The sequence below is a fragment of the Variovorax sp. EBFNA2 genome, assembly GCF_033802765.1.
GTDB lineage: Bacteria > Pseudomonadota > Gammaproteobacteria > Burkholderiales > Burkholderiaceae_C > Variovorax > Variovorax paradoxus_H.
Genome location: NZ_CP138496.1, coordinates 2,724,525 through 2,780,707, shown reverse-complemented (window position 1 = coordinate 2,780,707; position 56,183 = coordinate 2,724,525). Strand labels below are relative to the sequence as shown.

At 70.4% G+C, this 56,183-nt stretch carries 50 protein-coding genes (2 of these 50 cut by a window edge); 20 read left to right on the top strand and 30 right to left on the bottom strand.

The genetic code is table 11. The features are described from left to right. From RZE79_RS12940 to RZE79_RS12930, 3 genes are all read left to right on the top strand, one after another. Positions 1-709 carry the 3' portion of a ferritin-like domain-containing protein gene (locus RZE79_RS12940; protein ID WP_319360731.1) on the top strand. 116 nt of this gene lie to the left of the window's left edge, so the window shows 709 of its 825 coding nt (coding positions 117-825); its start codon lies beyond the left edge, outside the window; the stop codon is at positions 707-709. 713 nt (positions 710-1,422) lie between these two features. Continuing rightward, positions 1,423-1,866 (top strand): SRPBCC family protein, encoded by a 444-nt coding sequence (locus tag RZE79_RS12935; protein ID WP_319360730.1) that lies wholly within the window; start codon positions 1,423-1,425, stop codon positions 1,864-1,866. 111 nt (positions 1,867-1,977) lie between these two features. After that, complete coding sequence (locus tag RZE79_RS12930; RefSeq protein WP_319360729.1) at positions 1,978-2,784, top strand: transglutaminase family protein; 807 nt, start codon at positions 1,978-1,980, stop codon at positions 2,782-2,784. A 5-nt stretch (positions 2,785-2,789) separates the two neighbouring features. Here the strand turns inward: RZE79_RS12930 and RZE79_RS12925 are convergent, their stop codons facing one another. The 10 genes from RZE79_RS12925 to RZE79_RS12880 form a co-directional block, all read right to left on the bottom strand. After that, positions 2,790-2,966, bottom strand: a complete 177-nt coding sequence (locus RZE79_RS12925) for a hypothetical protein (protein ID WP_319360728.1) — start codon at positions 2,964-2,966, stop codon at positions 2,790-2,792. Then, positions 2,933-8,068, bottom strand: coding sequence for a malto-oligosyltrehalose synthase (locus RZE79_RS12920; protein WP_319360727.1), 5,136 nt, complete (start codon positions 8,066-8,068; stop codon positions 2,933-2,935). Before RZE79_RS12920 ends, RZE79_RS12925 begins: the two co-directional genes overlap by 34 nt. After that, positions 8,058-9,878 (bottom strand): malto-oligosyltrehalose trehalohydrolase, encoded by a 1,821-nt coding sequence (treZ, locus tag RZE79_RS12915; protein WP_319360726.1) that lies wholly within the window; start codon positions 9,876-9,878, stop codon positions 8,058-8,060. The genes RZE79_RS12920 and treZ overlap by 11 nt, the downstream gene beginning before the upstream one ends. After that, a complete protein-coding gene (glgX, locus tag RZE79_RS12910) occupies positions 9,875-12,037 on the bottom strand; it encodes a glycogen debranching protein GlgX (RefSeq protein WP_319360725.1) in 2,163 nt (720 codons plus the stop codon). The genes treZ and glgX overlap by 4 nt, the downstream gene beginning before the upstream one ends. Positions 12,038-12,062: 25 nt before the next feature. Beyond that, positions 12,063-12,812, bottom strand: a complete 750-nt coding sequence (locus tag RZE79_RS12905; RefSeq protein WP_319360724.1) for a hypothetical protein — start codon at positions 12,810-12,812, stop codon at positions 12,063-12,065. Between the two features lie 46 nt (positions 12,813-12,858). Then, entirely contained in the window at positions 12,859-16,179 is a 3,321-nt protein-coding gene (gene treS / locus RZE79_RS12900) for a maltose alpha-D-glucosyltransferase (RefSeq protein ID WP_319360723.1), read from the bottom strand. Positions 16,180-16,209: 30 nt separating this feature from the next. Then, positions 16,210-18,267 (bottom strand): alpha-1,4-glucan--maltose-1-phosphate maltosyltransferase, encoded by a 2,058-nt coding sequence (locus RZE79_RS12895; RefSeq protein ID WP_319360722.1) that lies wholly within the window; start codon positions 18,265-18,267, stop codon positions 16,210-16,212. Then, complete coding sequence (gene glgB / locus RZE79_RS12890) at positions 18,264-20,168, bottom strand: 1,4-alpha-glucan branching protein GlgB (RefSeq protein WP_319360721.1); 1,905 nt, start codon at positions 20,166-20,168, stop codon at positions 18,264-18,266. Before glgB ends, RZE79_RS12895 begins: the two co-directional genes overlap by 4 nt. Positions 20,169-20,330: 162 nt before the next feature. Beyond that, positions 20,331-20,651 (bottom strand): hypothetical protein, encoded by a 321-nt coding sequence (locus RZE79_RS12885; protein ID WP_319360720.1) that lies wholly within the window; start codon positions 20,649-20,651, stop codon positions 20,331-20,333. Positions 20,652-20,758: 107 nt separating this feature from the next. After that, positions 20,759-21,298: a PA2169 family four-helix-bundle protein gene (locus RZE79_RS12880; protein ID WP_319360719.1), complete on the bottom strand. Its 540-nt coding sequence runs from the start codon at positions 21,296-21,298 to the stop codon at positions 20,759-20,761. A 130-nt stretch (positions 21,299-21,428) separates the two neighbouring features. Between RZE79_RS12880 and RZE79_RS12875 the strand changes: the two genes are divergently transcribed. After that, positions 21,429-22,622 carry a glycoside hydrolase 100 family protein gene (locus tag RZE79_RS12875; protein ID WP_319360718.1) on the top strand — a complete coding sequence of 398 codons (1,194 nt, stop codon included), beginning with the start codon at positions 21,429-21,431 and terminating at the stop codon, positions 22,620-22,622. Between the two features lie 3 nt (positions 22,623-22,625). Here RZE79_RS12875 and RZE79_RS12870 read toward each other — a convergent pair whose 3' ends face one another. The 4 genes from RZE79_RS12870 to RZE79_RS12855 all read right to left on the bottom strand — a co-directional run bounded on the left by RZE79_RS12870 (position 22,626) and on the right by RZE79_RS12855 (position 26,951). Next, positions 22,626-22,844 (bottom strand): hypothetical protein, encoded by a 219-nt coding sequence (locus RZE79_RS12870; protein WP_153284656.1) that lies wholly within the window; start codon positions 22,842-22,844, stop codon positions 22,626-22,628. A 93-nt stretch (positions 22,845-22,937) separates the two neighbouring features. Further along, positions 22,938-25,358, bottom strand: a complete 2,421-nt coding sequence (locus RZE79_RS12865; protein WP_319360717.1) for a catalase — start codon at positions 25,356-25,358, stop codon at positions 22,938-22,940. 56 nt (positions 25,359-25,414) lie between these two features. After that, positions 25,415-26,401, bottom strand: a complete 987-nt coding sequence (locus RZE79_RS12860) for a DUF72 domain-containing protein (protein ID WP_319360716.1) — start codon at positions 26,399-26,401, stop codon at positions 25,415-25,417. After that, the gene (locus RZE79_RS12855) at positions 26,385-26,951 is read right to left on the bottom strand and encodes a hemerythrin domain-containing protein (RefSeq protein ID WP_319361166.1); all 567 of its coding nucleotides are present in this window, start codon (positions 26,949-26,951) and stop codon (positions 26,385-26,387) included. Before RZE79_RS12855 ends, RZE79_RS12860 begins: the two co-directional genes overlap by 17 nt. Positions 26,952-27,260: 309 nt before the next feature. Between RZE79_RS12855 and RZE79_RS12850 the strand changes: the two genes are divergently transcribed. Both RZE79_RS12850 and RZE79_RS12845 read left to right on the top strand, forming a co-directional pair. Next, the gene (locus RZE79_RS12850) at positions 27,261-28,688 is read left to right on the top strand and encodes a saccharopine dehydrogenase C-terminal domain-containing protein (RefSeq protein WP_319360715.1); all 1,428 of its coding nucleotides are present in this window, start codon (positions 27,261-27,263) and stop codon (positions 28,686-28,688) included. Between the two features lies 1 nt (position 28,689). Then, entirely contained in the window at positions 28,690-29,994 is a 1,305-nt protein-coding gene (locus RZE79_RS12845) for an FAD-binding oxidoreductase (RefSeq protein WP_319360714.1), read from the top strand. 6 nt (positions 29,995-30,000) lie between these two features. On the opposite strand, the gene RZE79_RS12840 is transcribed toward RZE79_RS12845, so the two are convergent. The 4 genes from RZE79_RS12840 to RZE79_RS12825 are packed head-to-tail and all read right to left on the bottom strand — an operon-like array spanning position 30,001 to position 31,155. Then, on the bottom strand, positions 30,001-30,342 hold the full coding sequence (locus tag RZE79_RS12840) for a hypothetical protein (RefSeq protein ID WP_319360713.1): 342 nt from the start codon (positions 30,340-30,342) through the stop codon (positions 30,001-30,003). A 37-nt stretch (positions 30,343-30,379) separates the two neighbouring features. After that, positions 30,380-30,664, bottom strand: coding sequence for a hypothetical protein (locus RZE79_RS12835; RefSeq protein WP_319360712.1), 285 nt, complete (start codon positions 30,662-30,664; stop codon positions 30,380-30,382). After that, positions 30,661-30,924: a hypothetical protein gene (locus tag RZE79_RS12830; protein WP_319360711.1), complete on the bottom strand. Its 264-nt coding sequence runs from the start codon at positions 30,922-30,924 to the stop codon at positions 30,661-30,663. Before RZE79_RS12830 ends, RZE79_RS12835 begins: the two co-directional genes overlap by 4 nt. A gap of 42 nt (positions 30,925-30,966) precedes the next feature. Then, positions 30,967-31,155, bottom strand: coding sequence for an aminoglycoside phosphotransferase (locus RZE79_RS12825; RefSeq protein WP_319360710.1), 189 nt, complete (start codon positions 31,153-31,155; stop codon positions 30,967-30,969). A gap of 290 nt (positions 31,156-31,445) precedes the next feature. On the opposite strand from RZE79_RS12825, the gene RZE79_RS12820 reads away from it, so the two are divergent. Further along, positions 31,446-31,862: a DUF6766 family protein gene (locus RZE79_RS12820; RefSeq protein ID WP_319360709.1), complete on the top strand. Its 417-nt coding sequence runs from the start codon at positions 31,446-31,448 to the stop codon at positions 31,860-31,862. A gap of 65 nt (positions 31,863-31,927) precedes the next feature. Here RZE79_RS12820 and RZE79_RS12815 read toward each other — a convergent pair whose 3' ends face one another. Then, entirely contained in the window at positions 31,928-32,458 is a 531-nt protein-coding gene (locus tag RZE79_RS12815; protein ID WP_319360708.1) for a DUF4142 domain-containing protein, read from the bottom strand. Between the two features lie 222 nt (positions 32,459-32,680). On the opposite strand from RZE79_RS12815, the gene RZE79_RS12810 reads away from it, so the two are divergent. Next, positions 32,681-32,965, top strand: a complete 285-nt coding sequence (locus tag RZE79_RS12810; protein ID WP_194273961.1) for a DUF2934 domain-containing protein — start codon at positions 32,681-32,683, stop codon at positions 32,963-32,965. Positions 32,966-32,983: 18 nt separating this feature from the next. On the opposite strand, the gene RZE79_RS12805 is transcribed toward RZE79_RS12810, so the two are convergent. After that, positions 32,984-33,367, bottom strand: coding sequence for a hypothetical protein (locus RZE79_RS12805; RefSeq protein ID WP_319360707.1), 384 nt, complete (start codon positions 33,365-33,367; stop codon positions 32,984-32,986). Here RZE79_RS12805 and RZE79_RS12800 point away from each other — a divergent pair. Both RZE79_RS12800 and RZE79_RS12795 read left to right on the top strand, forming a co-directional pair. Then, on the top strand, positions 33,366-33,671 hold the full coding sequence (locus tag RZE79_RS12800; protein WP_319360706.1) for a hypothetical protein: 306 nt from the start codon (positions 33,366-33,368) through the stop codon (positions 33,669-33,671). The two genes, RZE79_RS12805 and RZE79_RS12800, sit on opposite strands and share 2 nt — an antisense overlap. Further along, positions 33,668-33,943: a hypothetical protein gene (locus tag RZE79_RS12795; RefSeq protein WP_153284669.1), complete on the top strand. Its 276-nt coding sequence runs from the start codon at positions 33,668-33,670 to the stop codon at positions 33,941-33,943. Before RZE79_RS12800 ends, RZE79_RS12795 begins: the two co-directional genes overlap by 4 nt. Positions 33,944-33,986: 43 nt before the next feature. Here the strand turns inward: RZE79_RS12795 and RZE79_RS12790 are convergent, their stop codons facing one another. Then, positions 33,987-38,156, bottom strand: coding sequence for a CheR family methyltransferase (locus tag RZE79_RS12790; protein WP_319360705.1), 4,170 nt, complete (start codon positions 38,154-38,156; stop codon positions 33,987-33,989). Between the two features lie 241 nt (positions 38,157-38,397). On the opposite strand from RZE79_RS12790, the gene RZE79_RS12785 reads away from it, so the two are divergent. The 4 genes from RZE79_RS12785 to RZE79_RS12770 all read left to right on the top strand — a co-directional run bounded on the left by RZE79_RS12785 (position 38,398) and on the right by RZE79_RS12770 (position 41,419). Then, complete coding sequence (locus RZE79_RS12785) at positions 38,398-39,450, top strand: SDR family oxidoreductase (protein WP_319360704.1); 1,053 nt, start codon at positions 38,398-38,400, stop codon at positions 39,448-39,450. After that, positions 39,447-39,683, top strand: coding sequence for a hypothetical protein (locus RZE79_RS12780; RefSeq protein WP_319360703.1), 237 nt, complete (start codon positions 39,447-39,449; stop codon positions 39,681-39,683). The genes RZE79_RS12785 and RZE79_RS12780 overlap by 4 nt, the downstream gene beginning before the upstream one ends. A gap of 64 nt (positions 39,684-39,747) precedes the next feature. Next, positions 39,748-40,620: an SDR family oxidoreductase gene (locus tag RZE79_RS12775; RefSeq protein WP_319360702.1), complete on the top strand. Its 873-nt coding sequence runs from the start codon at positions 39,748-39,750 to the stop codon at positions 40,618-40,620. 10 nt (positions 40,621-40,630) lie between these two features. Further along, positions 40,631-41,419 (top strand): OBAP family protein, encoded by a 789-nt coding sequence (locus RZE79_RS12770; RefSeq protein ID WP_319360701.1) that lies wholly within the window; start codon positions 40,631-40,633, stop codon positions 41,417-41,419. Here the strand turns inward: RZE79_RS12770 and RZE79_RS12765 are convergent, their stop codons facing one another. Next, complete coding sequence (locus RZE79_RS12765; RefSeq protein ID WP_153284673.1) at positions 41,420-41,656, bottom strand: hypothetical protein; 237 nt, start codon at positions 41,654-41,656, stop codon at positions 41,420-41,422. A gap of 120 nt (positions 41,657-41,776) precedes the next feature. Here RZE79_RS12765 and RZE79_RS12760 point away from each other — a divergent pair, with 120 nt between their 5' ends. Then, positions 41,777-42,469: a hypothetical protein gene (locus tag RZE79_RS12760; protein ID WP_319360700.1), complete on the top strand. Its 693-nt coding sequence runs from the start codon at positions 41,777-41,779 to the stop codon at positions 42,467-42,469. 33 nt (positions 42,470-42,502) lie between these two features. Here the strand turns inward: RZE79_RS12760 and RZE79_RS12755 are convergent, their stop codons facing one another. From RZE79_RS12755 to RZE79_RS12735, 5 genes are all read right to left on the bottom strand, one after another. Next, a complete protein-coding gene (locus RZE79_RS12755; protein WP_319360699.1) occupies positions 42,503-42,922 on the bottom strand; it encodes a TraR/DksA family transcriptional regulator in 420 nt (139 codons plus the stop codon). Between the two features lie 57 nt (positions 42,923-42,979). Next, complete coding sequence (locus tag RZE79_RS12750; RefSeq protein WP_319360698.1) at positions 42,980-44,011, bottom strand: chemotaxis protein CheB; 1,032 nt, start codon at positions 44,009-44,011, stop codon at positions 42,980-42,982. Positions 44,012-44,080: 69 nt separating this feature from the next. Beyond that, positions 44,081-48,751 (bottom strand): CheR family methyltransferase, encoded by a 4,671-nt coding sequence (locus RZE79_RS12745; RefSeq protein WP_319360697.1) that lies wholly within the window; start codon positions 48,749-48,751, stop codon positions 44,081-44,083. A gap of 43 nt (positions 48,752-48,794) precedes the next feature. After that, positions 48,795-50,249 carry a sigma-54 dependent transcriptional regulator gene (locus RZE79_RS12740; RefSeq protein ID WP_319360696.1) on the bottom strand — a complete coding sequence of 485 codons (1,455 nt, stop codon included), beginning with the start codon at positions 50,247-50,249 and terminating at the stop codon, positions 48,795-48,797. A 92-nt stretch (positions 50,250-50,341) separates the two neighbouring features. After that, positions 50,342-50,728: a histidine kinase dimerization/phospho-acceptor domain-containing protein gene (locus tag RZE79_RS12735; protein ID WP_153284678.1), complete on the bottom strand. Its 387-nt coding sequence runs from the start codon at positions 50,726-50,728 to the stop codon at positions 50,342-50,344. Positions 50,729-50,913: 185 nt separating this feature from the next. Here RZE79_RS12735 and rpoN point away from each other — a divergent pair, with 185 nt between their 5' ends. The 3 genes from rpoN to RZE79_RS12720 all read left to right on the top strand — a co-directional run bounded on the left by rpoN (position 50,914) and on the right by RZE79_RS12720 (position 53,078). Then, complete coding sequence (gene rpoN, locus RZE79_RS12730) at positions 50,914-52,353, top strand: RNA polymerase factor sigma-54 (protein WP_319360695.1); 1,440 nt, start codon at positions 50,914-50,916, stop codon at positions 52,351-52,353. Positions 52,354-52,572: 219 nt separating this feature from the next. Beyond that, on the top strand, positions 52,573-52,839 hold the full coding sequence (locus RZE79_RS12725) for a hypothetical protein (RefSeq protein WP_319360694.1): 267 nt from the start codon (positions 52,573-52,575) through the stop codon (positions 52,837-52,839). Continuing rightward, a complete protein-coding gene (locus RZE79_RS12720; protein ID WP_319360693.1) occupies positions 52,836-53,078 on the top strand; it encodes a hypothetical protein in 243 nt (80 codons plus the stop codon). The genes RZE79_RS12725 and RZE79_RS12720 overlap by 4 nt, the downstream gene beginning before the upstream one ends. Before the next feature lie 43 nt (positions 53,079-53,121). Here the strand turns inward: RZE79_RS12720 and RZE79_RS12715 are convergent, their stop codons facing one another. Genes RZE79_RS12715 through RZE79_RS12705 form a run of 3 tightly spaced genes read right to left on the bottom strand, consistent with a single transcriptional unit; the run spans position 53,122 to position 54,362 of the window. Then, complete coding sequence (locus tag RZE79_RS12715) at positions 53,122-53,529, bottom strand: Hsp20/alpha crystallin family protein (RefSeq protein WP_319360692.1); 408 nt, start codon at positions 53,527-53,529, stop codon at positions 53,122-53,124. Between the two features lie 18 nt (positions 53,530-53,547). After that, on the bottom strand, positions 53,548-53,985 hold the full coding sequence (locus RZE79_RS12710; protein WP_153284683.1) for an Hsp20/alpha crystallin family protein: 438 nt from the start codon (positions 53,983-53,985) through the stop codon (positions 53,548-53,550). Between the two features lie 41 nt (positions 53,986-54,026). Beyond that, complete coding sequence (locus tag RZE79_RS12705) at positions 54,027-54,362, bottom strand: hypothetical protein (RefSeq protein WP_319360691.1); 336 nt, start codon at positions 54,360-54,362, stop codon at positions 54,027-54,029. A 284-nt stretch (positions 54,363-54,646) separates the two neighbouring features. Between RZE79_RS12705 and paoA the strand changes: the two genes are divergently transcribed. Together paoA and RZE79_RS12695 are read left to right on the top strand one after the other, a co-directional pair. Next, positions 54,647-55,291, top strand: coding sequence for an aldehyde dehydrogenase iron-sulfur subunit PaoA (gene paoA, locus RZE79_RS12700; protein ID WP_319360690.1), 645 nt, complete (start codon positions 54,647-54,649; stop codon positions 55,289-55,291). Continuing rightward, positions 55,288-56,183, top strand: partial view of a xanthine dehydrogenase family protein subunit M gene (locus RZE79_RS12695; RefSeq protein WP_319360689.1) — the 5' portion only. Its footprint extends 61 nt past the window's final position; 896 of the gene's 957 nt are visible here — the first part of the coding sequence; it begins with the start codon at positions 55,288-55,290; its stop codon lies beyond the right edge, outside the window. Before paoA ends, RZE79_RS12695 begins: the two co-directional genes overlap by 4 nt.

Below are 56,183 nucleotides of genomic sequence, written 5' to 3'. Positions count from 1 at the left end.
CTTCATCGAGAGCGGCTCCGACCTGTACACCCAGAACCTGGTCGATTTCTTTCGCGGCGACGACGAGGTGACCGAGTGGCTGTCGAACCACTGGGAGCAGGAAGAACTGCAGCACGGCCGGGCCCTGCGCGCCTATGTGCGGCACGTGTGGCCCGAATTCGACTGGGACACGGCCTACCGCGGCTTCCTGGCGGAGTACGCGACCTACTGCAAGGTCGAGCTGCTCGCTCCGACCCGCGCCCTTGAACTGACCGCCCGCTGCGTGGTCGAGACCGGCACCGCCACCTATTACCGGGCCATGGCCCGCAGCACCACCGAGCCGGTACTGCGCGACCTGGCCACGCGCATCGCGACCGACGAGGTCAACCACTACAAGCACTTCTACCGGTTCTTTCGCCGCTATCGGGCGCAAGAGCGGCTGAACCGCTTCCGCGTGATGGGCACCATCGGCCGGCGCACCCTGGAACTGAAAAGCGAGGACGCCGACTGCGCCATCCGCCACGCGGTGAAGGCCCGCGCGCCGCACCGGGCGGGCGACGTGGCCTATGTGCAGCAACTCAGCGCCCGCATGAACCGCACCATCCGCACCCACCTGAGCCCCGGCACCGCGCTCAAGATGCTGATGCGCCCGCTGGAGTTGCCGGCCCGCGTGCAGACGGTGATCCAGTACCCGATCCGGCAGTTCATGGAGCACGTTTTTCTGCGCTGAAGGGCAGAAAACAGGCAAAAAAAACCCAGCACGATGCTGGGCTGAATCTCTGGATTGCTGTCACGCACAGAGAACCCGCACTGGAAGCGAGTCCGCAAAATTTAGGGCCAGCGCTGCCGCCGGGTTGTCAGACAACACCGACAGTTCTGCACGATCGTGCCGGCCACCGGCATCCCCGCAAGTTCGAAAAACTGCCAAATTCTTCACACTTTTTAACTTGTCCTACGGTTACGACATTTTTCAGCTGACACGCCGGGCGCCCGTCCTCACCGAGGATGCACCTGCTGTCACGCAACAGGGCCGCAAAAGAAGAGCTCTCTGTTTGCCTTAGAGCGCGCCCCTTCGGGGGCCTCTCGAGATACCCGCTCCGGCGGGTATTTTTTTGCCTGCCGCAGGGCCGCCATCGCGCTACCACATCGAAGTGACGGGTTTTCCCAATCCGATGGGGACAATGTTGTGGAAAACCTTGTGTGCAGCGCTCAAGACCGTTGCCTGGCGGGGCCTGCAACACGGTGCCTGCGAAAGAGGCAGCGAAGGTAAAAAACCCGGAGAAATATTTTTCTCGGCGTTTTCACCACAGTTCCGGCGTCGGATCAGAACGCGCCGGGCACCGCGCCCAGCCCGGACATCCGGTGGTCGAGTCCATCTGAAGCGCGCGGCGTCGCAGCGCGCCGCGTGCGTTAGGCTTCGCGATCCATTCCACCCTTCATCCCATGCACATCGAAGAACGCGTCCACATCGCCGTCCCGCCCGGGGTCATCGACACCATCTGGAGCGAGGTCGACCGATGGCACCTGTGGGACCCGGACACCAAGCAAGCCCGGCTCGACGGGCCCTTTGCAGTGGGCACAAAAGGCCGGATCGTTCCCCAGAAAGGCATGGGCGTTCCGATGGTGGTCACCGAGCGCGCCGAGGGCCGGTCGTTCACCGCACAGGGCTACATCCCCCTGTTTCGCATGCACTTCAGGCACACGGTGTCTGCGGCAGATGGCGGCTCGGACGTGGTGCACCGCGTGTGGTTCACCGGCGCCCTTGCCTTCCTGTTCGGGCCCGGCGTTGCCAAGCAGGTTCGGGCGGGGCTTCCCCGGACCATGCAGTCGCTGAAAGCCTATGCCGAGCAACGCCACAACCCGTCGGTGCCCAGCGACGCCCCGTGAAACCCGCCGCGCGCTGGCGCCGTTGGCTGCCCACGGTCAGGGGCAAGAGGAGTTTGCGAAGCGCACTGCGAATCCCCCGCGCAAGTGCGAATCCGGGCGCATCATGGGCCGATGCACATCCACCTCGGCTTTGAGATCGCGTACCAGTTTCCCCGGCCGACGCCGATGATCCTGGCCCTCAGCATTCACTACTCGCGCGCCTCGGACCTCGTGCGCCCGGACCACCTGCTCACGCAGCCGGCCGTTCCCACCACCGCCTACCGCGACCTGTTCGGGAACTGGTGCACACGCCTGGTCGCGCCCGCCGGCCGCTTCGTGCTGAGCACCGACACCGTGGTCCGCGACAGCGGCGCAACCGACGTCGTCGTGCCCTCGGCGCCGCAGGTGCCGGTGGAGTCCCTGCCCGAATCCACCCTGCTCTATCTGCTGGGCAGCCGTTACTGCGAAACCGACCTGCTGTCCGATTTCGCCTGGCAGCGCTTCGGCAACGGCCCGACCGGCTGGGGCCGCGTCCAGGCGGTGTGCGACTTCGTGCACCAGCACATCGAGTTCGGCTACCAGCACGCCCGGCGCACCCGTTCGGCGTTCGAAGCCTTCAAGGAAGGGCAAGGCGTGTGCCGCGACTATGCGCACCTGGCCATCACGCTGTGCCGCTGCCTGAACATTCCGGCCCGCTATTGCAGCGGCTACCTCGGCGATGTCGGCACCCCGCCGCCGCACGGCACGATGGATTTCGCGGGCTGGTTCGAGGCCTTCCTGGGCGACCGCTGGTACACCTTCGATGCGCGCAACAACGTGCCCCGCATCGGCCGCGTGCTGATCGCGCAAGGGCGCGACGCCAGCGACGTTGCGTTGTCCAGCACCTTCGGGCCGAACGAGCTGGACGGGTTCAGGGTGTGGTGCGACGCGGTGCAGTGAGCTGATCAGTCCGCCGCGTCGAAGAACGACAGCCCCGGCAGCACCGCACCGGCTTCGACCTCGCCCATGATCCAGGTCGCCAGTCGCTCCTGCGCCTGCGCGGCCTCGACGACCATGTCGAGCCTTGCGATGAAGCGGGTGCGGCCGATCAGGACGACGTCCCCCCATGGAACGCCGCCCACGGCATCGAGCGCAATGCCTCGGCCAGCTCGATGCGCCCGTGTCCGATCGACAGCGACTCGCCCGTCAGCAGGTTCTCGAATACGCCGTCGCGGACGCCGTCGGGCAGGCGCAGCGTGGTGCCGTTCCAGGCCTGCGCCTCGGGCAGCGCCGGCAGCGCGTCGCCACCGTCCGGACTGCGGCGCGACAGTGTGGCGAACAGGCGCCCCGTGACGATCACGAGCATCTGCCCTTCATGCCGGCGCGCAAAGGCCACGACATGCCGTGCCAGCGGCCCATCGACCTGCAGCGGCTCGTAGCTGCCCTCGCGAAACAGCAGCGGCTGCGCGCGCCGCAACGACAGCAGGCGCCAGATGAACCACAGCTTGGCGCGGCCGTCGTGCGGTGACAGGGCCAACGCTCGCACCTGCGCCGCCAGGTCGCCCTCCTCCGCCATCGCCTGCAGCGCCGCCAACCGCTCCTGGCGCAACGCGTAGTCCACCGGCCGCCGGTTGTCCGGATCGACCAGGCTCAGTTCGATGAGTTCGCTGCCCTGGTAGAGGTCGGGCACGCCGGGCGAACCGTATTTCAGCAAGGTGAGCGTGAGCCCGTTCCAGGCGCCGAACCACGCCAGCGTGTCGGCCAGCCGCTGGATGTCGGCCAGGCAGCCGTTCGTGGCCGGCTCGGCCAGCAGCGCACGCACGAAACCTTCGAGGCCGGCCTCGTAGTCGGCATCGGGCTGCGACCAGCGCGTGCGCAGCTTGGCTTCGCGCGCGGCCTTCTGCATGTACTGCCAGATGCGGTCGCTGAAGCCCGGCGCGGTGCCGGCATCGAGGCCGCCCACCGGCAAGGTGCCCAGCAGCGTCTGGTAGAGCAGGTACTCGTCGGTGCGCGATGGCGCTTCGCCGCTGGCAAGCTTGCTTCGCGCACTGCGGCACAGGCCGTGCCAGCGCGCGAGCGCCTGCATCCATTCCTCGGGCATCTCGGACAGCACGTCGATGCGATGGCGCACCTCTTCCGAGCGCTTGTTGTCGTGCGTCGAGGTCGCGAGCATCGTGTGCGGCCAGCGCCGCGCGCGGTCGGCGCTCGCCGCATGGAAGGCTTCGACCTCGATGCCGAAGCGGTCGGGTTCACCGCCCACCTCGTTGAGCGCGCTGAGCGGAAAGTAGCGGTAGAACGCCGTGTCCTCCACGCCCTTGGCCGCCACCGGCGCGCTGAACTGCTGGAAGCGCACCGCGAAGCGCCGCACCTGTTCGCCCAGCGCGGCCGGGGCCGAGGCGACGGCCTCGCCGCGCAGCGCGCTGCGCACGAAGTCGAACACCGAGCGGTCGGCATCGCCGCTGTGCTGCATCGCCTGGTTCACGGCCTCGTTCACGGCCTCGTCGATGAAACGCGCGTCCTGTGCGGACGGCCCCTCGACGATGTAGGTCCGGTAGACCGGCATGCACGCGCCGACCTCGGCCAGCGCACGGCGCAGCGCATTGAGCGTGTAATCGCGCGTGCGGCGGTCGGCCCGCGCGATGCGCAACAGCTCGGTGGAAAGCACGTTGAGTTCCGACGAGAGCGCATTGCGCATCACCTCGCGCCGCCCCGCGCGGCACACTGCCGCGAAGTCGTCGGTCTCGCCGGTGAAGCGCTGCCAGGCGTGCACCACGGCGGCCTCGGCCGTGGTGTCGACGAGCACGCCGTTGGCCACGTTCGCGAAGCGGTAGCCGGTGGTGCCGTGCACGTGCCAGCTGTCGGGCACGTCTTCGTGCGCGCCGGCGATCTTCTCGGCCACCACGTACAGCGGGCGCGCCGGCCGGCCGTCGGGCTCGTGCGCCGGCAGCACCAGGCCGGCACGGCGCGCATAGCCTTCCTGCAGCTTGCGGAAGTAGGCCGCCGGGTCGTACAGGCCGTCGGGGTGGTCGATGCGCAGGCCGTCCACCACGCCGGCCGCCGCGAGGTCGAGCGCGAACGACTGCGTGGCCTCGAACACCTCGTCGCGCTCCATGCGCACGGCCGCCAGGTCGTTGATGTCGAAGAAGCGGCGGTAGTTGATTTCGTCCGCCGCCACGCGCCAGTGCGCGAGCCGGTAGGCCTGCGCCTCGATGAGCCGGTGCAGCGCATCGCGCGCCTCGGGCTGGGCCAGGTTAAGTTCGGCCACCGACGCCGCAAGCGCCTGCGCGACGGCCGGATGGCGCTGCGCCAGCCGCGCGAGCCGGGCCTTGAGCAGTTCCTTGTCGCGCACACGTTCGGCCTGGGCCTGGGGAGAATCCGTGTCGCGCGGCGGCAGGTGCCCGAACGCGGTCGACAGGCTCGCCAGGCGGGCGCACGCCGCCGCATCGCCCAGCCGTGCGAGCGCACGCTCGAGCACGAAGGGATAGCTCTCGGGCGCCAGCGGAAAGCGGTGCTCGTAATAGCGGACGGCCAGGCTGCCGGTGTCGGCCTCGAAACGCAGCACCAGTTCGCCGTTGTCCAGCGCCTCGCCGTAGTGCACGCCCAGCACGGGCAGCAGCACCTTGCCGGTCAGCTCGACGTTGAGCGGGTGCCAGTCGATGTCGAAGTACGGCGCGAACAATGAGGCCGGGCCGTTCTCCAGCACGTCCATCCACCACGCGTTGTCGGCGCCGAACACGCCCATGTGGTTGGGCACCATGTCCAGCAGCTGGCCGAGGCCGTGGGCCTTCAGCGCTTCGACGAAGCGCGCAAAGCCTTCCTCGCCGCCGAGCTCGGGGTTGACCTGCGCATGCGCGACCACGTCGTAGCCGTGCATGCTGCCCGCGCGGGCGCGCTGGATCGGCGAGCAGTACACATGGCTCACGCCGAGCTGCGCGAGGTACGGCAGCACGCGGATCGCGTCGTCGAAGCCGAAGCCCTTGTGGAACTGCAACCGGTAGGTGGCGCGCGGCACGCGGGTCTGCAGGCCGGGCGATTCGCCACCGGCTTCGGCCTTGCGCGGCCGCGCCGCCCGCAAGGCCTCGCCCAGTGCACGCATGCGCTCGCCGCCGACGAGGGCCGCGATTGGCTCGGGCAGCTTGCGCCGCCAGTTCGGGTGCGTGTCGACGGTGCCGGGCAGGTTGGCCTGCGCGATCACGCCGGCCACGTCCTCCAGCTGCACCATCATCAGCGCCGACGGCGTGGCCGCGAGAAAGGCGTGCGCCGCTTCCACGAGCCGCGCCGACGGCAGCGCGCCGCCCGCGGCCTGCGCCACCTCCTCGCGCGACAGCAGGCCCGCCTGCTGCAGGGCCTGCATCAGCGCGATGCGCTCCTGCGCGCGGTCCATGAGCTGCTGGTCGAACACCGCGGGGTCGGGAAACAGGTCGAGCGCGAGACGTTCGCGCAGGTCGGCGGCGGTCCACCAGCCGGCGAAGGTCGCGAGGTCGTGCGTGCCGATCGCGACCAGTGCGGCGGCCGGGTAGGCCTCGGGCGGCTTGAAGCGCCCGCCGCCCTGCTGCTTCTCGAAGTACAGCAGGCGGTACGAGAGCACGTCGGCCTGCGCGAGCGCTTCGCGCACCGCGTCCTCCACGGTGCCGAGGTCCTCGCCCACGACCATGCAGCGGTTGCGATGGCTTTCGATGGCCACGATGGCGAGCATCTCGTCGAGCGGATAGGACACGTACGCGCCCTCTCGCGCACTCGCGCCGCGCGGAATCCAGAACAGCCGCATCAGCCCCATCACGTGGTCGATGCGCAGCGCGCCCGCCCCGCGCATGCCGGCGCGCAGCGTCTCGATGAAGAAGCGATGGCCCTCGGCGCGCAGGCGGTCAGGGCGCAGCGGCGGCAGGCCCCAGCCTTGGCCGGCGGGGTTGAACTCGTCGGGCGGCGCGCCCACGCTGGCGCCGGGCGCGAACACCTGCTGTGCGCCCCAGGCATCGGAGCCGGCGCGTTCCACCGACACCGCGAGGTCCATGTACAGGCCGATGCCCATGCCGAGCGCATCGCAGCGCGCCGCCACGCGCGTCAGCTGCCGCGACGCCACCCACTGCAGGTACTGGTGGAACTGCACGCGCGGCGCATGCGCCACGGCAAACGCGGTCACTTCGGCGGAGTCGGGGTCGCGGTAGGCGGCGGGCCAGTCGTGCCAGTCCCATGCGCCGCCTTCCCGTGCGAGGAAATGGGCCTGCAGCGTCTCGAACAGCGCGTGCTGTCGCAGCGCTTCGCCGCGCTCCGCGACGAAGGCCAGGAACGCGCGGCCTGTCTCGCTGGGCGCGCCGTCCACCGGCAGGTGCCGCGCGCAGAAATGCGCGAAGAGCAGCGCGAGCACCTCGAACTTCGCCGCCGCCACGCCGGCGTGGTCGACCAACGGGCTCGCGCGCAACGCGGCGAGCCGCGCCTGGAAGTCGGGCGACTGCACGCGCTCGCGCGCTGCATCGCAGGCCTCGAAACCCTCGACCGCTTCCACGTCGATGCACAGCACATTGAGTTGCTGGCGCGACGACGGGCTGTACGGGCTCGTGTGCAGCGGCGTGCTCGCGAACAGCGCGTGCAGCGGGTTGAGGCCGATCACGTCGGCGCCCTGCGCCGCCATGCGCACCGCCAGCTCCTCCAGATCGCCGAAGTCGCCGATGCCCCAGTTGCGCGGCGAGCGCAGGCTGTACAGCTGCACGGCCGGGCCCCAGACGCGCCCGCCGTCGCGCACCGCAGGCGGCCGGTAGCAGCGGCCCGGCGAAGCCAGCACGCAGGTCTCGCCGCGCAGCCCTTCGATGCGCAGGCCGTGGTAGCCGGCTTCGAGCGCCATCGGGATCTGCAGCGTGCGCTGGCACCAGGCGACGCCGTCGATGTCGGTGCGGTCGGTCTCGGCGAACGCGTGGGCGTCGGCCTCGCCTTCCACCTCGCGGCCGTGCTCGTCCGCAAGCTGCCAGCGCAGCCGGTTCATCGATGCCGGCATGCGCAGCGGCACCGACCACGCCGCGCTTCCGGCCTGCACGACCTGCACCGGCGGCAGCGCCTGCGCCCAACGCGCGCGGTGGGCGGCGGCGAACGCGGGGCCTGCGTCGGCCGTGGTGTCGAGCCGCACGCCGAACTCGGCCAGCAGCGCGATCAGGCTGGCGGTGGAGGCTTCGCGCCGGACGCCGAAGGCGTCGAAGTAGCCGGTCGCGATGCCGAAATGCGCGCAGAGCTGGCGGAAGGCGTCATCCACCATGCAGCGCTTCCAGCGTCACGTGGACCGCGCCGCGCCCCAGGCTCAGCGTGCTGTCGCCGCGCGTCACGCCGTCGCTGTGGACCACCTCGCCGGGCAGCTCGGCGAGCAGCGCCACGGGCTGGGTTCCGAAGTGCGCCAGCATGTAAAGCCGTGCCGCACCCAGGTCCCATTGCACCTGCAGCGTGCCGTTCTCGCACCGCCAGGTGCCCGCGCCCGCCATGCCGCCGAGCCGGGGCACGATGAATCGATGGCGCAGCGCCAGCAGTTGCTGCACCTCGCACAGCCGCGCAAAGTGCGCGCGCGCGCCACGCTCGCGCCAGCGCAGCTTCGACGCTGCGAAGGTCGCCTCGGCATTCGGATCGGGAATGCGGGCGCGGGCGGCTTCGTCCGCGAAGGCGGCGAACCCGCCGAACTCCGCGCGCCGGCCTTCGGACACGGCACTTGCCAGGTCCGGCCCGAAATCGCAGAAGTACTGGAACGGCGTGGAGGCCGCGAACTCGTCGCCCATGAACAGCATCGGCACGTGCGGCGACAACAGCAGGCAGGCCATGGCCGCGCGCACCAGCACCGGGTCGCCCAGCGCGTGGATGCGCTCGCCGAAGGCGCGGTTGCCGACCTGGTCGTGCGTCTGCAGGAACGACACGAAGGCCGTCGACGGCAGCCGCGTGCTCGGCTCGCCGCGCGCCTCGCCGTGGCGGAAGGCGGACGGCTGCCCCTGGTAGATGAAGCCCTCGGCGAGCGCCTGCGCGAGCCGGCGCACCGGGTCGTCGGCATAGTCGGCGTAGTAGCCGTCGCCTTCGCCGGTGACCAGCACATGCACCGCGTGGTGCAGGTCGTCGTTCCACTGCGCCGTGCCGGCCACGGGCCGGCCGCGGCCGTCGCGCAGCAGCATCGAGGCCTGGTTGGCGTCGTTCTCCAGCACCAGGTGCACGTGGCGTTCGCGGGCCGGGCCGTTGTTCAGCGCCTCGCGGATCTCATGCACGATGTGCGGCCGCGTCTCGTCGTGGATGGCATGCACCGCGTCCATGCGCAGGCCGTCGAAGCGAAATTCTTCCACCCAGTAGAGCGCGTTGTGAATGAAGAAATCGCGCACCGTGCGCGAGCGCGGCCCGTCGAAGTTGATGGCCGCGCCCCAGGGCGTCTGCTTGCCGGCATTGAAGAACTCGGGACAGTACGCGTGCAGATAGTTGCCCTCGGGTCCGAAGTGGTTGTAGACCACGTCGAGCAGCACCATGAGGCCGAGCGAATGCGCCGTGTCGACCAGCGCCTTGAGGTCGTCGGGCGTACCGTACGAGGCATCGGGCGCGAACGGCAGCACGCCGTCGTAGCCCCAGTTGCGCTGCCCCGGAAAGTCGGCGAGCGGCATGAGCTCGACCGCGGTGATGCCCAGTTCGGCCAGCGCGCCGAGCCGCGCCGTCGCCGCCTGCAGCGTGCCTTCTTCGGAGAAGGTGCCGACATGCAGTTCGTAGACCACGGCCTCTTCCCACGGCCGGCCGCGCCAGGCGTCGTCGGTCCATCGGAAGCGGCGCGGGTCGATCACGGCGCTCGGGCCGTGCACGTCGTCGGGGTTGAAGCGCGAGGCCGGGTCGGGCACGCGCGTGCCGTCGGGCAGGCGGAAGCTGTAGCGGTCGCCGTGCGCGGCATCGAGCACCGTGAGGCGGTGCCAGCCCTTGGCGTCGCGCGTCATCGGCTGCGAGGCCAGGGGATGCTCGAGCACGATCGCTTCGGCCGATGGCGCCCACAGGGCGAACTCGACGCCCTTCTCCTGCACCGTGGCGCCGAAAGGCATGGCGTGGGAATGGCTGCTCATGGCCGCACATCCGGCCGGCTCATCACGACGAGTGAGCGGCATTGCAGCGGATAGGCGGGCTCGCTCCACGCGGGCGCGAGCGACGCGGCATCGTCGGTGGTCGGCGGCGGCGAATTGCTCGCGGTGTCCACGAGCAGCCGCCATGCGCCGTGCGGCATCGCCGGCAGCGTGAAGGCGATCTCGTCGTGGTGTGCGTTCATCAGCACCAGGAAGTCGTCGTCGTGCTGCGCCTCGCCGCGCGGCCCGCGGTCGGCGATGCCGCCGCCGGGGATGTACATCGCGATGCAGCGCGCGTTGGCGTCGTTCCAGTCTTCGGGGCGCATTTCTGCGCCGTCGGGCTTGAGCCAGTGCACGTCGGTGAGCGTCTCGCCTTCGGCGGGCTTGCCGGCAAAGAAGTTGCGGCGCCGGAACGACGGGTGCGCGCGGCGCAGCGCCACCATGCGCTCGACGAAGGTCGTGAGCGCCAGCCGTTCGGGCGTGGGCGCCCAGTCGATCCAGCCGAGTTCGTTGTCCTGGCAGTAGACGTTGTTGTTGCCCTGCTGCGTGTGGCCGCGCTCGTCGCCGGCCAGCAGCATCGGCACGCCCTGCGACAGCAACAGCGTGGCCAGCAGGTTGCGCTTCTGGCGCTCGCGCAGCGCCAGCACCTCGGGGTCGTCGGTCGGGCCTTCGACGCCGCAGTTCCACGACACGTTGTGGCTGTTGCCGTCGCGGTTGTCTTCGCCGTTGGCTTCGTTGTGCTTGTCGTTGTACGACACCAGGTCGTGCAGCGTGAAGCCGTCGTGCGCGGTGATGAAGTTGATGCTCGCGGTGGGCCGCTTGCCCGACCAGCCGTACAGGTCTTCCGAGCCGGTGACGCGCTTGGCCACCTCGCCGATGAGCCCGCCATCGCCTTTCCAGAAGCCGCGCAGGCCGTCGCGGTACTGGTCGTTCCACTCGGCCCAGCCGAGCGGAAAGTTGCCGACCTGGTAGCCGCCGTGGCCCAGGTCCCAGGGTTCGGCGATGAGCTTCACGCGATTGAGCGTCGGGTCTTGCCGGATCGCATCGAAGAAGCCGCCGAGGTTCTCGACCTTGCCCGACTCGCGCGCCAGCGCCGAGGCCAGGTCGAAGCGAAAGCCGTCGACGTGCATCTCTTCGGCCCAGTAGCGCAGCGAGTCCATCACCAACTGCAGCGCATGCGGATGCTCGAGGTTGACGGTGTTGCCGCAGCCGGTGAAGTCGTCGTAGTAGCGGCGGTTGTCGGCGTTGGCGATGTAGTAGCTGGCGTTGTCCACGCCGCGCATCGAGAGCGTGGGCCCGAGCTGGTTGCCCTCGCAGGTGTGGTTGTAGACCACGTCGAGGATCACCTCGATGCCCGCGGAGTGCAGCGACTTCACCATGGTCTTGAACTCCTTCACCTTGCCCGAGGCGCTGTAGCGCATCTCGGGGGCGAAGAAGGCCAGCGTGTTGTAGCCCCAGTAGTTCTGCAGGCCCTTCTCGGCCAGGTGCCGGTCGTTGAGGAAGCTGTGCACGGGCAGCAGCTCGACGGTGGTCACGCCCAGGCGCTTGAGGTAGTCGACCACCGGTGCGCAGCCGAGCGCGGCGTAGGTGCCGCGCAATGCGGGCGGCACGTCGGGGTGCGTCATGGTGAAGCCGCGCACGTGCATCTCGCAGATCACCATGTCCTGCCACGGCACCGAGGGGCGGCGGTCGTCGCCCCAGGTGAAGGCGGTTTCGAGCACGCGGCCCTTGGGCATGAGCGGTGCGCTGTCGCGGCGGTCGAAGGACAGGTCTTCGCGCTTGCTGCCGACCGTGTAGCCGTAGAGCGCATCGCCCCAGCGCAGCTCGCCCACCAGGTCTTTCGCGTACGGGTCGACGAGCAGCTTGTGCGGGTTGAAGCGATGGCCCTCTTCGGGTTTGTAGGGCCCGTGCACGCGGTAGCCGTAGGCCTGCCCGGGGCGCGCTTCGGGCAGGTAGCAGTGCCACACGCCGTCGGTGCGCTCGGGCAGGGGAATGCGTTGCAGCTCATGCCGGCCGCGCTCGTCGAACAGGCAGAGTTCGACCTTGTCGGAGTGCTGCGAAAAGAGGGCGAAGTTGACGCCCTCCCCGTCCCAGGTGGCGCCGCGCGGGTAAGGTCGGCCGGGCCAGACGGCCGTGATCGTCGGATGGGTCTTGGATGTCATTCAGGGGCCGATGGGCGTAGGAAAGTCAGCGGGGTGGACGGTCGGTGGTGTCGAAGCGCGGCGGCGTGCCCACGGGCGTGACGGCGGGCGGGGCCGTCTTGCTGCCGCTGACCTGCTTGGGCCACCAGCGTTCGATCTGCGCCTTCGCCCAGTCCTTGCCTGCCAGGCCGAAGGCCAGTGCCAATGCAAAAACCACGCCGGCCAAAATCACGAGGAAGCTCTCGCGCACGATGTCGCCGCCCACCTTCACCTGGTCGAGCGCGATGAGGATCACGAAGGCCATCACCGCGTACTGCGCCACCTTCCCGAAGAGCACGGCGTCCTGCATCTTCACGCTGCGGAAATAGCTGCCCACGGCCTCGCCCACGAAGCGCGCAAAGTAGGAGCCGAAGGCCAGCACCAGCAGCGCCACGAACACGTTGGGCACGAACCAGACGATGCGCCCCAGCAGGTCGGCGATGTAGCTCAGCCCCATGCCGTTGAAGGCGATGAGCAGCGAGGCCAGGATCACCAGCCAGTACATCAGCACGCCGAACAGGCTGCTGGTGTCGCCCTGGAACCCGCCTTGGCGCAGGAAGTTGTCCAGCCCCGCGCGCTCGGTGAGCACGTTGAAGTTGACGGCGCGCAGCGCCTTGGTCACGGCGAAGCGGGCCGCCTTGGCGACCAGCCAGCCGACGAGCACCACCAGCAGCCCGATCAGCAGGCGCGGAATGAAGGCGCCGACCTGGTAGAGGATGGCGCGCAGCGGCTCCAGGTGAATGCCGAAGTTTTCCATGGTGTGTCTTCCGTTGAGGTGGCTGGAGAGGGCTGCAGATGACGGGTCAGGCACGCGGCGCATTGATCAGCGCGAGCACGCCGTGCAGCGGCACCTGGGCCCAGTCGATGCGGTTGTCGAGCTCGTAGCGCAGCTCGTACAGGGCCTTGTCGAGTTCGAACAGCGCGAGCAGCTCGGCGTCGATCGGCGCGCCGTCGGCGCCGTAGCCGCCCAGGAAGGCTTCGCGCGTGGCGCGTTCCCAGGCGATGGCCGGCGCGGCCAGCCGCTGGGCTTCTTCGGGGCTTTGCGCCACGCGCCGCAGCGCCGACCAGCGCGCGTAGTTGAACGAGCGCAGCATGCCCGCCACGTCGCGCAGCGGCGAACTCTTGGTGCGGCGCTCCTCGAAGCTGCGCGCGGGCTCGCCTTCGAAGTCGATGATGACGAAGTCGTTGTCCTTCACCAGCACCTGGCCCAGGTGGAAGTCGCCGTGGTAGCGGCTCTTGATGCCGCCGCCTTCCGCCGGTTGCCGCGCCTCGATGCCGGCCTGCAGTGCGTCGGCCGCGTCCAGCAGGGTGCGTGCGTCGGCCTGCGCGGCGCCGGGCACGAGGTCGAGGCGTTCACGCAGCAGCGCAAGCGTGGCCGTGGCGTCGCTCGCGGCCAGCGCCTTGAAGCTGGCGAAGTCGGCCGCCGCGAGCGGCTCGGGGTCGAAGGCGGCCGCGCCGGTGCGCGTGGCAAGCGCCTGGTGCAACTCGGCGGTGCGCCGCCCCAGCGTGGCCATGAGCGCGAGAAAACCGCCGTGCACCGCGGCCACCTCGGCGCCGTCGGGCGTGTCGGCTTCGGTGGTGGCCACGTCGCGCAGGAAGCGCTCGAGGTAGCCGAGCGTGTAGTCCCAGCCGTCGCCCTGGTTGGCCACGTAGCTCTGCACCATCGCCAGCGTCATGGTGCGGCCGTCGGTCGTCAGGTATTCCAGCGCGCCGAGCACGGGCACGCAGTGCGGGTAGCGCGCATCTTCGGTCAGGAAGCGCCCCATCTCCAGCTCGGGGTTGATGCCTTCGCGCACCTGGCGGTAGCCCTTGAGGAACAGCGTCTCGTTCAGCGCGATGACGGTGTTGCTGCTCACGCCGCTCGGCCGTCCCACGGCCAGGGAGTCGATGTCGATCTGCAGGTGCGTGAAGGCCGCGGTCGGCCGGAACACCAGCATGCCGTTGGCGGTGGGCAGTTCGGCGCCGCTGGCGATGGTGCGCAGCAGCGCGCGGCAGAAGGCCTCGTCGTAGAAGGCGTCGCCCATGAGGCCGACCTGCGCCTGCTGGCGCACCTTGGCGAGCGCGGCCTGTGCCACGCCGGCCATGCGTTCTTCGTCGCGCTCTTCCCACGCCAATGCGAGCGGCATGAAGTAGGTCGCGCCGCCGGCCGGGCCTTCGAGGTCGAGCAGCGCCAGCATCCAGCTCAGGCCGTCCACGTCCCACACGGCGTGGTCGGCCACGCGTGCGCGGCGGATGGCTGTGCCCTTGGAGGCGTACCAGCGCTGGATCTCGATGTGGCGCGGCAGCGTCTCGGTTTCAAACTGGGCGCGCATGCGCTCCGACATGCCGATGCGCCACGGCATCACGCGCTCGCGGAAGAAGCTGGTCCAGCCGTCGAACAGGACGAGCGTGGGCCACTCCTGCAGCGCCACGCCTTCCTGGTGCCAGCTCGGCGCATCGGCCTCGGCCGTGAGCTTGAACCAGTAGAAGCCGTACGACGCCATCGTGAGCAGGTAAGGCAGCTCGCCGATGGGCGGGAACGGCGCGCGGCCCAGCATCTCGATGGGCACGAAACCCTTGAACTCCGACAGGTCGAGTTCCACCGGCTGCGCGGCGCGCGAGAGGTTGAACACGGTGAGGATCACGTCGCCGTCGTACTCGCTGAGGTACGCCAGGATCTTGCGGTTGCCCGGCTTGAGAAAGCGCCGCCGCCCGCGCCCGAAGGCGTAGCTGGTCTTGCGCACGGCGAGCATGCGCTTGGTCCAGTTGAGCAGCGAGCTGGCGTCGCGCGCCTGCGCCTCGACGTTGAGCGCCTCGTAGCCGAACATCGGGTCCATGATGGGCTGCAGGTACAGGCGCTGCGGGTCGGTGCGCGAGAAGCCGGCGTTGCGGTCGGGGCTCCACTGCATGGGCGTGCGCACGCCGTTGCGGTCGCCCACGAACACGTTGTCGCCCATGCCGATCTCGTCGCCGTAGTAGATGATGGGCGAGCCCGGCATCGACAGCAGCATGCCGTTCATGAGCTTCACGCGGTCGAGGTCGTTTTCCATCAGCGGCGCCAGGCGCCGGCGGATGCCCAGGTTGATGCGCGCGCGCATGTCGGCCGCGTACATGGTGTACATGTAGTCGCGCTCCTTGCTGGTCACCATCTCGAGCGTGAGCTCGTCGTGGTTGCGCAGGAAGATGGCCCACTGGCAGCCTTCGGGAATGTCGGGCGTCTGCGCCATGATTTCCACGATGGGGTGGCGGTCTTCCTGCGCGATGGCCATGTACATGCGCGGCATGAGCGGAAAGTGGTACGCCATGTGGCACTCGTCGCCATCGCCGAAATACTCGCGCACGTCCTCGGGCCACATGTTGGCCTCGGCCAGCAGGAAGCGGTTCTTGTACTGCGCGTCGATCGCGGCGCGCAGCTTCTTGATCACCGCATGCGTCTCGGGCAGGTTCTCGTTGCTGGTGCCGTCGCGCTCCACGAGGTAGGGAATGGCGTCGAGCCGGAAGCCGTCGACACCCATGTCGAGCCAGAAGCGCATGGTCTTGAAGATGGCCTCGAGCACCGCCGGGTTGTCGAAGTTCAGGTCGGGCTGGTGGCTGAAGAAGCGGTGCCAGAAGTACTGCTTGGCCACCGGGTCCCAGGTCCAGTTCGACGTTTCCGTGTCGGTGAAGATGATCCGCGTGCCCTGGTAGATCTGGTCGGTGTCGCTCCACACGTAGAAGTTGCGTTCGGGCGAACCGGGGGGCGCCAGGCGCGCGGCCTTGAACCACGGGTGCTCGTTCGAAGTGTGGTTGATGACCAGCTCGGTGATCACGCGCAGGCCGCGCTTGTGCGCTTCGGCCAGCATCTCGCGGAAGTCGTCGAGCGTGCCGTACTGCGGGTGCACGTCTTCGTATTCGGAGATGTCGTAGCCGTCGTCGCGCAAGGGCGACGGGTAGAACGGCATGAGCCAGATGGTGTTGACGCCCAGCTCCTTGACGTAGTCGAGCTTGGCGGTCACGCCCCGGAAGTCGCCCATGCCGTCGTTGTTGGAGTCGAAGAAGGCCTTGACGTTGAGCTGGTAGATCACCGCGTCGCGGTACCACAGCGGATCGTCGCTGGTGTCGATCTCGACGGTCTCGAGCGCGATATGGGAGACGGGTGCGTTCATGGGCGATTCGCCTTCCTGGTCTTGGAGAACTTAGAGAAAGTAGTCGAAGTCGCGCTCGTCGCCGTGGCGGCGACGCACCACGAAGATGTGCGCGGGCACGCTGCGGGGATCGAGTCGGATGTAGTGCCAGTCGCCCTGCCAGGTGAAGCGCTGGTTGCTCAGCAGGTCGTGCATCTGGAACGCCTGCCCGTCCTTCACGCCCACGCTCGCGGGCTCCAGCCCGACCCAGCCGGTCTGCACGTGGTGCGGGTCGAGGTTGACCACGGTGACGATCACGTTCTGGCCGTCCGGCGATTCCTTGGCATAGGCCAGCAGCTGGTCGTTGTCGATGTGCAGAAAGCGCAGCCCCCGGTCGCGCTGCAGCGCCGGGTTCTCGCGGCGGATGCGGTTCACCTGCGCAATGAAGGGTTCGAGGCTGTCCGGGTCGTCGTCGGCGCGGTGGCGCAGCTGGTACTTCTCGGAGTCGAGGTATTCCTCGCTGCCGGGGCTGCGCGGCAGGTGCTCGCGCCGTTCGTAGGCCGGGCCGTAGATGCCGTAGTTGGCTGCAAGCGTCGCGGCCAGCACGAGGCGCGACATGTACACGGCCGGCTCGCCGGTCTGCAGTTGCTCGTGCAGGATGTCGGGCGTGTTGGGCCACACGTTGGGGCGGAAGTAGTCGATGCCGGGTTCGGTCGAGAGCTCGGTGAAGTACGCCTGCAGCTCTTCTTTCGTGTTGCGCCAGGTGAAGTAGGTGTAGCTCTGCGAGAAGCCCAGCTTGGCGAGCCGGTGCATCACCTTCGGCCGCGTGAAGGCCTCGGCCAGGAAGATCACGTCGGGGTGCGCGCGCTTCACTTCGCCGATGACCCACTCCCAGAACGGGAAGGCCTTGGTGTGCGGGTTGTCGACGCGAAAGATGCGCACGCCCTCCCCGATCCAGTGGTCGATCACGCGCTTGAGCTCGGCCCACAGCCCGCGCCAGTCCTCGCACTCGAAGTTGAACGGGTAGATGTCCTGGTACTTCTTGGGCGGGTTCTCCGCGTACTGCACCGTGCCGTCGGGGCGCCAGCGGAACCAGCCGGGGTGCGCCTTCACATACGGGTGATCGGGTGCGCACTGGAAGGCGATGTCGAGCGCGATCTCCAGGCCGTGCTCGCCGGCGCGCGCCACCAGGTGGCGAAAGTCTTCCGCCGTGCCGAGCGCCGGCAGGATCGCCGTGTGCCCGCCTTCGGCCGCGCCGATGGCCCAGGGGCTGCCCACGTCGTCGGGGCCTGCCTGCAGCGCGTTGTTGGGCCCCTTGCGCTGCTCGCGGCCGATGGGGTGGATGGGCGGGAAATACAGCACGTCGAAGCCCATGGCGGCAATGGCCGGCAAGCGCGCTTCCACGTCCTTGAAGGTGCCGTGCACGCCCGGCGCGGGGCCCGTCGAGCGCGGAAAGAGTTCGTACCAGGTGCTGAAGCGCGCGCGCTCGCGGTCGGCGAACAGCGGCAGCTCGACCGAATGGCGCACCGCGTGTTGCCGGTCAGGATGGCGCCGCGCCAGTTCGGCGTATTCGTCGTCCAGCGCGAGCGCCTTCAACGACACCACGTCGGAGCCAGGGCTGGCCGCCACGGCATCGAGTTCGGTGGCCCAACGCTGCAAGGCGAGGCGGTCGGCGCCCTCGGCACGCGCCGCGGCGGCCGCGATTTCGAGCGCACCGACCTGCGCGGCAATGCGCACGTCGTCGGGGTCGACGCGCCGCGTCATCTCGCTGCGCCACGACTCGAAGGGGTCGACCCACGCGACGACGGTGTAGACGTAGCGACCCGGCGACGGCGGCGAGAACGCGGCCTCCCACACGTCGTTGCCCAGCGGCTTCATCGGCACTTCGCGGAAGTCCTTCTGCTCGTGCGCGCGCCAGCACAGCTGCACGCGCACCACGTCGTGGCCGTCGGTAAAACAATGCGCGCGCACTTGCACGCGCTCGCCGGCCACGCACTTCACGGCGAAGCGGCCGTGGTCCACGTTCGGCAGCACGGCATCGATGACGGCGCGAACCGCGCCGTCGGTCACGCCGATGTCGATTCCGTCGTTCGCTGCGGCGGCGGGCTTGGTCGAAAAGATGTTCTTCATCGGGCAACGTGCTCCAGGATCAGCGTGGACAAAGGCGGCAAGGTGAGGGACACCGATTGCCTGCGGCCGTGGGAGCGCACGGGCGCCGCGTCGACCCCTCCGAAATTGCCCCAGCCCGAGCCGCCGAATTCCGTGGCGTCGGTGTTGATCACCTCCTGCCAGTGGCCGCCGAGCGGCACGCCCAGCAGGTAGTTGGTGCGCGGCACCGGCGTCATGTTGCTCACGACGAGCAGCGGCGGGCTGCCGTCAGAGGCCTTGCGCAGGAACGCGAACACGCTGGTGTCGGCATCGTCGGCCGCCACCCATTCGAAGCCCGCCGAGGAGAAGTCGACCTGGTGCAGCGCGGGCGTGCCGCGGTACACGCGGTTGAGCTGCGCCACCAGGCGCTGCAGGCCGCCGTGCCCTTCCTGCTCGCAGACCCACCACTCGAGTTCGCCGTCGTGCGTCCATTCGCGGCGCTGGCCGAATTCGCCGCCCATGAAGAGCAGCTTCTTGCCAGGGTGCGCCCACATGAAGCCGTACAGCGCGCGCAGGTTGGCGAACTGCTGCCAGCTGTCGCCGGGCATCTTGTTGAGCAGCGAGCCCTTGCCGTGCACCACCTCGTCGTGCGACAGCGGCAGCACGAAGTTCTCGTGGAAGGCATACACCAGCGAGAAGGTCAGCTTGTGGTGGTGGTACTTGCGATGCACCGGTTCTTGCTTCATGTAGGCCAGCGCGTCGTGCATCCAGCCCATGTTCCATTTCTCGCCGAAGCCCAGGCCGTCCATGTCGGTAGGCCGCGACACGCGCGGCCACGCGGTCGACTCTTCGGCGATGGTGACGGTGTCGGGGTGCGCGCGGTACACGGCGCGGTTCAGCGTCTGCAGGAAGTCGATGGCCTCCAGGTTCTCTCGCCCGCCATGGCGGTTGGGCACCCAGCCGCCGTGGCTGCGCGCGTAGTCGAGGTAGAGCATCGACGCCACGGCGTCCACGCGCAGGCCGTCGAGGTGGTACCTGTCGAGCCAGAACAGCCCCGACGACACGAGGAAGCTGCGCACCTCGGGCCGGCCGTAATTGAAGATGCTGGAGTTCCACTCGGGGTGGAAGCCCTGGCGCGGATCGGCGTGCTCGTACAGGTGCGTGCCGTCGAAGAACGCCAGCCCGTGCTCGTCGGTCGGAAAGTGCGACGGCACCCAGTCGAGCAGCACGCCGATGCCCTGCTGGTGCAGGTGGTCGACGAGGTACATGAAGTCCTGCGGCGAACCGAAGCGCGACGTGGGCGCGAAGTAGCCGGTGGTCTGGTAGCCCCACGAGCCGTAGAACGGATGCTCGGTCACGGGCATGAGCTCCACGTGCGTGAAGCCCATCCTCTTCACATATGCGGCCAGCCGGTGCGCGACTTCGCGGTAGCCGAGAAACTGGCCGTCCTGGCGCTGCCACGATCCCAGGTGCACCTCGTAGATCGACTGGGGCGCGTCGAGCGCGTTGCGCTGGCCGCGCGTGGCCATCCATTCATCGTCGCCCCAGGCGTAGGCCAGGTCGCAGACGCGCGAGGCGGTGGCCGGCGGCACCTCGGCGCAGAACGCGACGGGGTCGGCCTTGTCGACGGTGTAGTTGCCGTGGTGGGAGCGGATGCGGTATTTGTAGGCTTGGCCGGCTGCGGCACCGGGCACGTGCCCGTGCCAGATGCCCGAGCCGTCAGGACTCGGCGCGAGCGGATCGGCATCGCCCGACCAGCCGTTCCAGTCGCCGACCACCGCAACCGACGCGGCATTGGGCGCCCACACCGCAAAGTCTGCGCCGCCGCCCTCTTCTTCATAGAGGTGGCAGCCGAGCAGGTCGTACAGCCGGGCGTGGGTTCCCTCCCGGAAAAGATAGACGTCCTGCTCGCCCTGGCGTGGTTGGTTCGTTGTCGTTGGCACCGGCGCTCCCGTTGAAGGCCGGTGGAACGGTTGTTCGAGGACCGACTACGCATCGCCTCCAGCCAGTCCCGGTTATGCAAGCCCCGCGCATGCCGCGGGTAAGGCCTGGGTCGCCTCGGCTTGTCGGAGAACAGCCCGCAGCCCGGGCCGGAATGCGCAGGCTCAGGCGCGCAACGCGCTGCCCTGTGCGGCCGCCCCGCCCTTGGGCAGCCGGAAAACGGGGGAGTGAACAAAGTCGTCGGACATCAGCGTGACCGGCTGCAGCGGCTGGGTCCGGTAGCGCGCGATGGCGGCGGCTGCGAGCGCATCGAAATGCGCCTTGCACGCGTCGATCATTTCATCGCCGATCTCACGCGCGCCGAACGCGTCGTGCAGCGTGTCTTCGGAAATCTGCGCGACGATGCGCTCGCCGTCCCGACCCTCGGGATACACCGCGAATCGCACGCAGGCGGTGTCGAAACAGTAAATGCCTTCGAAGTCCATGTCGCCTGTCTCCTGGTCCCGCTCCAAGGGCGGGTGCGCGCTGCATTCGGCGCGCACCCGGGCGCAGGCGGCACTGCGCTTTTTCCTGTCTCGATGTCGGACGGCGCCTACAGCTGCGACTGCAGGCGGGCGCGCAGCGTCTGGCGCAGGGTGCGCACCTGCTCGCGGCCGCGTTGCGCATCGTGCGCCTGCATCTGCAGGATCAGCCGCACGCCGACGGGCAACCGCAGCGCCAGCGCTTCGCGGTAGCGCGCCACGGCCGCATCGTCGGCGCGCGCGCAGGCGTCGAGCACCGACGACTCGCTGGCCGCCACACCCACCGCCGCCTTCACGTGTGCCCAGCCGCGGTGCACCGCGCCCAGCGCCGTGCCGCCTTCGGCCGGCTGGCCGCCGCAGGTGATGACGAGTTCCACCAGCTGGCTGGCCGCGGCCTGGCACTGCGCGGCGCGCGAGGCGAGCACGTCCTTGTGGCGCCGCGCTCTCGCCTCGTCCGTGCAGGCGCGAAAAGCCTGCGCGTCGTCGCGCGCGCCTTCGAGCAGGTGATTGAGGACGTGGACGACGCCGTCGGTGGACAGCGCATCGCCCGCCGGGGCGTCGCGCGCCGGATCGTCTGTGTCTGCATGAAACAGGTTCTGGTCCTTTGCCATGTCGGACTCCTTTTTTTCAAAGTTAAAGGGACTGGCTTCATCCTCGCGCGCAGCGCAGGCGCGGTCGTCGGGTCGGGGCCCGGCTGCATGTAGGTCTTGCCCGGCGCGGCGGATGATAAAAACAGGGCTCATGAAGGAACCCGATGCCCCGGCGCTCGCGCTGATCGACACCTGCGCGCACGCATCGCTCGCGCTGCTGGAACGCAACCTCACGCCGCACGGCATCCTGGCGGCCAGCCGCACCGAGGCCGCCGAGGCGCGGCGCTACACGCGCATCTTCGGACGCGACGCGGCCATCTGCGTGCTCGCGATGTGCGGCAGCGGTGTACCGGCACTGGAGCAAGGCGCGGTGGCCAGCCTCGACGCGCTCGCGGCCCACCAGGCGGCCAACGGCCAGATTCCCAAGTACGTCGACCCCGAGGGCCGCGATGCCGACTTCTGGTACCTGGGCTGCATCGACGCCACGCTGTGGTGGCTGATTGCGGTGGACCACGTGCGCCGCCACGGGCAGGTCGGCCCCTCGCATTGGGCTGGCGAGGTCGAACGCGCCATCGGCTGGCTGCTGGCGCAGGAGCACCAGCACTTCCGGTTGCTGCAGCAGAACGAGGCCAGCGACTGGGCCGACATCATGCCGCGCTCGGGCTACGTGCTGTACACCAACGCGCTCTGGTACGAGGTGAAGCGCCGCTTCGCACTGGACCATGCCGAGGCCACGAAGCACCACTTCAACCACCTGTTCAACCCGTTCCAGCGCGACCTGCCCGAGTACCACCGCGCGCGGCTGCTGCAGCACTACGCGCGCCGCGGCCGGCGCGACCCGGGGCTGTACCTGAGCTTCGTCAACCTGGCCGTGGTGGGCGACGAGGGCGACGTGTTCGGCAACGTGCTGGCCATCGAGAGCGGGCTGGCCGACGCGGAAATGGCGCAGCGCATCGTGCAGACCCTCACCGAGGCGCATGCCAGCGTGCCCTACCCCGTGCGCGTGGTGCTGCATCCGCTGTCGCGCCAGCACCCGCTGTGGCGGGCGTACATGGGGCGGCACCAGCAGAACATCGTGCACCAGTACCACAACGGCGGCCTGTGGCCTTTTGTCGGCGGCTTCTGGGTGACGGCGTTGGCCCGGCTCGGGGCGCACGACCTCGCGTGGTCGGAGCTGGCACGGCTGGCCCAGGTCAACGCGCTGGACGACTGGCGCTTCACCGAGTGGTTCCACGGCCGCACGCTGGCGCCGATGGGCATGGCCGGCCAGAGCTGGAATGCCGCGACCTTCCTGCTGGCGTTGCGCGCCTTGCGGCAGCCGCAGCCGGCGCCGCAGCCGCTATGAGCCTCAGGCCGGCTTGTCGCGCATCCGCTGGAGCGCGGCGCGGCCCACCGGCGTGATGCGCACGATGACGCCCGAGAGCTCGGGCCCGTCCGACTCGGTCGGGAGTTGGGCCTCGACAAGGCCGGCAGCCACAAGCACGGCCGCGTTTCGGATGTCCACAGGATCGGTCACCGTCAGCGGAAAAGACTGGTCTTCGATCCGCCTGAGGAAATCCATCGGCATTGGCTGCTCCTAGTTTTGAAGCAGAAAGTGTAGGCTGAACCGTCGTCCTCTGTCCCGGGGCAACCCCCCATACGCTGGGGGTTGGATTCGGCCTCACACGAGCGGCGGATCGCTCTCGCGCGCCGGATGGCGGTGCTGCCCCACGCTCGCGATGAAGTCGATGGCGGCGGCGTCCGCATGGGCCGCGTCCGCGAGGATCAGCCCCGGGTCGGGCGTGCCGTCGGGCAGCGCCAGCGGAATGCCCGCCTCGGTCAGCAGGGCCTGCGAGGCGCCGAGCGCGAGGATGGTCTTGCCGTGGCGGTACTGGTCCTTCACGAACTCCATCGTGTGGCCGTCGGCGATGAGCGCTTCCACCGCGGCCAGGCCGTCGGGCAGCACCAGCGCATCGAACAGGAAGCCCGGGCTGTTCTCCATGCTCGCATCGGCTTCCAGCGGGGGCGTGCCCGCCACGGCGCAGGTGCCCAGGCGCGAGGCGACCAGCCGCGGCACGGCCCCGGCCGCCACCAGCGCGCCGAGCAGCGTGCCCAGCGAGGCGCCGTCCGCGCCGTCGGCCACGAGCATCGCGATCTTGCGCGTGCGGATGCCGCCGTCGCCGGGGCGCGCCGTGAGCGACAGCGCGGGCGAGCGGTCGACCTCGGGCGTGGGCGGCGTTTCCATGGCGCGCGGCAGCGGCGCGGGCAGCGCCATGCCCAGGCCCTCGGCCACGCGTGCGGCGAGGTCGGGCGATGCGTTGTGCAGGCTGGCCACCACGCGCTCGCGCACGGCGGGCACCGTCACCTTCGACAGCTCGAAGCGGAAGGCGGCGGCGATGTGCGCCTGCTCCCACGGCGTCTGGCTCTCGAAGAACAGCCGCGCCTGCGCGTAGTGCTCGGCAAACTTCACGGGCTTGGCGCGCACCTTGTCGCTGCTCTCCTTCGCGTCGAGCCGCCGCGCGATGCTCTCGAAGCCCTGCCCCGCGCCGGCCTGGAACGGGCAACCGCCGCCGAGCGAGTTGGGCTCGTAGGCCGAGCGCCCCCGGTGGATGGCCTGGCGGTGCATGCCGTCGCGCTGGTTGTTGTGCACGGGCGCAATCGGCGAGTTGATCGGCAGCTCGTGGAAGTTGGGACCGCCCAGGCGCGAGATCTGCGTGTCGACGTACGAGTGGATGCGCCCGGCCAGCAGCGGGTCGTTGGTGAAGTCGATGCCGGGCACCACGTGCGCCGCGCAGAACGCGACCTGCTCGGTCTCGGCAAAGAAGTTGTCGGGGTTGCGGTTGAGCACCATGCGGCCCACGATCTGCACCGGCACGAGTTCCTCGGGCACGATCTTCGTCGCGTCGAGAACGTCGAAGCTGAACTGCTCGGCCTGCTCCTCCGTGAAGATCTGCAGGCCCAGTTCCCATTCGGGGTATTCGCCCGCGTCGATCGCCTCCCAGAGGTCGCGGCGGTGGTAGTCGGGGTCGGCGCCGGAGATCTTCACCGCCTCGTCCCACACCAGCGAATGCGTGCCGAGCTTGGGTTGCCAGTGGAACTTCACGAGCACCGATTCGCCCGCCTCGTTGACGAGCCGGAAGGTGTGCACGCCAAAGCCCTGCATCGTGCGGTAGCTGCGCGGAATGGCGCGGTCGCTCATCTGCCACATCAGCATGTGGGTGCTCTCGGGCATGAGCGACACGAAGTCCCAGTAGGTGTCGTGCGCCGAGGCCGCCTGCGGCATCGCGTGGTGCGGCTCGGGCTTCACGGCATGGACGAGGTCGGGAAACTTCATCGCATCCTGGATGAAGAACACCGGCATGTTGTTGCCCACGAGGTCCCAGTTGCCCTCGTCGGTGTAGAACTTGACGGCAAAGCCGCGCACATCGCGCGCCGTGTCCTTGGAACCGCGCTCGCCGGCCACGGTCGAGAAGCGCACGAACACGGGCGTCACCTTGCCGGCCGCCTGGAACGGCGCGGCGCGCGTGTACTGCGTGAGCGGCTCGTAGCACTCGAAGAAACCGTGCGCGCCCGAGCCGCGCGCATGCACGATGCGCTCGGGAATGCGCTCATGGTCGAAGTGCGTGATCTTCTCGCGCAGGATGAAGTCTTCGAGCAGCACCGGCCCGCGCGCGCCGGCCTTGAGCGAATTCTGGTTGTCGGCAATGCGCACGCCCTGGTTGGTCGTGAGCGTCTGCCCGCCCGAGTCGACGCGCACGCGGTCCAGCGTGTCGATGGTGGCGTTGGTGCCTGCCGGCGCCACCGTGCCGGTCTTGCCCGAAGCGTTCGACTCCGACGGCGTGCTGCCGGTGGGCAGGCGCGACGGCGGCTGCGTGTGCAGTCCCACCGGCGGCACCGTGCCGTGCTCGAGCGGCTTGTTGGTGTTGGCCGGCATCGACGCGGCCAGCATCTGCGTCTCGATCGCTTTCTGCGCGGGAATGTCGCCCTTGCCCGCGGCGGGCGGCGCGGCGTGTGCGGGGCCGCTGTCGGTGTTGCGGGCCGCGGCGCGGGCGGCATCGAGCGCGGCCGGGGCCGGCGCGCTGGCTTTGGGTGTCTTGGGCATGGTGGAAATTTCCGTGGGTGGGTTCGAGGAAAAAAAGCTCAACGTAGGGCGCGAAATCAGGCGGGCCTGTAGGACGCCGCAGGCAATTCGATGCCGTCCATTTCATCGATGCGGGCGAAGCGGTCGTCGTCGCCCAGGCCGGTGCGAAGGCCCAGGCGTTGGGCCAGGTGGGCGGCGTCGTAGGGCGCGTGCACCTTGATGTCGTTGTCGAAGTAGCAATACACGTCGCGCCGCCCGCGCCGTGCGGCGACCGAAGAGGCCAGCGCCGCATCGGCCACCTGGCGCCCGGCGCGCCAGGCCCGGATGCGCGCGGCCCAGCGGTCGAGCGCGGCATCGCCGTAGCCGCTGGCGTAGAGCTCCTTGTCGCCATGCAGGCGCAGGTAGACGAAGTCGGCCGTGAGGTCTTCGATGAGCGGCCACCGACCGGCCGTGTCGGCGACCACCAGCGCCACGCCATGGCGGCGCAGCAGCGCGATGAAGTCGGGGTCGACGAAGCTCGGGTGCCGCACCTCGACGGCGTGACGCATGCGCAGCCCGCGCGGCGCTTTCAGGACCGAGCGGCCGTTCACCCGCTCGTCGTGCGCGCGCGCCAGCGCCATCGCCGAACGCGCGTCGTGCGGCAGCAGCGACAAGAAGTCGTCCATGCGCTGCGCATCGAACCGCATGCGTGGCGGCAGCTGCCAGAGGATGGGGCCGAGCTTCTTTCCCAGCGCCAGCACGCCCGACGCCAAAAAGTTCGCGAGCGCCGTGCGCACGTCGTCCAGGTGCAGCATGTGCGTGATGTAGCGCGAGCCCTTGACCGCGAACACGAAGCCTTCAGGCGTCTCGTCGTGCCATGACCGGTAGGACGTGGGGCGCTGCAACGAATAGAACGAACCATTGAGCTCGATGCTCGGCAGCATGCGCGAGGCGTAAGCGAGTTCTTTCTTCTGCGCCAGCCCGCGCGGATAGAAGCGCCCGCGCCAGGGCGCGTAGCGCCAGCCGGAGATGCCGATGCGGACCTCGGCGCGCGGACGGGTGGCGCGTTCAGGCCGACTTGCCAACCTTGAACCTCGACAGGTCCAGATGCCCGCTGCGCCGCGCCACGAGCAGCCCCAACGCGGTCACGCCGACCATCGCCAGCGCCACGGTGTGGCCCGACACCGCGCGACCCATGTCGAGTGCGATCTCGCCGGTGCGCGGGCGCACCAGCTGCAGGCGCCGCTTCGTCATCTGCATGCCGAGCTCGCCCAGCTGGTCGGCCAGCAGGCGCTCGGCCTCCGGCAGCACCAGCGTTTCCTCATCGGCGACGTGGTGCATCACGTCGCGCATGAGGTCGGCCACGGTCTCGTCGTAGCCGGTGGTGTCGGGCTCCATCTGGCGCAGCTGCCCGATGAGCCGCCGCATCTCCTGATGCTCCTCCAGCGACTTGGCGATGACGTCGTTCTGCGTCACCGCGCGCATGGCGGGATAGAAGATTTCTTCCTCGAGCTGCGCATGGACCTCGAGCGCGGTGCACAGCGTGTTGGCCAGCCCCTTCTTCACGCGCGACGGCGAATCGGGCCGGTACTGGTGGAAGGTGGACATCACGTGCGTGTGGTCCAGCCGGATCATGTTCGTGGCGCTCGGGAACAGCGGGGACAAGAGTTTTTTCGTCACAGACAACCTCCTGGGTGGGGACAGGAAAGAAAAACAGAGGCCACCGTGAAACACCCCGCGCGCCGCGTGCGTAGGAAAGCGTCGTGTCCCGATGGCAGTGCCGGGGAACCGCTGCAACAAGTCGCGACACGCGGGAAGGCGCGGGAAGGCGCGGGAAGAAAAGCACTTTCCTGCAACCGTGCGCGGCGCCGTCCGACGGCGGCCCCGCACGGCGCGGGACGAACGTGGCAGCGTGTTCTGCAAGGAGCAAACCCGGAGTTCGCCATGGCCACAACCTCGAAAAAGAAAGCCCCGGCCCGCTTCAACGGCCGCATCCTCATGCTCGGTTTCGGCCTCATCGGCCAGGCCACCGCGCCGCTGCTGTTGAAGCACTTCGGCATTTCGCCCGATCGCCTGCGGGTCGTGACGCGCAGCGAAGACCGCTCGGGCGTCGCGGCCAAACTGGGCATCGGGTTCACGGTGGCGCCCCTCGACGAAGGCAACCACGAGGCGCTGCTTACACCGCTGCTCGCGCCGGGCGACTTCCTCTTGAACCTGTCGGTCAACGTGTCGAGCCTGGCGCTGATCCGCCTGTGCCGCACGCGCGGCGCCTTCTACCTGGACACCTGCAACGAACCCTGGCCCGGGCGCTACGACGACCCGTCGCTGCCGCTGTCGCGGCGCTCCAACTACAACCTGCGCGAAGAAGTGCTCGCGTACCGCCTCGACAAGCGCGACGGGCCCACGGCGGTGATCACCATGGGAGCCAACCCCGGCCTCGTGTCGGCGCTGGTCAAGCAGGCCCTGCTCGACATGGCGGCCGACCAGGCGCTGAAGGTTGAAATGCCCGGCAGCTACGAAGAGTGGGCCCGGCTCGCGCGGGAACTCGGCATCCGCGTGATCCACATCGCCGAGCGCGACACCCAGACCGCGCGCGAGCGCAAGGCGCCCGGCGAGTTCGTCAACACCTGGTCGGTCGACGGCTTCGTCGACGAGGGCCTGCAGCCCGCCGAACTGGGCTGGGGCACCCACGAGCGCCACTGGCCGGCCGACGCCGCGCGCCACGGTTTCGGCAGCGACGCGGCCATCTACCTGCGCCGCCCCGGCGTCGGCACGCGCGTGCGCAGCTGGACGCCGCTCGAAGGCCCCTACCACGGCTTCCTGGTGACGCATGCCGAATCGATCTCCATCGCCGACCACCTCACGCTGCGCGAGAACGGCGCCGTGGTGTACCGCCCGACCGTGCACTACGCCTACCACCCCTGCGACGACGCCGTGCTGTCGCTGCACGAAATGGCGGGCAAGAACTGGCAGCGCCAGCCGCGCCACCGCATCGTGCGCGAGGAGATCGTGCAGGGCATGGACGAACTGGGCGTGCTGCTCATGGGCAACGACAAGGGCGTGTACTGGTACGGCTCGCGCCTGACGATCGAACAGGCCCGCAAGCTCGCGCCCTACAACAGCGCCACCAGCCTGCAGGTGGTGGCCGGCATCCTCGGCGGCATGGCCTGGGCCTTGCAGAACCCCGACGCCGGCGTGGTCGAGCCCGACGACCTCGACCACCGCGTGGTGCTCGAAGCCGCCCTGCCCCTGCTCGGCGAGATGGCCGGCGTGTACGGCGCGTGGACGCCGCTGACCGACCGCAGCCCGCTGTTCGACGAGGCCACCGACCCGGACGACCCCTGGCAGTTCCTCAACTTCAGGGTGGGCTGAGATGCTGCTGCAGAAAGAACTCGGCGTCATCGAGAACTCGTACTACGAAGCCAGCGTGGCGCGGCCCGCCGTGAGCCCCGCGCTCGAAGGCCCGGTGCAGGCCGACGTGTGCGTGGTGGGCGGCGGCTACGCGGGGCTCTCGGCGGCGCTGGAGCTGGCGCTGCGCGGCCATGCCGTGGTGCTGCTCGAGGCGCAGCGCGTGGGCTGGGGCGCGTCGGGGCGCAACGGCGGCCAGGCGATCGTGGGCTTCGGCTCCGACGGCGAGCGCGCCATCGAGCGCCAGCTGCCGCGCGAAGACGCCCGCCGCGCCTTCGCCATCACCGAGGAAGGGCTCGACCTGCTGCGCGACCGCATCGCCACGCATGCCATCGCCTGCGAGTGGCAGCCCGGCTACCTGAGCCTGTCGGTCAAGCCCTCGCGCACCAAGGCGCTGCGCCACTGGATGGATCACGTGGAGGCGCTGTACGGCTATCCGCTCGAATGGATACCGCCGGCGGACATCGGGCAGTGGGTGGCCAGCGCGCGCTTTCATGCGGGCGTGTTCGACACCCGCTCGGGCCACCTGCATCCGCTGAAGTACTGCCTGGGTCTGGCGAACGCCGCGCGCGGGGCCGGCGTGCGCATGCACGAGAACTCGGTGGCCTACCTCATCGAGCGCGGCGACCGGCCGGTGGTGAAGACGGCCCAGGGCGAGGTGCATTGCAACTTCGTCGTGCTGGCCGGCAACGTGTACCTCGCGGAGTACGGCGACTCGCTCGCGCCGTCGATCTCCACCCGCATCATGCCGGTGGGTACCTACATGGTCGCGACCGAACCGCTGGGTGCGTCGCGTGCCGATGCGCTGCTGCGCCACCGCGCGGCCGCGTCCGACACCAACTTCGTGCTCGACTACTTTCGCGTGAGCGCCGATCACCGCCTGCTGTTCGGCGCGGGCGACAGCTACAGCGCGAGCACGCCGCGCCACCTCGTGCGCAAGATCCGCGCGAACCTGGTGAAGGTGTTTCCGCAGCTGTCGGACGTGGACATTCCCTTCGCCTGGGGCGGCTTCGCCGACATCACGATGAACCGCTCGCCGGACTTCGGCCGCATCGACGCCAACATCTACTACCTGCAGGGCTTCTCGGGCCACGGGCTGGTGACGAGCGGCATGGCCGGCAAGCTCGCGGCCGAAGCCATCGCGGGACAAGCCGAGCGCTTCGACCTGTTCGCGCGGCTCACGCACCGCGGCTTTCCCGGCGGTGCGCGGCTGCGCACGCCGGCCCTGGTGCTGGGCATGCTGTTCTTCCGGCTGCGCGACATGCTGTGACGCCGGCTATTTCTTGTGGGGACGCGAGTTCGAACTGCCGGGCGGCGGTGCCGGCGAGGGCCGCGTTTCCTCCGGGTTGCGGCGGGTCAGGCCGCCGGTGGAAGAGTCGCCGCCCGCGCGCTCCGTGCGGCGCACCTCCGGCGGGCCCTTGGTCTCGTCGATCGGGTCCGACGTTCTTCCTGTGTCGACGGTGCGCGCCGGATTGGCGGGCGTCTTGGCTGCATTGCCTTGCGTGCTCGGCGCCACGGTGCCCTTGGGGTTGCCCGTGGACGAACCCTGGGCATGGGCACCGCCCGCGGCGGCCAGGGCGACCAGCAGCGCGGCGAAAAGGGGCATCGTTCTGGGCATCGGTTCTCTCCTTGTGCGCAGGGAAGGCGTCGCGCGCTCAGGGCCGCGGCTTCGGTGGAGGCGGCGGCGTCTCCTCGTTGGTCTCGGTCTCCAGGTCCTCATGCAGGCCGAACGCATCCGAACCGTCGGCCTTCGTGGCCTCGACGTTCTTGCGCTTGCCGGCCATGCGTTCGGCGGGCGCGGGCTTCGACACCTCGCCCGACGTGTGCTTTCCCTTGTCCTTGGGCACGAAGGCTTCGCCGGCGCCGATGTTGTCGACCGTGCCGTCGGTCGTGGGGCGGCTGCCGTCGCCGCTGCCCAGTACGTGGTTGCCGCGTGTCATGACTGGCCCCTGCGCCGCGCGGGGTCGCTCGGCCCGTTGGTGTGCGACAGCTGCTCCGCCGGCGGGCCGAGCTTGCCGCTGTCGCCGCCCGCAGCCTGCGTGGTGCCGCCGTCGCGCACGCGGCTGCGGCCGGAAATGATTTCATCGTCGTCGAAGTTCAGCGGCGCCGTATCGGGCGTACCGCCGCTTTCGACGCGGGTGCGTGGCTGCGGCGGGGAACCCGTCGTGGGGGCGTCCTTCGGGGGTCGGTTTGGTGCCATGGTTCCGGTTCCTTCATCAACTCATTGAAATTGCTCGGCGCTTCAGGCGTTTCGGGGACCCGCGCCGCGCGCCATCTCGATGGCGCCTTCCGCGAAGGCGACCAGTTCGTCGGTGAGCGGTGCGCCGGGCGCCAGCACGCCGACGCGCTCGGCCAGCGCCTGCAGACGGGCGCGCAGCGACTCGGCCTGCCCGGAAGCAGGCACGGGAATGTCGGTGTCGAGATCAGCCATGGGTATCGTCTCCTTACTTCGATGCGGTGCTTCCTGCCGGTGTCGTGCAGGCCCGGTGTGGACCGCATTCAGGCCCATGGTCGAAAGCTGTGCAGCCGTTCACTGCGCGGCGAGACCGCGCCCCGGTGCGAGTGCAGTCCTACGGCCCAGGCTCGGGCGCGGTTGCGTAGGAATTGCCAGCCGCGCACGCACGGCGTTTTCCTTCCCGACAACCGCCGCGCCGGGGACCGAATTCATCGCCTGGTCACCGCAATCACCGCACCCACCACCGCACACGAGGGACTTCGCTCATGAAGCAATCGATCTGGAAACTCTATGGCTTCGCCTGGGTCACGGCAGGCTTCTTTCTCATCTCGCTCATCGGACACTGGGTGTTCGGCTGGTTCGCGTACGTGAACGAGCAGACGCAGTTCGGCCATCCGGTCGAGTTCAGTGGCTACATGGTCGAGATGCTGCGCGACACGCTGGAGAACTGGCAGTCGGAGTTCCTGCAGCTGCTGTGGCAGGTGGCGGGCCTGGCCTTCCTGCTGTACCTGGGTTCGCCGCAGTCGAAGGAAGGCGACGACCGGGTCGAAGCCAAGATCGATGCGATCCTGGCCGCGGTCGATCCGCAGAACGCCGACAAGCTCATCGACGAGATCGACCGGGAATACTGCGGCCGCCACACCGATCCGCGTTGGGCGGCCCTGCGCAAGACGGGCAAGTGAGCCGCTCCACGCACGGCGTGCGCCGCGCCGTGCGTGGGCGTGGTGCGTGGTGCGCCGCGCCGCCGTTACTTGCCGGCGGTGCGCGTGGCCAGCTCCCGCGCGTGCTTCAGGTGGCCCTGCACGATCGGCAGCATCTTGCCGGCGAGCGCCTTCAGGTCGGCATCCTTCGCCTCGGCCTGCGTCTTCTTCAGCAGCTTCTCGGTGGCCTCGTGGTCGCCCACGCCCGCCTGCTTCACGTAGCGGCTGTTGAACAGCTCGCCCGACAGCGCCTTGAACTCCAGCGCCACGGTCTTGTGCATCGGGCCCGGGCCGTCGGGCAGCTCGGTGCCCTTGGCCGACGCGAGCGTCTTCACGTCGGCCAGGCCCTTCGAGTGATCGTCGACCATCATCTGCGCGAACTTCCTGATCTCGGCGTTCGTGCTTTTCCCGAGCGCGAGCTTGCCGGTCTCGACCTCGGCCATGTTGGCCTGGGCGATGTCCTTGAGCATCGAGGCATCGGCGGCCGCGAGCCGGTCGGCAGCCCACGCGGACGAGACGGACAGCAAGGAAAAAGCGACAGCGGCGGCGGCCGTGAGGCGGCGAGGGAAACGGTTCATTTGCGTGCTCCTTGGCGTGGATGAAGCGCCGCAGGCTCGCACGCACGGCGACGCGCGCGTTGTAGGAAAAGGATCAAAACCGCGTGCCATCATTTCCGTCGCGCGACCCACCGGGTTTTTCGTTTTTACCGGTCGAAATCGGGCACTTGTCTGACGGCGGCGCCGTGCCGATGCCGTAGGTTGGCCCGCATGTCCAACGATGTCGAGCCCACGGAGGTGACCATGCCGACAACCAGCAAGCGCCAGCCACAGACCCCGCAGCCGGACACATCCGGCAGCAGCAGCAACACCCCCCGCAGCGATGCGCCCGAACAGGCCGTGCCGCCCGCCTCCGACGGCAGCGGCACGCAGCAGGCGATGCAGGGCGACGCGGCCGACCCGGCCTCGCGCGAAGAGCGCGTGCGCCAGGCGGCCTACGACGCCTGGCTGCGCCGCGGCGGCGAGCCGGGCGACGAGGTGCAGGACTGGCTCGACGCCGAAGCGAAGGTCGACCGCCAGAAGGGCTGAAGACCGCCGAACTGCGCGCTAATCCTTCGGCGTCAGCTGCCCCGCCGCGCCGCCGGCGGTCGAGTTGCCGGCCTTGCCGACCGACGCGCCTTCGCGCGTGGTCCGCGTCGGGGTCGGCCCTTCCTTCTTCGCGGGCGCAGGCTGCCGGGGCGCAACGGGCTTTGTCGTGCGGGATGGCGTGGTCATCGGGGTGTGCTCCTTCCCGCCATTGCGGCGGGTCGGCCCGAGGGTGAACGCGCACGGCGCGCCCGGTGTCGGACGCCGCCGGATCACGTCGGAAGTGGCCGCCCCGCGTGGCGCGCCGCCGACCGATGGTGCGCAGGCATGCCGATTGCCGGGGATTGCCGGGACAAGCGTGCTCTTTTCCTTTCCCTTGACCTTCATCACCCAGGCAGTCCGCATGAGAAAAAAGATCACAGCGCGAGACCTTCGCGCGGCCGAGTACTACCAGCTGCTCGAACGTCTGTCCCTCCGGCAATTGCCGGTGGTGTGCAGTGCGCCGGAAGACATCCACCGCATCCTGGCGCTGCGCAGCGCGTCGCTGCTGGAGGCGCTGACCGAGCCGCCGGAACTGCTGCGCACCGGCGAGCGGCGCATAGCACGCGCCGTGGTGACCGCCATCACCTCCGAAGGCCGCAACGCGCTCGCGCGCGGCAGCCGGCATGCGTCGTCCCCGCTGCGGGCGTCGTCGGTGCAGCGCGCATGACCCGCTACGGCGACGAGGCCGGTGCCGCGGCCGGTGAAGCGGACCGTCATGCACGCATCGAGCGGCTCACGCGCACGCTGGCGCACCAGTGCGCCGACGAGTCGGTGGCGCGCGAGCAGGTCGATGTGTGGCTGGACGCCGTGCGCCTGGCGCTGCGCGACGGCGGCGCGCTGCCGCCGCCCGGCGCGCGCACGCACTGGCGCTCGTGCGTGGACAAGCTCGACGCCGCGCTGATCGCGCTGGAGTCGCTCACGCGCCGGCGCGCCAACTGAAGAAGGAAGCAGCGGCGCGTTTCGCGCCCGCTGTTTCTCTTCTTCAGAGCCGCCCGATCGCCGCCTTCAGTTCGTCGATCGACGCGGGCTTGGGCAGGTGCGCATCGAAGCCGGCTTCGAGCGCGCGGCGTGCATCCACGCGGCGGCCGTAGCCCGTCATCGCGATGGACGGCAGGTCGCGCGTGGCCTCCTGGCGCCGCACTTCGGCGATCAGCGCGAAGCCGTCCATGCCCGGCATGCCGAGGTCGGACACCAGCAGGTCGTAGCGCGCCTTCTGCAGCAGCACCAGCGCCTCCTCGCCGCTGGCCGCCGTGTCGACGGTGGCCCCTTCCAGCCGCAGCACCTCGGCAAAGGGCGCCAGGGCGTCGGCGTAGTCGTCCACCGCGAGCACGCGCCAGCCGCGCAGGTCGACGCCGGTGGGCGCCGCCTCGGGCGCCGCCGGCACGTCGGTGCCGACCTGCGGCAGCCACACGCTGAACTGCGCGCCGCGGCCGGCGCCCTCGGAGTGCGCTTGCGCACGCCCGCCGTGCGCCACGGCCAGCTCGTAGACCAGCGCCAGGCCGATGCCCAGGCCGCCGTTGGGCGGCGCGGTGCCCTGCGTGGCGTCCTGCGCCGCCTGGTTGAACATGCCGAATACGTGCGGCAGGAAATCGGCCGCGATGCCGCAACCGGTGTCGGTGACGGTGAGCCGCGCAAAGCCGTCCTCGCCCGCGACGCGCACCGTGATGCGGCCGCCGTCAGGGGTGAACTTGGCGGCGTTGCTCAGCAGGTTCCATGCGATCTGCTCCACGCGCACGCGGTCGCCGTGGCAGACCACGCCGTCCTCGCACTGCACGTCGAGCACGAGGGTCTTGCCCGGCACGTTCGCCACGGCGGCGCTGGCCGCCGTGCGCACCAGGTCGCCGAAATCGACCGCCACGCGGTTCAGCCGCAGCTTGCCGGTGCGGATGCGCGAGAGGTCGAGCAGGTCGTTGATGATGCGCGACTGGCTGCTCACCGCACGCCGGATCGCATCGCCCAGGCGCTGCACCGACGGGTTCTCGGCGGTCAGCGGCAGGCGCATGAGCAGCTCGGCATTCATCTGGATCAGGTTGAGCGGCTGCTTCAGTTCGTGCGACATCACGGCCAGGAAGCGGTCCTTGAGCTCGTTGGCCATCTGCGCATTGAGGCTGGCCTTCTTCTCCTTGACGAGCCGGTGCTCCTGGGCCAGCTCCTGCTGCTTGGTGCCCGTCATGTCGCGCGCGATCTTGGCGAAGCCGCCGCCCGCGCTTTCCTCGAGCAGCGTCATCACGCCGCTGCAGTAGAAGCGGCTGCCGTCCTTGCGCAGGTGCCAGCGCTCGTCCTCCGCCCGGCCGGTTTCGGCGGCAAGGCGCATCTCCTGTTCGGGCACGCCGTGCGCCTGGTCTTCCGGCGTGAAGATGGTGGCGATGGGCTGCTGCAGCATCTCGTCCTCGGCGTAGCCGAAGATGCGCTGGGCGCCGCAGTTCCAGGTCGTGATGCGCCCGGCCGTGTCGGTGGTGACGATCGCGAAATCGCGCGTGGTCGCGGCCACCAGGCGCAGGCGCTCCTCGCCGGCGCGCACGCGTTCCTCGGCCGCGCGCAGGTCGGTGATGTCGAAGAAGTTGAGGATCGCGCCCTCGATCTTGTCGTCCGCCGTGCGGTACGGAAGGATGCGCGCAATGTAGTGCCGCCCGTCGGTGCTGGTCACCTGCCGCTCGATCGTGCGCAGGTCCTTGAAGGCCGAGGCCGTGTCGTCGGCCAGTTCGGCGTAGTCCAGGCGGCTCGTGATGTCGAACAGCGAACGGCCCAGGTCGGTCGGGATCAGGTTGAACAGCTTCGCGGCCTGCGGCGTGTAGCGCTTGACGTGCATGCCGCGGTTCACGAACACGGTGGCGATCTCGGACGACGAGATCAGGTTCTGCAGGTCGTCGTTGATGTGGCCGCGCTCCTCGACCTTCACCTTGAGCTCGTAGTTCACCGTCACGAGCTCTTCGTTCATCGACTGGAGTTCTTCCTTGCTGGTCTCCAGTTCCTCGGTGGCCGAGCGCAGCTCTTCGTTGATCGCCTGCAGCTCCTCGTTCGACGCCTTCAGCTCCTCGGTGGAAGTTTCGGAATGCTCGATGGTGTCCTGCAGGTGCATCTTGAGCTGGCGGATCTCGTCCTCGAGCTGGCCGATGAGCAGCGTGCGCGCCGAATCGTCCGACTCGCCGGTGCGCAGCGGCATGCTTTCTTCGACCTCGTCGAACACCACGAGGATGAGGCCGCTCTTGCCGTCCTTGCTGTCGGGGTGCGGCGGCAGCGGACGCACCGTGATGTTCAGGAACACCTGCTTGCCGTCTTCCTGGCGCTGCACGATGCGCGTCTCGACGCTGCGCGCGGACTGCGAGGCCTTGAACAACGCCGTGCGCAGCTCGATGCGGATGTCCGGGCGCACGTTGTTCAGCAGGTTGTTCGACGGCTCGCCGCTGGCGCGCTCGAGAAAGCGCCCGACCCCGTTCGACAGGTGCAGCACCTCGTGCTGGCTGTTGATCAGCACGCTCGGCGGCGAAAACTGCTCGATGGCGCGCTGGTGCATTTCGGCCGTGGCCGGCGCATCGCCCGTGCGCCGCAGCGCACCGCGCGGCGGCTCGGGCAGCACGCCGGGCGCGGACAGCACCGGCGACTCGCTGATCAGCGGCATGTGCCGCCCGTTCGGGAGCCCCGGATTCACGCGGAAGATCCGGTGCTTCTTGTCCACCGCCGTGAAGAGGCTGCCCACCGCATCCGTCGATTCGGAGGTGCCCATGAACAGGCAACCGCCCTCGCGCAAGGCGATGCGGAACATCTCGAGCACGTGCGCCTGCGCCGAGCGGTCCAGGTAGATCAGCAGGTTGCGGCAGCAGATCAGGTCCAGCCGCGAGAACGGCGGGTCGCGCAGCAGGTTGTGCAGCGCGAACAGCACCGGCTCGCGCACCGAGGCGGACACCCGGTACTGGCCCTGCTCGCCCACGAAGAACTGGCGCAGGCGCGCGGGCGTCATGTCCTGGGCGATGCCCTGCGCATAGATGCCCTTGCGCGCCACGGCGATGGCGCGCTCGTCGATGTCGGTGGCAAAGACCTGGATCTCCAGCGGCTTGGCCTGCTGGTCGGCCTGCTCGCGCAGCAGCATGCTCAGCGAATAGGCCTCCTCGCCGGTGGCGCAGCCGGCCACCCACACGCGCAGCTGTTCGCCGGGCTGCTTGGCCGCGACGATGCCCCGGATCGCCTCGCGCTCGAGCGCCTCGAAGGCCTCGGGATCGCGAAAGAAGTTGGTCACGCTGATCAGCATGTCCTGCAGCAGCAGCGGCGCCTCTTCGGCGTGCTCGCGCAGGAAGTCGCGGTACGACGGCAGGTCGGTCAGCCGGTTGACCTGCAGCCGGCGCTCGATGCGGCGCAGCACCGTCGCGCGCTTGTAGTGGCGGAAGTCGTGGCGCGTGTAGCCGCGCAGGTACGACATGATGTCCTGCAGGGCCTTTTCGGCATCTGCCGAGGCCATCGGCCCCGCCGCGTCGGACACGAGGCCGGCCGGCTCCTCGGCGTCGGGCATGCGGATGTGGCGCGCGGTGCGCCAGATGTCCACCAGCCGCTGCGGCATGTCGGCCGCGGCCAGCACGACATCGACCTGCCCGGTGGCGATGGCCGCGCGCGGCATGCCGTCGTGCGCCGCGTCTTCGGGCGCCTGGGCCATGGCGATGCCGCCGTGTTCCTTCACGCTCGTGAGCCCCACGGCGCCGTCGCTGCCGGTGCCGGACATCACGATGCAGACCGCGCGCTCGCGGTGCACCTCGGCCAGCGTGCGAAAGAACAGGTCGATGGCGATGGGGCGCCCGCCCGCCTGCCCGCTCGGCGCCACGCGCAGGTGGCCGTCGTTCATCAGCAGCGTGACGCCCGGCGGGATCACGTACACATGGTTGGCCTCGACCGGCATCGACTGGCTCACCGGCCGCACCGGCATGGCGGTGGCGCGCTGCAGGATCTCGGCCGCGCTGCTCTTGTGCGTGGGCGACAGGTGCAGGATGACCACGAAGGCCATGCCCGCGTCGGCCGGCATGCGTTCGAGGAACCGGATCACCGATTCCAGTCCGCCGGCCGAACCGCCGATGCCCACCACCGGGAACTTCAGGTGGCTGGGGACGAGGTTGGACGGCGCGGCAACGGCGGACGAAAGGGAAGCGGCGGGTCCTTGAGGGGGCATGAAGTCTCGCTGGCGGGGGAAAGCGATGTGTGCCGCTGGGCGGCCCGGAAGAGATGGATTTTGCCCGCTTCCACGCCCCCCGGGTGCCTCGCAGCCCCGCGCCGGCGCCCCGCGCACCGCCAGCGCGCGCCGTGGGTTTTGTCCGACGCCCGGACGCGCAAGCCACGCGCGCACGCGGCGCAGGAATCGCCCAAAGGTCGAAGGCCCCCGATCGACGATCGACCGCCCGCAGGAGCCGCCCGTGTCCCCCTTGTCCGCCGCCCATCCCACCCCGCCCACCTCACAGGCATCGCCATCGCCCGAGGGCCCCGCCGACGCCACGCCGCACCTGCTGCGCCAGGTGGTGGTGCTCACCGGTGCCTCCAGCGGCATCGGCCGCGCCACGGCCCTGGCCTTTGCCTCGCAGGGCGCCTCGCTCGTGCTGGCCGCGCGCAACCGCGAGGCGCTGCAGACGGTGGCCGCCGATTGCGAGCGGGCCGGCGCGCGCGTGCTCGTGGTGCCGACCGACGTGACCGATCCCGGGGCCGTGTCGGCGCTCGCGCAGGCGGCCATCACCCACTTCGGTCACGTGGACATGTGGATCAACAACGTGGGCGTCGGCGCCGTCGGCCGCTTCGAGGACACGCCGCTGGCCTCGCACCGCCGCGTGGTCGAAGCCAACCTGCTGGGCCACATGCACGGCGCGCACGCCGTCGTGCCGCACTTTCGCGCGCGCGGGCGCGGCACGCTGGTCCACATGATCTCGCTGGGCGGATGGGTGGGCACGCCCTACGCCACCGCCTACACGGCGAGCAAGTTCGGCATCCGCGGGTTCTCCGAATCGCTGCGCGCGGAGCTGGCGGACTGCCCCGGCATCCACCTCTGCGAGGTGTTCCCGACCTTCGTCGACTCGCCCGGCATGTCGCACGGCGCGAACTACAGCGGACACCGCGTGGGGCCGCCGCCGCCGGTGGTGGACCCGCGCCGCGTGGCCGCCGCGCTGGTCGGGCTGGCCACGCGGCCGCGCGCACGCACCTACATCGGCGCGCCGGCACGCCCCGGCATCCTGATGCACGCACTCGCGCCGAACCTGATGGCGCGCCTGCTCGGACGCGTGGGCAGCGCCGCCATGCGCCGCGCCCCGCCCGCCGAACGCAGCGACGGCAACCTGTTCGAGCCCTCGCGCGGCTGCGCCATCGACGGGGGTTTTCGCAAGAGGGCCGGGCCCGCGCGCGCGCTGTGGCTCGGCCTCGGCGCGCTCGGGGCCGTGGCGGCCACGGGCTACGTCCTCAGACACGCAAGGAGCACACGATGAAGCCAACCGACACCCCGCCCACCGACCCCGCCCGCGGCGGCCAGCGCGTGCAGCCGCCCGACGCGGTGAACGGCGAAGAACCCGCCGTCGCCCCCCGCGATGCGCAGGGCCTGCGCCGGGCGATGCGCGACGCCACCGGGCGCGATGCCCCGTCTCCCGAGGCCGACAGCCCCGACGCGCTGAAGCGGCGTGCCGCACGCGGCACCCCGCGCGAGAACGACGCCGGCGCCTGAGCGGGCGGCAGCGGCCGTTTCGCTCCGCCTTTTTTCTTTTCACCGATCGACCACAGGACCCGCCATGACAGACCCTCGCCAAGCCGGCGCGCAGCCGCCCTTTTCCACACCCGGCCAGCAGCCGCCGGGCCTCGAATCGAAGATGTCGCCGCCGCCCGATTTCGGCGAGCAGTCGTACGTGGGCAGCGGCAAGCTCCAGGGCAAGGCCGCGCTCATCACCGGCGGCGACAGCGGCATCGGCCGCGCGGTGGCGATCGCCTTTGCGCGCGAAGGCGCCGACGTGCTCATCTCCTACCTGCCCGAGGAAGAAGACGACGCGCGGGTCACGCGCGAATGGATCGAGCGCGCGGGCCGCCGCTGCGTGGCCGCGCCCGGCGACATCTGCGAGGAAGCGCATTGCCGCAAGCTCGTCGACCAGGCCTTCGATGCCTTCGGCCGGCTCGACGTGCTCGTCAACAACGCGGCCTTCCAGATGAGCCACAAGTCGCTCGACGAGATCTCGGCCGAGGAGCTCGACCGCACCTTCCGCACCAACGTGTATGCCAACTTTTTTCTCAGCAAGGCCGCCGCGGCCCGCATGAAACCGGGCGCATCGATCATCAGCACCGCCTCGGTCAACGCCGACAAGCCGAACGCCACGCTGGTGGCCTACGCCGCCACCAAGGGGGCGATCCAGAACCTCTCGGGCGGCATGGCGCAGCTGCTCGCCGAGAAGGGCATCCGCGTGAACTGCGTGGCCCCGGGGCCGTTCTGGACGCCGCTCATTCCCTCCACGCTGCCGCCCGAGAAGGTCAAGGAGTTCGGCAAGCAGACGCCGATGCAGCGCCCCGGCCAGCCGGCGGAACTGCAGGCGGTGTACGTGCTGCTGGCCAGCGACCAGGCCAGCTACATCTCGGGCGCGACCATCCCGGTGACGGGCGGCGTGCCCTTCCTCTGAGCGCGGCGACATGCACGCGCACCACCCCCTGGCGCGCGCCGCGTGGCTGGTGCTCGCGGCCGCGCTCGCGGCATGCGGGGAGCACCCGAGCCCCTCGAAGGTGCAGGCGCCGGGCGCCGACAAGCGCCCCGGCACCGCCGTGCTCGAAACCGGCGCCGCCATGCTGCAGGACAAGCCGCCCCTGGACGCACTCAATGCCTACCTCGACGGCTTTCATTTCTACAGCGGCCGCATCGACGCGCAGATGGAGGCGCATCACTATTGCGCCCTGCTCAACGACGAGGTGATCCAGTGCGTGATCTTCGACGGCAACCAGAAGTCGGCCAAGCTCATGGGCGTGGAGTACATCGTGAGCGAGCGCCTGTTCCGCACGCTGCCCGACGCCGAGAAGGCGCTGTGGCACAGCCACGTGCACGAGGTCAAGTCGGGCCAGCTCATCGCGCCGGGCATTCCCGATGCGGCCGAGCATGCGCTCATGAAGAAGCTGGTGGGTACCTACGGCAAGACCTTTCACACCTGGCACACCGACCAGCAGAAGGAACTGCCGCTGGGCACGCCGCAGCTCATGATGGGGTTCACGGCCGACGGCCAGGCGAACCCCGCCCTGGTGGACGCGCGCGACCGCCGCTTCGAGGTGCGCAGCGCCGACAAGCGCCGCGCGCGCGAGGACATCGCCGCGCCCGCGATCGTGCCCGGCGCCGACGCCTGGCAGCAGGGCAAGGCGCTGCAGCTCGCCGATCCGACGGCGGCGCCTCAGGCGCATGCACCGACACCGGCGCCCGCCTCGGCGCCGCGCTGATCACCCCTCGTCGTCCTGCGGACACGCGGCGTCGGCCATGTAGGCCTGCGCACGGTGGGTCAGGTGCTCGATGGCGTCGTCCGAGGCCTCGAGGTTCAGCGCCACCAGCACGCAGCGGCGCAGGCCGTTGCACGACACCTCCGCGCGCCCGTCGCAGGTGCCATTTGGTTTGAATTGCACTTCGATCTGGCAGGCCCATCCCTCGCCAAGATACACATGCACAGGCGCTTGATTCATGGGCAGGAAGCAGGGCAATCGGCGTGCCCGCGCGCCGCGTGTCGTCCGGGCTGCACGGCACCGGTCAACTTTGTCCGCGCCGGAAAAAATTGCAGCAAGACCGGTGCACGAGCGCCGAATATGCAGCGCAGGCCCCAGGGCCTGCAGAAGGCGCACGAGCGGCACACGAAGGGCGCACAGCAGGCACACCGCGTGCAGGTGCTTGGCGCCATGTCCGCCGATCCGCCTGCCATGAACCCGACCTCGTCCCTGCGCCTTCCCGCTCCCCGCCTCGACCGCTGCGTGCACGACGCGCGCAACGCCCTCGCCGCCATCTCCGCCGCCACCGAAGTGCTCGAACGCGCCGACTCGCCGGAGCCCGTGCTGCACAAGGCCGGCGTGGTGGTCGCGCGCCAGGCGCGCGAACTCGCCGAGCGGCTGGGCGAACTCACGACCCACGCGCTGCAGGGCACCGCGCAGAGCGAGCGCGCGCTCGTGGTCTCGGACGACATGCACCTGCTGGCGCGCCTCGCAGGCCTGCTGTCGCATGCCGGCTACCGCCTCGACCTGGCGGTGAGCACCATCGCCGGCTACGAAACGCTGCTGCGCGAGCAGCCGGACCTGGCGGTGATCGACCTGCGCACCTCGGCCGGCGAAGCGCGTTCGCTGGCCCGACTGGCGCGCGGCGCCGGTTTCGACGGGCGATTGATCGCCATCGAGGATTCGGCGGCTACGCGGGGCCTGCCGCCTACCAGCAACGCCGCGGGTTTCGACGCGGTGCTCGCGCGCTCCTTCGAGCTGACGCTGCTGCGCGCCGCGATCCCTTCCGACTGAGGTGCGGCGCGCTCGCCGCAGATCGGGCGTTCATCAGAGGTCGGGCGGCAGCCGCACCTGCGCCGGATGCGCCTGTTCGTGCCGTGCCTGGCACGCGATGCAGCGCGCGGCCGCGGGCTGCGCCTGCAGCCGCGCGTGCGGAATCTCCGCGCCGCATTCGATGCAGCGGCCGAACGCCCCGCTGTCCAGGCGCGCGCGGGCCGCCTCGATCTCGCGCAGCTCGGCCATGTCGCGCTCGGCCTCGGCATAGCGCAGGCCGTGGTGCAGCCGCTCCCCGGCGATGTCGACGCGGTCGCATGCGGGGGCGCGCGTCAGTTCGGTGGCGTCGCTGCGGCGCGCGTCCGGCAACTCGGCAGCCACGGTGCGCAACTGCGACGCGAGCGCCGCCTCGCGCGCGTCGAGCGCGTCACGCCAGTGCTGGCGTTCGGCGTCGGTGGTCGGGGGCAGGGTCATGGTCGCTTCCTCGGGCCTTGTCTTGAACTGGACGTCGGGCGTGACGGCGCGGACTCCTCACGCCTCGAAGCTCGCCGGGCTCGGCGCCTTCATCGTCAGGCTGCGCATGGCCAGGCCCACCGCGGCAAGCTCGTCGGCCTCGCGGTCGCAGCCGGCGGCCGCCTCGGGCTCGCTCGCACGCTGCGTCTCGGCCAGGCGCCGCAGGATGGCTTCCTTTTCCTGCAGCGCGCGCAGGCCGGTCCACAGCGCGGCGTCGGTCACCTGCTCCTGCGTCGCGGCCAGGCTGCGCAGGCTGAAGGCATGGCCGGTGTGGCAGCGGTAGCGCACCGGCCGCTGGTCGTCCAGCTCGAACAGCACGCCGCCGCAGTCGGGGCAGCTGAAGGCCGAGGGCGTCGCGATCTCTTTCAGGCTTTCCATGGCGTTCCCCTCACGGCCCGCGGCGTGCTCGCGGCGCAGCGCGGGCGACGGGGCGTGGCCGTGCCGATGGCCGCTCGCGCCGGCTTCCGCACGGGCGGCCGCCAGCAGAACGCCCGCCATCTCCGACAGCGGCACCACGTGGTCGGCCCGCACCACCGACAGCGCGGCGCGCGGCATGCCGGGCTCGAAGGCATCGGCCGGGTCCTGCACCACGGCCGTGCCGCCGCAGTCCTTGATGGCGCGCAGGCCGGCGCTGCCGTCGTCGAGCAGGCCCGTGAGCACCACGCCGATGGCACGCGCGCCCATCTCGAGCGCGGCGGAACGGAACAGGGGGTCGATGGCGGGGCGTGCATGGTGTTCCTTCGGTCCGCGGATCACGCGGATCACGCCGCCTTCGAGCAGCATGTGGTGATCGGGCGGCGCCACGTGGAGGGTGCCGGCGGCCGGCAGATCGCCGTCGCGCGCCTGCACGGCGGGGTTCGGACCCCGGGCGCTGAGCAGCTGCGCGAGCTGGCTGCGGTGCGCGCCGATGTGCTGCACCAGAAAGATCGGCACCGGAAAATTCGCCGGCAGCGCCGCGGCGAGTTCGAGCATGGCGTACACGCCGCCCGAGGACGCGCCGATGAAGACGGCGCGGCCGGGCGGGTGAAGGGGATGGGCAGATGAGGTCATGGCCGGACGCAAAGTCGGTAGGGGTTGTGGGGCAAGCCGCATGCCTGCGCGCAGGGGCGGTCCGGTCGTTCAGCCGCTCGGTGGCGCGCGCCGCGCGGCTTCGCGCTCGTGCAGCAGCCGCTGCAGGTCGGATGCCGTGACGGGCTTGGCCACATGCGCGTCGAAGCCCGCCGCGAGCGCCGCCGCCCGGTCGGCCGCCTGGCCCCAGCCGGTGGCCGCGATGAGCACCATGTCGCGGCCCCAGGGTTCGGCGCGGATGCGGCGCGCCACCTCGTGGCCGTCCAGTCCGGGCATGCCGATGTCGAGCACCGCCGCATCGGGGTGCAGCGCCTGCGCCGCGCGCAGCGCATCGATGCCGTTGTGCACGGTCTCCACGCTGAAGCCCGCCTTCGACAGCATCTGTCCCATGCCCCAGAGCGCGTCGACGTTGTCGTCGGCCAGCAGCAGCCGCCGCACCCGCCCGGGCGCCGCGCCATCGCCGGCGGGTGCGTGCGGCGCCGCGTCCGCCGTCGCCCGGGCCGCGGGGATGCGCACCGTGAAGCGGCTGCCCCGGCCGAGGCCCTCGCTCTCGCCCGTGACCGTGCCGCCGTGCAGTTCGACGAGGTTGCGCACCAGCGCCAGCCCCACGCCCAGGCCGCCCGCGGCGCGCTCGTGCGCGCGCTCGCTCTGCACGAACATCTCGAACATGGTCTGGATGGTGTCGGGGTCCATGCCGATGCCGTCGTCGGCCACCTCGAACACCGCGTTGCGCGCGTCGGCGTACACCGCGAGCCGGATGCGCCCGCCCGTGGGCGTGTACTTGGCGGCGTTCGACAGCAGGTTCGACAGCACCTGGGTGAGCCGCGTCGGGTCGGCGTCGAGCACGATCTCTTCCTCGGCGATGTGCAGCTCGAGCACGTGGCGGCCCTGTTCGATGAGCGGCCTGGCCGTCTCCAGCGCCGCATCCGCGATGGCCTGCGCCGTGATGCGCTCGGGCTTCAGCGCGAGCCGTCCCTGGCGCAGGCTGGCCACGTCGAGCAGTTCGCCGAGCATGACCTTCATGACCGCGGCCTGCCGGCGGATCACGCGCGCGGCGCGCACCTGGTCCTGCGTGGGCAGCAGCTCGGGCGCCAGCAGCTCGGCCGCGCCGCTGATGGAGGCCAGCGGGTTGCGCAGTTCGTGCGAGAGCACGGCCAGGAAGCGGTCCTTGGCGGCGTCGGCCGTTTCCAGCGCGCGGCGCGCGGCCTCGTTGGCGCGCAGCGCCGAGAGCAGTTCGGCGCGGCCCTCTTCCAGCTCCTGCTGCGCGGCGCGCTGCTCGCTCTGGTCGCGCAGCACCTTCACGAGCCCGATCACCGCGCCGTCGCCGCCGTGCATGCGCATGAGCGCGCCGCTGGCCCAGAAGCGCGAGCCGTCCTTGCGCTGGTGCAGCCGGTCGTCGGCCGCGCGGCCCTCGGCCAGCGCGATGCGCGCCTCCTCGGCGGGCGCCTGGGCGGCGCGGTCTTCCTCGGTGAAGATCACATCGGCCGGGCGGCCGAGGATCTCCTGCTCGCTGTAGCCCAGCAGGCGCTCGGCGCCGGCGTTCCAGCTGGTCACGCGGCGCGCCAGGTCGACCGAGAAGATCGCGTAGTCGACCGCGTTCTCCAGCATCAGGCGCATGCGCTCCTGGCTCTCGCGCAGCGCCGCTTCGGCCGCCTTGCGTTCGCTCACGTCGGTGCACACGATGAGCGCCGAGTCGGGCCGCCCGCCGCCGTCGGTGAGCACCGTCACGCTGGTGTGCAGCCAGATGACCGCGCCGTCCTTGCGCACGACCCGGTTCTCGGCCTGGAACGGCCGGCCGCGCGTGGCCAGCTGGCCGAACAGCTGCTGCGCGTCCGCCAGGTCGGCCGGGTGCACGAACTCGAGCACATGCCGGCCGACGAGTTCGTCGCCCTCGCCCCCCTCGCCGCCCACGAGCGCGCCGTAGCAGCTGTTGGCGAACGTGATCTCGCCGTCCAGCCGCAGCTGCGCCACGCCCACCGAGGCCTGGTTGACGATGGCGCTGAAGCGCGCCTGCGACTGGCGCAGCGACTCCTGCGCGGCCTTGCGCTCGGTGATGTCGACCAGCGTCAGCACCACGCCCGCGATCGCGTCCTCGACGGTGCGATAGGGCCGTGCGCGCGCCAGGTACCAGCGGCCCTGCGCATCGCCCACCTCGCGCTCGGACGGCTGCAGCGTGCGCAGCACGCCGCGCGCATCGTCCGTGAGTTCGGGGTAGTCCAGCCCGGTGACGAGGTCCGACAGCGGACGCCCCATGTCGCCCGCGATCAGCTTGAAAATTGCTGCCGCGCTCGGCGGGAAGCGCATCACGCGCAGCTCGCGGTCCAGGAACACGGTGGCGATCGCGGTCGCATCCATCAGGTTCAGGATGTCGCTGTTGGCATGGCCCAGGTCGTCGACCTTGTTCTTCAGCTCCTGGTTGACGGTGACCAGCTCCTCGTTGATCGACTGCAATTCTTCGCGGCTGGTGTCGAGCTCTTCGGCGGCCGCATGCAGTTCCTCGTTCATGGCGTGCAGCTCTTCGTTGCTCGCCTTGAGTTCCTCGGTCGAGACCTCGTACTGCTCCACCGTCTGGTCCAGGCGCGCCTTCAGGCGCTCGACCTCGCGCTCCAGGTGCCGCGCGACCGGCTCGGGCTGCAGGCGCGGCAGCACGGTGAAGGCGTCGCCGCTCGCGGGGCCCTGCGCCTGGCCGGGGGCGCGGGCGCCCTCCTCGCGGCGCAACAGCACCAGGAAGCAGCCGCCGAACGCCTCCACCGGCCGCGCGCCGATCGCCACCGAGCGCTCGCCGCCGGCCACGCGCACGCGCACCGGCGCGATCTCCACCGGCTCGCCCCGCGCCTGGGCATGGTGCAGCGCCGTCTGCAGTTCGGCCTTCAGCGCGGGCACGATGGCGCGCAGCACGTTGCGCGAGGGTTCGCCGCCGCCGAAGTACAGGTACGGGGTGGCGGCGGGAGAGATGTGCAGCATCCCGTGGTCGGCGTCCACCAGGATCGACGGCGGCGCCAGCAGGTCGATGAGCTGCAGGTGCATTTCGGCCCAGGTCATGGTCCGCCCGCCGCGCGGCGCGGGCAGCGACGTGGCCGGCGGCACCGGCGCCGCGATCGCCACGCGCGGGATCACGGTCGGCGCGCGCTGCCCCCCGGGCGTACGGGGGCCCGCCGGCGCGCCCGGGGGCCGGGGCGCGGCGGGCTCGCCCGTGCGCGCCTGGCGCCGCACGTAGAGGCGGTGCGCCTTGTCGACCAGCGCGAACAGGCCGCCGCGCCCGTCCGCCGCTTCGGAGGCGCCCAGGAACAGCGGCGCGCCCGGCTGCATCGCGAAGTGCAGCGTCTGGAGCACGCGCGCCTGCGCGTCGCGGTTCAGGTAGATGAGCAGGTTGCGGCAGGTCGCCAGGTCGATGCGCGAGAACGGCGCGTCGCGCAGCACGTCGTGCACGGCGAACAGCACCCGCTCGCGCAGTTCGCGGCGCACGCGCAGGCCGCGCGGCTCGCGCACGAAGAACCGCCGCATGCGCTCTTCGCCCAGGTCGGCCTCGGCCGCCAGCGGGTAGATGCCGTCGCGCGCGGTGCGCACGGCGTCCTCGTCCAGGTCGGTCGCGAAGACCTGGAAGGCCGGCGGGTGCTCCAGCGTGCGCGCATGCTCGCTGAGCAGCATGGCGACCGAGTAGGCCTCTTCGCCGGTGGCGCAGGCCACGACCCACACGCGCAGCGTGTCGTTCGGGCCCTTGTGGCGAAAGAGCTCGGGCACCCGCGCGGCCAGCGCGTCGAAGCTGTCGGCGTCGCGGAAGAAGTTGGTCACGCTGACCAGCATGTCGTGCAGCAGCGCACCGGCCTCGCCCGGCCGGGTGCGCAGGCAATCGAGATAGGCCGGCAGGTCGCCCACGCCGTTCACCTGCATGCGCCGGCCGATGCGCCGCAGCACGGTGGCGCGCTTGTAGTCGCCGAAGTCGCGGCCCGTGCGGTTGCGCACGAAGGCCAGCACCTCGCCAAAGGCGGCCTCGCCGGCGTCGGGCGGCGCGGGCAGCTGCTCGGGTGGCAGGCGCAGCTGGCGCTCGATGCGGTGGTAGGCGCCGATGCGCGCGCCCATCTCGCGCACCGGCAGCACCCAGTCGACCATGCCGGTCGCGACGGCCGCGTTCGCCATGCCGGCCTCGGCCGACTCGCGCGGGTCCTGCGCGATGGTCAGCCCGCCGCGCTCCTTCATGCGCTTGATGCCCAGCGCCCCGTCGCCGTCCGCGCCGGACAGCACCACCGCCGTCGCATGCGGGCCGTGCGAATCGGCCAGCGTGCGAAAGAACAGGTCGACCGGCAGGTGCCGCGCGCGGGCCGGCGGTGCGGGCGCCGGCTCGATCAGGTTGCCGCGCATGTGGGGCGACCTGCCGGGCGGCAGCAGGTGCACGGTGTCGGGCGCCAGGCGCAGCGGCGCATCGACCGGCACCACCGGCAGCGGCGACGACGCGCGCAGCCGCTGCAGGAGCCCGGCGAGCGCATCCCCGCCGGCCTCGCCGATCTCGCCGGTGTTGCCCGTTTCGGGCAGGTTCAGCACGGCGACGAAGGCCAGGCCCGCGTCCGGCGCCACGCCCTCGAGGAACGCGCACAGCGCCTCGACGCTGCCCGCCGCGCCGCCCAGCCCGACCACGGGCAGCAGGCCGTAGCCGAACGACGGCACCGCGTCGTCGAGCTGGCCGGCCGTTTCTTCTTCGGCCCTGTCGGGCGTGGAATCGTTCAATGCCATCCCTTGTGTGAGGCCCGCAGGCGCAACGCCGCGACGGCTACTGCTGGTATTCCTTGAGCCGGTTGTAGAGGGTCTTCATGCTGATGCCCAGCAGCGCGGCGGTGCGTTCCCTGTGGCCGCCGCAGCGCGCGTAGGTGGCCAGGATGAGCTGGCGCTCCACGTCGGCCAGCGGCGACCCGATCTCGACCACGAGCTGGCCGCTCCCCGGCCCGGACGGCGACAGCGGGCGGTCGAGTCCGAGGGACGTCAGGGCCGTGGAAACCACGGCGGCCACCGGGTTGCCGCCGCCCGCCGGCGCGGCGGCCGCGCGCACCGCAGGTTCATGCGCGGGCGCGTGCAGGGGCAGCCATTCCTCGTCGATCCCGGCGCCGCTGGCCATCACCCAGGCGCGCTGCAGCACGTTGCGCAGTTCGCGCACGTTGCCTGGCCAGTGCCACGCCGCGAGCCGCGCCAGCGCGCCGGCGCTGAGGTGCTTGGCGCCCCCGCCTTCCTGGCGCGCCATCTCCTGCAGGACATGGTGCGTGATGAGCGCCACGTCGTCGCCGCGCTCGCGCAGCGGCGGCAGGCCGATCGGGAACACGTTGAGGCGGTAGAGCAGGTCTTCGCGCATGCGGCCATCGGCCACCGCGGCGGCGGCGTCGCGGTTGGTGGCCGCGATCACGCGCACGTCGGTCTGCTGCACCTGCGCGGAGCCCACGCGCATGAAGGTGCCGGTTTCGAGCACGCGCAGCAGTTTCACCTGCAGCTGCGGCGGCATCTCGGTCACCTCGTCCAGGAACAGCGTGCCGCCGTGCGCGCGCTCGAAGAAGCCCTGGTGCTGGCGCTCGGCGCCGGTGAAGCTGCCGCGCTCGTGGCCGAAGATCTCGCTTTCGATCAGGTGCGGCGACAGCGCGCCGCAGTTCACGGCCAGAAACGGCTGGTCGCGCCGGCGGCTCATGTCGTGCACCGCGCGCGCCACCAGTTCCTTGCCCGTGCCGCTCTCGCCGTGGATGAACACGGTGACGGCGGTGCGCGCCACGCGCGAGATCTGCCGGTACACGCGCTGCATTTCCTGCGAACGCCCGATGAGCGGACCGAAGCGGCCGGTCTCGCGCCACTGCTCCTCGACCTCGTCGAACTCGGCGCGCAGCTGCGACGGCGCGATGAGGCGCGACAGCAGGCCCTTCAGGTGCTGCGGGTTGATGGGCTTGACCAGGTAGTCGGCCGCGCCCAGCCGCATGCCGCGGATCGAGGTCTCCAGGCTGGCCTGGCCGGTCATGAGCACCAGCACGGTGTCGTTGAGCGCTTCGTTGCGCTCGTCGAGCAGCGCCAGGCCGTCGCCGTCAGGCAGGTGCAGGTCGAGCAGCAGCAGGTCGGGCCGCTGCATCGCCATGAGGCGCCGGGCCGCGGCCATCGAATGCCCGCACATCACCGAATGGCCCTCGCGCGCGACAAGGGCGGCCATCATGCGGGCGGAATCTTCGTCGTCTTCGACGATCAATGCATGCGCCAAAACGGCTCCCGAACGGGGGCGCGTGGACCCGCGCCTTTGAGGCTCCCTGGTGTTTCGTATGGTTGCGTTTGCGGGTGACGGCGGCCGACGGTTCAGCCGTTGAACTCGCGTGAGAATTCATGCACTTGCTGTGTCAGCGTATTCATACGCGCGATCTGGCGGCCCAGCACCTGCATCGCCTCCTGCCGCAGGGCCGGGTCGTCGGTGGTGCGCATGAGGTCCAGTGCCACGGCCATCGCGCCGACCGGCGCGCGCAGGTCGTGGTCGAGCTGGCGTGCCGCCTGCGCCTGGCGGGCCGCCCGCGCGCGCAGTTCGGCCAGCTGCTGCTCGGCCCGCGGTGCACGCGCCGCCCCGCCCTGGCGCCGCAGCCCGGCGCCCAGCGCCACGCCGACGATGCCCGCGAAGGCGCCTGCGAGCACGCCCGCCGTCCACGGCCTGGCGGCGGCACGGTGCCGGCGGGTTCGAGGAATGTTCTCCATGCCGCCGAGTGTCTGCCAATGCGGCCGCGTTGTCTGCCCCCGGGGCGCTGGCAAGGGGTCGGCAAGTTTTACCGCAAGCCGTTCCGGTACCGGCGGCGCGGGTCGCCGCGGCGCGAACTTTCAGCCTCCTGGCGACCGGTTTTCGGGCTTTTCGGGCTGGCACGACCATTGCGCGGGAGCCGCGCATGAACCCGTCCATCGCCCTGCAGGCGCGCCAGGCGCAAACCCTCATCTTCTCGCCGCGGCTGCAGCAGGCCGTGCGGCTGCTGCAGCTCTCGTCGCAGGACTACGCGCAGGCGCTGCGCGAGGCGGCCGAGCTGAACCCCTTCCTCGAGGTCGACGAACCCGCCGGGGCCGTGGCGCCGGACGGCACGGCGCAGCCGTCCACCGCGCGCGTGGACGCCGATGTGGAACCCGCCGAAGCCGGCGGCGCGTTCGAGCGCATCACCGCCGCGCCGCCGACCGGCACGCGGCACCTGTCGCACGACGAAAGCGCCGATCTGATGCAGCGCGTGGCGCTGCCGGCGTCGCTCTCGGCGCACCTGCGCGCGCAGGTCGGCGTGCTGCGGCTCACCGAGCGCGAGGCGGCGCTGGCGCAGGCGGTGGTCGAGGCGCTGGACGACGACGGCTACCTGCGGATTTCGCTCGACGACATTGCGCTCGCACTGGGCGAAGACCTTGACGACATGCGGGACGAACTGCGCACCGCGCTGCGCCGCGTGCAGGCGCTCGACCCCGCCGGGGTGGGTGCGCGCAGCGTGTCCGAGTGCCTGTGCCTGCAGCTCGACGCGATCACGCCGGTGTCGGTGCGCGCGCTGGCGCAGCGCATCCTCGAAACCCACATCGAGCTGCTCGCCGCACAGGACCTGCGCGCCATCGCCCACGCGCTCGGCACGCCGCTCGCCGCGGTGCAGTGCGCGGCCTACGCCATCCGGCGGCTGAACCCGCGCCCGGGTTGGTGCCATGGCGAGACCGGCGCGCGCATCGTGGTCGCCGACGTCATGGTGAAGAAGGTGCGCGGCAGCTGGCGCACGTCGCTCAATGCCCATGCGCTGCCGCGCGTGCGGCTGAACACCGCCTGCGCGAACCTGCTCGACACGCGCCGCAACGCCTGCGTGGGTCCGCTGAAGGCCTACCTGGAACAGGCGCGCTGGATGGTGGAGACGGTGGCGCAGCGCACCAGCACCATCCTCGAGGTGGCGCGCGCCATCGTCGCGCGCCAGCAGATGTTCCTGGAGCACGGCCCGCTGGCCATGAAGCCGCTGGGGCTGAAGGAAATCGCCGATGCGGTGGGCGTGCATGCCTCGACCGTCTCGCGCACGGTGCACAACAAGTACATCGCCACGCCCGCGGGCGTGTTCGAGCTGCAGTATTTCTTCTCGCGCGGCCTGCAGCACTCGGCCGGCGGCGCGAGCGCGCCGGTGGCGGTGCAGCAGCTGATCCGCGAGCTGATCGCGGTGGAGCCACCCGGCGCACCGCTGAGCGACGCCGCGCTGGCGCGGCAACTGGCGCAGCAGGGCTTTCGCATCGCGCGGCGCACCATCACCAAGTACCGCCAGACGCTGGACATCGACCCGGTGGAGCGCCGCCGCGCGCGCAGTGCCAGGCTCGCGGCCGCGGCCTGAGTTCACTGCTGCCTCAGGGCGCGTCGGTGCCGGGCTCCTCGATGCGGTCGAGCACGCGCCCGGGCGAGACGTTGCGGGCGCAGCTCGCCGAGTTGAAGGTCGTCGGTGGCCAGCGTCCCTCCCGCGCGACACGCGCGCACCGAAGGCGTTCCCTCCTACACAGGGCGTGCGCCAGGCTGGCTACCTTGGCCAAGGCCATCGCATCTCGCAGGAGCATCCATGAACAAGCGCACCACCGACGGCGCCGCGGCGACGGGCTCGCCGCCGTCACAGGACACCACCACCGACACCACCACCGCCCCCACCACGCAGCCATCGACCCGAAGCAACGAGCCCGTGGGCCCGAACGACGGTCCCGCGCTCACCCAGCGCGTCGCGTCCGACGCCTCGCGGGTGCGCGAAGCGGCCACCGGCCCGGCGCGCCGCGCCGCAAACCCGCCCTCCGGCGAACACGGCGGCAAGGAAGCGCCGCCCCGCAAGCCATGAGCGGGGCTTCGCATGGCCTGCGGGCGCCCATGAGCGAGCGCAGCGACAGCGCCTTCCTGGCGTGGAAAGAAGCGCACTGCAGGGCATCGGAGGCCGACTTCCGCATGGGCCTGCACCAGCACCTCGCGCGCACCGCCGCGCAGCGCGAAGCGGAGGCGCAGGAAGTGCAGCGCCTGAAGCGGCTCGCCTCTGAAAAACTACAGCGCTTCCTGGAAGAGAGCCGCGCGGCCTGCGGCTAGGACGCCGGGTGCGCGAGGGCGCCCCGCGGCGCCCTCGCCCCGCTCAGCCGACCTCGACGTTGATGCGTCGCGGCTTGGCGTGCTCGGCCTTCGGAATGCGCAGCTTCAACACGCCCTGTGCCAGTTCGGCGGACACCTTTTCGGTGTCCAGTTCCTTGCTGAGCGTGAAGACACGGCGAAAGCGGCCGAGGCCCACTTCGGTGTGGCTGGTCTTCAGGTCGTCCGGCACGCTCAGGCCCGACTCCGCGTCGATGGTCAGGGTCTCGGCCTCGACATGCAGGTTGAGCTTGTCGCGCGACACGCCCGGCAGGTCGGCGTAGAGCGTGATGCCCCCGGCGTCTTCCACCACGTCGACGGGCGGCGTGAGGGCCGCGCCCTGGTAACGCGGCGGCTGGCGGGAGTCCGTGTGCGTTGGCGCACCCGGCGATGCGGTCTGTACGTCATTGCGCATGATGTTCGTCTCCTTGGTTCACTGGACGGCAATACGGCGCGGCTGCGCCGAGGCCCGGCGGCGCACCGTGATGCGCAGCACGCCGTCGCGCAGCCTGGCTTCGACGGCCTCGGGGTCGGCGTCGTCCGGCAGCGTGAGCACGCGGCGGAACGCGCCCTCGAAGCGCTCGTTGATGTGCACGGCCGCCTTGGCCTGCGCATCGGGCAGCTGGCTCTTGCGCTCGCCCGCGATGGTCATCAGCCCGCGCTCCAGGCTGATCTCCAGCGTGGCCGGATCGACGCCGGGGGCAAAGGCAAAGATCTCCAGCGCCTGGGGCGTGGCGCCCACATTCAGCGCGGGAAAGCCGTTGCTGCCATGGCCGCGGATGGTGGGCGACAGATCGAACGCCTGCTGCATGTCGCGTTGCAGGCGGTCCATTTCGGCCAGCATGTCGCGAGGGAAGAAAGATCGGTACATGGGAAACCTCCTGTCAAAGCTGAACAGAACACCCGCCCGCCTCACTGGGGCAGGCCGTGCGTGCGCATCGATGACGCGCCTTCGCCGCTGTTCGCGCGGTGCTGCGCAAACAGCCGCGACGACCGCTGTCGCCAGCGCGCGGGGCGAGGTTCGGGGTAGGAGAATTTCGCCAGCTCCTCGCGCCCCTTCTGGGTGATGGCGAGCACCTGGGCTGCCGACGCGGCGCCGGACAGCGTGAGCGCATTGGAGGGCGCGGGCACCAGGGCGACAACGAGTCCGGCGGCGCGAAGCAGCCGCACCTGATCGATGTCCTCGGTGCGATAGAACGACACAGGCAAGCGAGAGCCGGCGATTTGCTTGAGCAAGTTCATGGCCATGGAATACCTCCTTTTCGGTTGACCAATTTCCGACGGAAGTGAACATAGGAGCCTTCGCCGCGCATTTCAAGAGGCGGCGGCCGCATGGTTTTCAACCTGAAATGCGGCGGCATTCTGAACGCTGATTTCTTACACGCGAAGACGCGGGGCACTTCTTGGGCACCCGCCGGGCACTCCTCAGGCCGCAACACCCTCCGTTCTCCTACTGCGCCTGCCGGTGGTGCGTGATACGCAGCATCCTCGGTCCCACGCATTCGAGAACTTCGCCCCAGGAGCCCCCCGACATGGACAGTCCCACGCCCCCCTTGATCTCGCGACGCGACGCCCTCATCGCTGGCGCCGCCACCGCCGCGGCGGTGTCGTCATCCGTGCCCGGCACGGCCGCCGCCCAGCCCGCCCCCCTGGCCACCGCAGGCCCGCAGATGAAGGTGTCGCTGACCGTCAACGGCCAGCCGCATGTCCTTCAGCTCGACACGCGAACCACCCTGCTCGACGCCCTGCGCGAGCACCTGAACCTCACCGGTACCAAGAAGGGCTGCGACCACGGCCAGTGCGGCGCCTGCACCGTCATTGCCGACGGCCGGCGCATCAATGCCTGCCTGACGCTCGCCGTGATGCACGACGGCGGCCAGGTCACGACCATCGAAGGGCTCGGCACGCCGCAGCACATGCACCCGCTGCAGGCCGCCTTCGTGAAGCACGACGGCTACCAGTGCGGCTATTGCACGCCTGGCCAGATCTGTTCTGCTGTGGGCGTGATCGACGAGGTGAAGCGAGGCATTCCCAGCCACGTGAGCGCCGACCTCAACGCCCGGCCGCTGCTGTCGGCCGACGAGCTGCGCGAGCGCATGAGCGGCAACATCTGCCGCTGCGGCGCATACACCAACATCGTCGACGCCATCACCGAAGTGGCCGGGAGCCGCGCATGAAGCCCTTCACCTACGAACGCGCGCAGTCGCCCGCGCAGGCCGCGGCCGCCGTCGCGCGCAACCCGGGCGCCAAGTTCATCGCCGGCGGCACCAACCTGCTGGACCTGATGAAGCTGCAGATCGAGGCGCCGACGCACCTGGTCGACGTGAACGGCCTGGCGCTCGACGCCATCGCGCCCACGGCAGAAGGCGGCCTGCGCATCGGCGCGCTGGTGCGCAACACCGACCTGGCCGCCGATGCGCGGGTGCGGCGCGACTACGGCGTGCTGTCGCGCGCGCTGCTGGCCGGCGCCTCGGGCCAGTTGCGCAACAAGGCGACCACGGCGGGCAACCTGCTGCAGCGCACGCGCTGCCCCTACTTCTACGACACCGACCAGCCCTGCAACAAGCGCCAGCCCGGCAGCGGCTGCAGCGCCATCGGCGGCATCACGCGCCAGCACGCGGTGATCGGCAGCAGCGCCGCGTGCATCGCGACGAACCCGAGCGACATGGCGGTGGCGATGCGCGTGCTCGACGCGTCGGTCGAAACCGTGCGTCCCGACGGGCAGGCCCGCGTGATTCCGATCGCCGATTTCCATCGCCTGCCCGGCGACACGCCGCACATCGAGACGGTGCTGCAACGCGACGAGCTGATCACCGGCGTCACGCTGCCGCGGCCCGTCGGCGGCACGCACGTGTATCGCAAGGTCCGCGACCGCGCCTCGTATGCGTTTGCGCTGGTATCGGTCGCGGCGATCGTGCAGCGCGACGGCTCGGGCCGCGTGGCGCTGGGCGGCGTGGCGCACAAGCCCTGGCGCGTCGAGGCCGCGGAGGCGGCCATGCCGCAGGGCGCGAAGGCCGTGGCCGCGCAGCTGCTGGCCGGCGCACAGCCGACCCACGACAACGCCTTCAA

Coding starts and splice junctions, on each gene's coding strand:
- RZE79_RS12935 (WP_319360730.1), top strand. CDS start 1,423: ATGCACATCGAAGAACGCGTCCACATCGCCGTCCCGCCCGGGGTCATC.
- RZE79_RS12930 (WP_319360729.1), top strand. CDS start 1,978: ATGCACATCCACCTCGGCTTTGAGATCGCGTACCAGTTTCCCCGGCCG.
- RZE79_RS12920 (WP_319360727.1), bottom strand. CDS start 8,068: ATGGTGGATGACGCCTTCCGCCAGCTCTGCGCGCATTTCGGCATCGCG.
- treZ (WP_319360726.1), bottom strand. CDS start 9,878: ATGAGCAGCCATTCCCACGCCATGCCTTTCGGCGCCACGGTGCAGGAG.
- glgX (WP_319360725.1), bottom strand. CDS start 12,037: ATGACATCCAAGACCCATCCGACGATCACGGCCGTCTGGCCCGGCCGA.
- RZE79_RS12905 (WP_319360724.1), bottom strand. CDS start 12,812: ATGGAAAACTTCGGCATTCACCTGGAGCCGCTGCGCGCCATCCTCTAC.
- treS (WP_319360723.1), bottom strand. CDS start 16,179: ATGAACGCACCCGTCTCCCATATCGCGCTCGAGACCGTCGAGATCGAC.
- RZE79_RS12895 (WP_319360722.1), bottom strand. CDS start 18,267: ATGAAGAACATCTTTTCGACCAAGCCCGCCGCCGCAGCGAACGACGGA.
- RZE79_RS12885 (WP_319360720.1), bottom strand. CDS start 20,651: ATGGACTTCGAAGGCATTTACTGTTTCGACACCGCCTGCGTGCGATTC.
- RZE79_RS12880 (WP_319360719.1), bottom strand. CDS start 21,298: ATGGCAAAGGACCAGAACCTGTTTCATGCAGACACAGACGATCCGGCG.
- RZE79_RS12875 (WP_319360718.1), top strand. CDS start 21,429: ATGAAGGAACCCGATGCCCCGGCGCTCGCGCTGATCGACACCTGCGCG.
- RZE79_RS12870 (WP_153284656.1), bottom strand. CDS start 22,844: ATGCCGATGGATTTCCTCAGGCGGATCGAAGACCAGTCTTTTCCGCTG.
- RZE79_RS12865 (WP_319360717.1), bottom strand. CDS start 25,358: ATGCCCAAGACACCCAAAGCCAGCGCGCCGGCCCCGGCCGCGCTCGAT.
- RZE79_RS12855 (WP_319361166.1), bottom strand. CDS start 26,951: ATGATCCGGCTGGACCACACGCACGTGATGTCCACCTTCCACCAGTAC.
- RZE79_RS12850 (WP_319360715.1), top strand. CDS start 27,261: ATGGCCACAACCTCGAAAAAGAAAGCCCCGGCCCGCTTCAACGGCCGC.
- RZE79_RS12845 (WP_319360714.1), top strand. CDS start 28,690: ATGCTGCTGCAGAAAGAACTCGGCGTCATCGAGAACTCGTACTACGAA.
- RZE79_RS12840 (WP_319360713.1), bottom strand. CDS start 30,342: ATGCCCAGAACGATGCCCCTTTTCGCCGCGCTGCTGGTCGCCCTGGCC.
- RZE79_RS12835 (WP_319360712.1), bottom strand. CDS start 30,664: ATGACACGCGGCAACCACGTACTGGGCAGCGGCGACGGCAGCCGCCCC.
- RZE79_RS12830 (WP_319360711.1), bottom strand. CDS start 30,924: ATGGCACCAAACCGACCCCCGAAGGACGCCCCCACGACGGGTTCCCCG.
- RZE79_RS12825 (WP_319360710.1), bottom strand. CDS start 31,155: ATGGCTGATCTCGACACCGACATTCCCGTGCCTGCTTCCGGGCAGGCC.
- RZE79_RS12820 (WP_319360709.1), top strand. CDS start 31,446: ATGAAGCAATCGATCTGGAAACTCTATGGCTTCGCCTGGGTCACGGCA.
- RZE79_RS12815 (WP_319360708.1), bottom strand. CDS start 32,458: ATGAACCGTTTCCCTCGCCGCCTCACGGCCGCCGCCGCTGTCGCTTTT.
- RZE79_RS12810 (WP_194273961.1), top strand. CDS start 32,681: ATGCCGACAACCAGCAAGCGCCAGCCACAGACCCCGCAGCCGGACACA.
- RZE79_RS12800 (WP_319360706.1), top strand. CDS start 33,366: ATGAGAAAAAAGATCACAGCGCGAGACCTTCGCGCGGCCGAGTACTAC.
- RZE79_RS12805 (WP_319360707.1), bottom strand. CDS start 33,367: ATGCGGACTGCCTGGGTGATGAAGGTCAAGGGAAAGGAAAAGAGCACG.
- RZE79_RS12795 (WP_153284669.1), top strand. CDS start 33,668: ATGACCCGCTACGGCGACGAGGCCGGTGCCGCGGCCGGTGAAGCGGAC.
- RZE79_RS12790 (WP_319360705.1), bottom strand. CDS start 38,156: ATGCCCCCTCAAGGACCCGCCGCTTCCCTTTCGTCCGCCGTTGCCGCG.
- RZE79_RS12780 (WP_319360703.1), top strand. CDS start 39,447: ATGAAGCCAACCGACACCCCGCCCACCGACCCCGCCCGCGGCGGCCAG.
- RZE79_RS12775 (WP_319360702.1), top strand. CDS start 39,748: ATGACAGACCCTCGCCAAGCCGGCGCGCAGCCGCCCTTTTCCACACCC.
- RZE79_RS12770 (WP_319360701.1), top strand. CDS start 40,631: ATGCACGCGCACCACCCCCTGGCGCGCGCCGCGTGGCTGGTGCTCGCG.
- RZE79_RS12765 (WP_153284673.1), bottom strand. CDS start 41,656: ATGAATCAAGCGCCTGTGCATGTGTATCTTGGCGAGGGATGGGCCTGC.
- RZE79_RS12760 (WP_319360700.1), top strand. CDS start 41,777: ATGCAGCGCAGGCCCCAGGGCCTGCAGAAGGCGCACGAGCGGCACACG.
- RZE79_RS12755 (WP_319360699.1), bottom strand. CDS start 42,922: ATGACCCTGCCCCCGACCACCGACGCCGAACGCCAGCACTGGCGTGAC.
- RZE79_RS12750 (WP_319360698.1), bottom strand. CDS start 44,011: ATGACCTCATCTGCCCATCCCCTTCACCCGCCCGGCCGCGCCGTCTTC.
- RZE79_RS12735 (WP_153284678.1), bottom strand. CDS start 50,728: ATGGAGAACATTCCTCGAACCCGCCGGCACCGTGCCGCCGCCAGGCCG.
- rpoN (WP_319360695.1), top strand. CDS start 50,914: ATGAACCCGTCCATCGCCCTGCAGGCGCGCCAGGCGCAAACCCTCATC.
- RZE79_RS12725 (WP_319360694.1), top strand. CDS start 52,573: ATGAACAAGCGCACCACCGACGGCGCCGCGGCGACGGGCTCGCCGCCG.
- RZE79_RS12720 (WP_319360693.1), top strand. CDS start 52,836: ATGAGCGGGGCTTCGCATGGCCTGCGGGCGCCCATGAGCGAGCGCAGC.
- RZE79_RS12715 (WP_319360692.1), bottom strand. CDS start 53,529: ATGCGCAATGACGTACAGACCGCATCGCCGGGTGCGCCAACGCACACG.
- RZE79_RS12710 (WP_153284683.1), bottom strand. CDS start 53,985: ATGTACCGATCTTTCTTCCCTCGCGACATGCTGGCCGAAATGGACCGC.
- RZE79_RS12705 (WP_319360691.1), bottom strand. CDS start 54,362: ATGGCCATGAACTTGCTCAAGCAAATCGCCGGCTCTCGCTTGCCTGTG.
- paoA (WP_319360690.1), top strand. CDS start 54,647: ATGGACAGTCCCACGCCCCCCTTGATCTCGCGACGCGACGCCCTCATC.